Source organism: Archaeoglobus sp. UBA230, from assembly GCA_002507545.1.
Taxonomy (GTDB): Archaea; Halobacteriota; Archaeoglobi; order Archaeoglobales; family Archaeoglobaceae; genus Archaeoglobus.
The window spans coordinates 1-52479 of record DAVR01000024.1; the positions used below are offsets into that span (position 1 = coordinate 1).

Here is a 52479-nt window from a genome sequence, read left to right on the forward strand (position 1 = left end):
CAAAAATTTCAGGACTATACAGGTCAACAATTAACCCCAAAAGTCAATTATTGACCAAACATGTCAAATTTTTATCAAATCTGTAGAGAAAACTTTTATATTTGGTTATTTGAAAGCTTACCATGCGAGAATGCAGGATGTGTTCCCTCGACGGAACAATCCAGCCGGAAATAGTATTTGAACCTTTGGAGCTTGAAGCTCAGCAAATTGAGAACCTTTTTGGGGATGCAAACACCAGAAAGGTTCTCAAAGACTTGACTGGAACTTTTTCAAGATTTGAAGATTTCTCAGGTAGGCTTTTTGTGACTGGTTCCGGTGTTGTTGCAATAAGCTATATTACAGATGAAAAAAACCGGACTGTCGTCCTCGTTAAAGTTGTTGGAAAAAATACGCTGATATATGAGGTGAACCCAGACATAGGGTTTAAAGTATTTTTTGTAGAGGATGACAAGATTTCAGGACATGAATTCAAACTCAATTCGGCAGCCGGATGTGTTAGTAACAGAAAATGTGATGGAGTTTGCTGGGCAATTCCAATTTATGCTCTATTACCTGAACTTTACCCAGAGGTCTGTGATGAAGAAACGTGTAGCTTGACCGTGCTCGCCTAAGGAGTTAAAAACCCTGATGCCAGAAGGCGGTTATGCAGAGAAGGGTAACCGACTTGGATATTAAGGAGAAACTCGATAAAATAACTTTCAGGATTGCTGTGATGAGTGGCAAAGGAGGGGTTGGCAAGTCCACGGCAACAGCGCTTCTTGCAGTGCACTACGCAAGACAGGGGAAAAAGGTTGGAATACTCGATGCTGATTTTCTCGGTCCAAGCATTCCGTATCTATTCGGCATACAGAACGCCAGACTTTCAGTAAGCGATGAGGGGCTTGAACCTGTTCTAACCCAAAAGTACGGGATAAGGGTTATGTCAATACAATTTCTTCTACCCAAAACGGAAACACCCGTGATATGGAGGGGGCCTTTAATTGCCGGAATGCTGAGAGAGTTCCTCGGCAGGGTTGCGTGGGGCGAACTTGACTATCTGCTCATTGATCTACCACCTGGGACAGGAGATGCTCCCCTCACCGTAATGCAGGATGCGAAGCCAAATGGAGCTCTTATTGTTTCAACACCACAGGAACTAACCGCAGCGGTTGTGGAGAAGGCGATAAATATGGCTGAAGAGACCAAAACCGCGGTTCTCGGTCTGGTGGAGAACATGAGCTACTTCGAGTGTCCCAATTGTGGCCACAAGAGTTACATATTCGGAAAGGGAAAGGCTTCAGAACTTGCCAGAAAGTACAAAATAGAATACATTGCCGAAATACCCATCGAAACTGAGCTAATCAGGTTTTCGGATTTGGGCAGACTGGAAGACTATGAAACCGACTGGTTTGAATACTTTCCGTATTGAAAGATTATAAAAACAGGAATGCTCAAAAAGTTCTGATGAAAATCGTCGTGTCACTTGGTGGCTCAGTCTTTGGAGATAATTCAGACAGAATTAAGGAGTTTGGCAGAGTTCTCGACACTATTTCGGAGAAAAATCAGCTATTTGTCGTTGTTGGTGGAGGGAGGCTTGCGAGGGAATACATAAGCAAGGCAAGGGAGCTTGGTGCGAGCGAAACTTTCTGCGACTATATCGGCATTGCTGCAACGAGAATGAACGCGATGTTGCTGATCTCTGCAATGAAAAATGCTGCGAAGAAAGTACCAGTTGATTTTTTGGATGCCGAAGAGTTATCCAAGCTTAACAAAGCTGTGGTTATGGGCGGAACGTTTCCGGGTCATACAACGGATGCGACAGCAGCGTTGCTTGCAGAATTCATTAAAGCAGATTTGTTTGTAAATGCAACAAACATAGATGGAGTATATTCTGACGATCCAAGGAGAAACAAGGATGCTGTGAAATTTGACAGACTGAGCCCCTCCCAACTTGTAGAGATAGTGGCGAAGGGTTCGATGAGAGCTGGAGCAAATGTTGTCATTGACCTTTTAGCAGCAAAAATTATTGAGAGAAGCAAGATAAAAACCTACGTAATACTCGGAGAACCTGAGAATTTGCTGAGAGCCTTGTATGGAGAGGTTGTCGGCACAATTATCGAATGAGCTTCATGAGAGGGTACTTGAGTTCCTCATCCCACTCAAGAACCGCAGATACTCGTGAATCTCCGACTTCAACCACAACCCTTGCGTAAATCATGTCGGGCAAAAGAGAGGTGTATCCGAACGCAGAAACTTCTTTGAGCCTATCTCTGCTAATCCTCACTTCCGCTTCGACCACATATGGCTGAAGAAGTATGCAGCTTTCCATTGCCCTCTCAACTATTTCTGCGTTCTTTTCAGCCACTGGCATGCCTATGAACTGATGAAATAAAGCCCCAAGCTTTATTCCTGCTTCGAAAGCAGCTTCTTCAACCTCCTTTCCCTCCATTTTTCCATCACCTCACGAATTAATGGGTAAACGGTGTATATTCCAGCGAGAAGGAGAATTGCGTAGCACATTTCCACAAAGAAAATTGCCGAGACTAAAACGAGTGCTATCACGAAAAAAGCCATCGCATCGTTAACTCTCGGATACACAATATCGCAGATCATGAGAAACGAGAGGAGAAAAGCTGTAAAGGCGAGGGTGTAATAATCTGAAGATATTCTAATGAGAGATGTTACAATGAGGGCGCTTACGAGCGTAGGAAGACCGTAAAAGTCGGAGAATTCTACCACATTGAACCTCGCAAGCCTCAGTATCGAGAAGGCAAGAAAGAGGGCTGCGAAGGGAAAGAGGTTCGGATCGAATCTGACCATAAGTATGGCAGGAAAGACGCCAAAGGAAATGGAGTCGGCAAGAGAATCGAGTTCTTTTCCGAATGGGCTTTTTTCAGTTTTTTTTGCTATGAAACCATCAATGCCATCGGCAAATGTTGAGAAATAGAACAGAGCAAAGGCTTCAATCCTCAAGCCATAAAGAAGAAGATATACGATCGCAGAGAATCCAAAAAGGGCGTTGAGAACTGTCAGCGAGTCGGCAAGGCTAACTTCCCTGAATACTCTCATCTTTTAATGCAACTGTTTCACCAGCTTTAACCTTTTCGCCAACCTTTCTAACAAATCTATATCCATCGGGAATTTCCAGAACAACCCTCGAACCGAAACGAATCATCCCGATTTTATCTCCCTTATTGACGATATCCCCTTCTTTAACATAGCTAACAATCCTCCTTGCAAAAATTCCTGCCATCTGCAGAACTCTATAAATTCCATCCTCCGATTCGATTAGTATCTCATTCGTCCTTACACCCCTTTTCCTGATAAATGCTGGAGGTGTGCTACCCTCGATATACTTCACAGAGACGACCCTACCACTCGCCGGAGATCGGTTCACATGACAGTCAAAGGGAGACATGAAAATTTCAAGCCTTCTGCCCTCAATATGATCAATTTTACCGTCTGCTGGAGATACCACTCCATCTCCGATCTCCCTGTAAGGATCGCGAAAGAAGTATGCAGTGAAAAGTGCTCCGATTACGAACAGGAGAGAAAGCGGCGGATATAGTAGATAAGAGGACAGGGCAAGCAAAAGGCAGGCGATTATTATGCTGTATCCGCTCCTCTCTATCATCGTGCTCCCCCGAACATTTCATCTTTGAGTGAATAAATCAGTTCCGCAAGTTCTGGAAGTATTCTGAAAACGGCGTAGGCGATCAGGATTAGGGCAAGGGTGGAAAGTATTTTTGCTATAACATGATGCGCTAAATAAAAGCTATTCTCACCAAACCAGGAGTATCCGAAGGCTACAATAACGAATACATTTCTGAAAAGATTCAAAATATAAATCGTCGGGACTGAGATCAGGAATGCTTTCACCTTTCTAATTCCGTCTGCTTTTATCCCAATTGTGGCACCAGTGAATAGGGCTATGCTCTCGATCGCGGTGCAGGCAAGAATTATTTTTACACTCTTTGCATTTAGAAAAATCTCGTCACCGTAACTCTGCATGCTGAAGCCTAAGGAGTTACCAAGCATTACCGTGAGAGATGCCGTATTGTAGATTATCCATGTGTTTAGAGAGTTAATAAAGGCAAAGGGAAAGTAAACGGCACACGCGAGAGCTGAGAAGGCCGTAACTTCAACAAACACTTCCGAGTTCTTTTTCAAGATTGAAATTGACATGATGGTGAAGAAAATGAAGGCAAGAAGGAAAACAGCGGTATTGTAGTAGTCCGAAGATTCGATATAATCTGGAATCTTTGTCAGGCATGCGATTGCAAATATGAGCCACGCGGTGAAACCAAGCCATCCCTTTTTCGTATGGACGTATGCAATCATCGGAAGCAGCGAAAGAGCGGCTATTACTTCAGATATCATTGTGTTAAAAAAAATTGGGGGACTTTTAACTTTTTCACTTCCTAACAGCAATGGCAGTGAGGGACTAAAGCCAATATTGCTATCTTCAAAGTCGGGTGCTCCATCTAAGCCAGTTTCGGTTATAGTTCACTGTTGTGGTTGTTCCAGCCCCGACACAAACCACAGTTTCCTGCACTCCAACAATGGGACTTAAGCCCGTCTCCCTATCCATTTTCACTTCAGAAAATCCGAGTAGGAGGGTGATTCGGGGTAGAGTATCTCTTTAACAGCATCAACGAATTCAGAATACACATGGGCATCGAGGGCGAAATGGTTGTAACCATAATCTTTGAAACCTGACATCTCTGCCATGTATTTGGTGAGGAGGGCGAATGCGAACATGTTCGCATGCATTGCACCGTATGCATCATTTGAGCGCATGTAAAATGTTCCATAAAGCTTCTCCTTAAATTTTGTAAACTGATAGCCCCTTAAACATGGTGGATCATCGCTCAAAAGGTCCCAAGGCCTTGAGATGCCAACATAGCAATCCCTCCTGCATCTGTCTTCCTTAAGCTTTTTCATGACGGTATAAAGCTGATCAACCCTTACATCATCTTTTTCACAGTATCTAGCCCTCTCAGCGTAAGTGTATTCCTCTCCCTCCTTCAGTATGCTTTCCTTCACCTCCCCATCGAGCTTTGCTGCATGTATGATGTAGTTGTGAGCGTAATCCATCCCATACTTCTCCGTAAAAGGTGCCTTGTCGTGTAACTTGTTCTCTTCTGGTTTTTCAACCTCCACGAGAAGTCTGTGGACAAACAGACTCTCCCCCTGCCCCTCAAATATATCCCCCCACTCCGTTCTCTTCCTTTTTCCACTGCTGTAAATCACATCCAGAGCAGAATGCCATGCTGAGGAGATGTAGTCCTCAACAAGGTGTGTTGCGAGGTTATGATAGCCAAACAGCTCTTTAAAGCTCCTTTCGTAGCTCTTGGCTCTATCAACGTCTCTCTCATAAATATGTGGGATAGCAATGAGCATTGCAACACTTCCTACCTCAAATCCACTCTTTCTCGAAATTTCTTCAAGGGAGTTCAAAAGAAAGTCAAAGTTGTGTTCAAAATAGTTCAAGCAATCGAGAGACCTGACGAAGGCAGTAAGGTGTAGCTTCCCATCAACAACGAGGAACGAAATTTCCGTAATCGCTGCTGGATTTCTGCATAAATGATCCTTAGGATACCAAATGGGAATAGAAACTCTTCTGGAATAGGGAGATTTTCTCAACTTCTCTGCAGCAATCTCCAAACACCTCAAAAATCTCTCGCTGTATCTCTCCCCACAAACATCGTAGTCAAACTCATGACCAAAATACTCTGCATTCTCGATGACCACAAGCGATGGCTTAACGGAGAAATAGTTGCCAAATCTGGACTGACATAATTCTCCTTCCTCCAGTATTTTCCCAATTAGCATTTCCTTTGCTTCTGCTGGAGAGCTTGTTAGTATCATTGGTTTCCATACTGGATTTACTGATATAAAGAGGCATCGGATTCAAGTAGCAAAAGTTTTATCTGCCATCATAAAGCGTAGTAGCATGGTTCGAAAGATGGAAAGAAAATCAGCGAGAATTCTCGCTTTCCTGCTTGCGTTAATCATGCTCGGCTCCGTCTTTGCCTACATGATGAAAGGTGGCCCAGCCGAGCATAGACCTGTTAGCTACAGACTTGACGATTTCAGGAGTTATGTTAACTGGACTCCAGATGGTGCTTATTACATTCAATATTTCAATTTCACATACCTTGCTCAACTTGAGTCTAATGACCCGATGAAGAACTACATAGACTCAAATCTCCAAGATGTGCTTATCGGTGCCGTTTTCAGCAGGGCGGTTTTAGAAATGACCTCGGGTATCTCAAAGATTTTCGTTGTCAACTACATGACTGCCATCCCACTATACTTTGTTGACGCCAACATGGGTAAGATTTACTTCGCAAAGGAAGATGAGGTCAAGTATGGGAACTTTACCCTACAGGTTAGAAAGGGGGGTATTGCCCTTGTTGATCGAACCTCACCGATAATACTGGGCTACAAACCACTTGTTGAGAGAGCAATTGATGTTATTGAAGGTAAGAACGTTTCAGCAGGAAATGAAACCTACCAATACCTCTCCCGTATAAACGGAAGCTTTGCCTACGCATTTTTCATGTACGGCGAGTCTGCAAGAGCTTCATTTAAGTCGGGCAACGAGAGTGTTGCGGATTTCTTCTTTGAGGGGTACAGGTATAACTTCACCAACAACAGCTACGAAAAGGTATGGGCGTTGCACTTCATTGGCAACTACTTCTTCGGCAAGATGAACGAAAGCGAGAAGAATTTTGAGTATTATAAGGTCAAAAATTTCGGTGATGGGCTTAGCATAGCAGTAATGGAGGACAAGGACTTTACAAAGGTCGTGAATGCACAGCCGAACATACTGTCGTGGAAGATTTCCTTTAACACAACACAAAATGAAGGTTAGCAAGGGTAAAACCGTCCTTGCGAGAGGAGAGGTAAAGATTGAGGGCGAGGTAGAGGTTCTTGGAGCGGAGTTAGATAGTTTTGTCTCCGATAAACATATTCCGATTTACTGTAAAGGAGACTGCGAGATTGAAGTAAAGGGGGACTACCTGGTTGTTGAGGGCAGAACCATTCCGGAAAGCTGGGACAGGCTGGCTGAGGCTGAGTGGGATTCCCTTTTCATTTTCGGCGGTACGGATAGTGGAAAGAGCACATTAGCAGCATATCTGGCGAACAAATCGGATGGGTGTTACGTCCTTGATCTGGATATAGGGCAGTCGGATATAGCTCATCCCGGTGCAATGGGATACGGTTTTGTAAATGGCTGCGTATCAGTTTCACAGGCAGAGATGATAAACGGTTTCTTTGCCGGAGTAATTTCCCCGATGGGTAGAGAGGTTAAATGTCTGAGAGGGGTTTCAAGACTCTGGAAAGAGCTTGAGAAGAGGAACGGAAGGAAAATAGTTGACACGACGGGATGGATAAGGGGAGCAAAGGCGAGAGAATACAAACTCGCGAAGCTGGAGATTATACAGCCCGATATAATTGCATCCTTTCATCCAACCCCAAATTTTCTGAAGGATTGGAAAGTTTTTGAGGTCGAAAGGGGATACGTGGTGGAGAGGAGCAGAGAGGAGAGATCAAGAATAAGGGCGTCGAGATATGCTAAGGAACTTGAGGGTGCTAAGGGAGTAAAGGTTGATGCAGCAAAGGTGACGAACACAAACTTTTTTGGTGGGAGGGAGATACCCAAGGAGTTCATGGAAGATGTTCTTGGATGTAAGATAATTTCGGTCAGAAAGGGTGACGATTTTTTAACAATTCTTGTAGAAGAGCACACGGATGTTGAAATTAGCACAATAAGAGCCCTTAGAGAGCTTTACGATGTTGAGGATGTTTACGTTCTCAGTTACGAGGACTTAAGGGGACTGGTTGTAGGGCTATATTCCGGAAGAAGGTATCTCGGTATGGGTTTGCTGGAAGATATTGGCGATAAACAGATAACACTCAAGACGAGGCACAGAGGCTTCGACAGAGTTGAGTTTGGAGAGTTCAGACTTTTCCAAGGGAAGGAATATATAGTCAGAATTCCTTGAGTTTTTATGGGTGTTCTGAGTATCAAGACAAATAAGAGAGTGGAGATCGTGGATATAACTGGTCTCGTGGAAAGGAATCTGGAAAAAAACTGTAATCTCGCTTTAATCTATTCTCCCCACACAACCACAGCTATCATCATCAATGAAGCCGAATCCGGTCTGCTCGGAGACATACTGCACCTGATGGAAAAGCTGGTTCCCTACGGAAAGGGATACAGTCATGATAGAATAGACAGCAATGCTGATGCACATCTCAAGGCCAGTATTCTCGGAAACGCCGCTGTTGTGCCTGTTGAGAACGGAAAGCTGATGCTCGGAACTTGGCAGAGAATTCTCTTCATCGAGTTTGATGGTCCAAGAACGAGAAAGGTAATTGTGAAGGCCGTATGAAGGATAAACAGGATTACTACTACTGGAAGGCAAAGAAGGAAGGTTACAGGAGTAGAGCAGCTTACAAGCTTTTGCAAATGAACAGAACTTTCAAGCTGATCCGGGAAGGAGACTTGGTTTTAGATCTCGGTGCAACGCCGGGAGGGTGGAGTCAGGTTGCTGTGGAACTTGGAGCGAAAGTTGTGGCTGTTGATTTGAACCCCATGCCTCCCATAGATGGAGTGACTTTCATAAAGGGTGATATAATGGCTCCGGAAACCCTTGAGAGAATAAAGGAGATATCTGAAACCTACGATGTTGTTATGAGCGATGCATCACCAAAAATAAGCGGAAAGTGGACGATAGACCATCTTCGTTCGATAGACTTGGCAAGGGCAAGTTTCAACATCGCCAAAGAGGTGCTTAAGCCGGGCGGAAATTTCGTGGTAAAGGTTTTTCAGGGAGAGGAGATACAGAAACTTTTTGGTGAATTAAAGCCCTACTTCCGCTTTAAGAAGTTTCACAGCCCCAAGGCTTCGAGAAAAAGAAGTGCAGAAGTTTACTTCGTTGGAAAGAGATTCAGGAAAATCTGAGCAGCAGTTCCCAATCTTCGTCAATCTTTTGTTCAAGTTCTCTTATTTCCTCATCACTCAGGTGAGAAAATCTCCCCTGCTTCAGGTAATCTTCAAGTGGAATTCTGTTCTCCTTCAAAGCGTACTTCTCTCCCGCCTTTGAGAGCCTTAACTTTCCATCATACTCCCACAGAATCCATGCACCGCTCATAACAGCCTTCCTCGCAACCTCAACCGTCTTTTCACTCGGGAACTTCCATCCGGGCGGACATGGAGTGTGAATCTGAAGAAATCTGAACCCTTTCATCTCTTCCGCCCTTCTGAACTTCCTCCTGAGGTCTTTGATGTAACCAACGCTTGCCGTTGCAACATAATCTGCCTTGTGAGCGAGCATGATGAGTGCGAGATTCCTCCTCTCTTCAGTCTTTCCTGTTGGGGATGTTGTTGTTTTTGCCTTCCAGAAGGTGCTTAGGCTCGCCTGAGTGCCGGTGTTCATATATGCCTCATTGTCAACAACAATCGTAATTAAATCATCCTTCCTTGCAGCAGATGCGCTTAAAGCTGCAAATCCTATATCTGCTGCACCATCCCCTATCCAAGCAACAACGTTAGCTTTAACTCCGAGCCTTTTGTAAGCTTCACTCAGGCCAGCAGCGACGGCGAGTGTTGAGGGGAAGGGCACGTGAACAACCGGAACCTTCATGGCGGATTTTGGATGCAAGCCCGCTATAACTGTTGAGCAGCTTGCAGGAATGGCAAGAACGGGATTGCTTATTTCGTCAAGACATCTCATCACTATTGAAATCGGACATCCCTGACAGCTTGCGTTTCCCGGCAGAATCATATCAACCACTCCACCTTTTCAAGCTTTCCATCAACAAATTTCCTGAAAAGCCTGTAAAAATTATCAACATCAACATCCAGTCCACCAAGACCTGCAACAACATTTTCAACCTCCACACCACACGAAGAAGTTTCAATTCCCAAGATTCCCCTGATCCCAGTATTGGCTCTGTCAACAACCAGAATTTCGGATGGCAATCCCTTCACAGCTTTCTCCGGGAAAGGTCTTATAAACCTCAATCTGAGCATTCCTATCTTAACCCCTTCATCCCTCAGCATGTCTATTGCATCCTTGGCATCCCCACACCATCCACCGGCCATAACAACGGCGTATTCAGCATCTTCGAGCCTGTATTTCTCTACCAAGCCACCATGACTGCCGAATTCATTATCAGTCCGCTCGATGACCTCTGCCGATTTCTCAAGATCAACAGCAAGATCATATCTTGCTCTCATCCTTGCATCGCCAACTGTAACAGCATTTACGGCAACCTCCATACCGGGCAGTATTCTGTATGCCTGTCTTCTCTCTGGCAGCCTCACATCTCTTATTTCAACAACCTCAGCCGTATGGCTCATGGTGAAGGCATCAATACCGACGGCAAACGGGATGTTAACCTCCTCACTGACGGCAAAAGCCTGAAGGGTCATGTCAAAGGCCTCCTGAGCACTTTCAGCCATACCGATTATCCATCCCGTATCTCTTAGAGACATTATGTCCGTATGATCCCCATGTATGTTCCACGGAGCGCCTATTGATCTTGTTGCCACGGCCATCACGGCAGGCAGTCTTGAACCAGCAATCCACCAACACATCTCGAACATGTAAGCCAAGCCATGACTTGAGGTTGCTGTAAACACTCTCGCCCCAGCCGTTGCTGCACCGTGTATAACCGCCATTGCCGAATGCTCCGATTCGACTCTCACAAAGCTTGCATCGAGCTCACCGCTGCCAACCATTTCCGCGAGCCTTTCCACGATGGGTGACTGTGGTGTGATCGGATAGGCTGCGATAACATCAGGTTTTGCGATCCTGACAGCTTCAGCAATTGCCTCATTACTTGTGAGCAATTTCTTTATTCCGGAATCATTTCTATTGCCCTCTGTTCGCATACCTCTTTGCAAACTCCACACCCCTTGCAAAACCTGTAATCTATCTCCACGGAATCCCCACCTTCAGATATTACACCTTCAGGACAGTAGAGTATGCAGTTCCCACATTTTGAACACAAATCAGCAGTAACTGCAGGACGATAGTTTCTCCAGCTACCTGTCTCTCCTGCTGAAGCAACAGTTGCCTTGGATATTATCGGGCTCAAGTCCATTTAACCACCTCATAAGCTTCCTTGGCAGCATTAAAGCTCTTCTCCGCTCTTGTACCAAGCTCGGCATACATGGCCTCTTTCAGTGCTGAAAGTTCAATGTCCAAAGCCCTCGCCACTGCTCCACTCATCGGAGCGCTCAGTATAGCCCATCCAGCATTCACAAGACCATTTTTTTCTGCTATTTCCGTTGCATCAACATAATACACTTTTCCTGAGCTTGAAAAGGGTTCAGGAGAGTTTAAAATAAGAACCTCAGCTTCAGAATCAACCTCAATTTTTCTGTCAAAAATTACAAGAACATCCGGCTTCTTTACAGGTGACCTCCTTCTTATCAGCCTGTCCGAAATGCGGATATAGGCGTTTACCCTCGCTCCTCTTCTTTCAGGACCGAATTGCGGCATTGCCTGACTGTAATATCCTTGGAGCATCGCAGCAGTAGCCAGAATTCTTGCGGTTGTTACCCCACCCTGTCCACCCCTGCAGTATATTGTAACCTCGATGAGCATGTCAAACGGAAAATGAAACTCAATAAAAAAATTATGGTTCTGCCTTCTCTGTTTTTGGTAGGGCTTTGTTTATTTCTTCCAAAAGTTCATCATCGCTTTTTCCTTCGGGATCAATACCCAAATCTCTTGCTATCTTCTCCAGTTTTTTCCTCTTCTCATCCTGAGTATACCGGCCTTCTCTCAAATCCCTCTCAAACTGCTTCAGTTCCATCTCTGCCTCTCTTTGTGCCTTCTTGAACTCACCCATGCTTTTACCGAGACTTCTGGCAACTTCCGGAAGTTTGCTCGCCCCAAAAAGCAGGAAGATAATCAGTAGTATCAGCAACCACTCCTGTCCTCCTGGCAACAGTTGCATTTGAACGATGTTCATCAACATAAAATTGAACTGATGAGAATAAAAGATTTCCCTTAAAAAATTTCTAAAAGCGTAAACTATTAAATGTATGCTCCTATTTTTCTTATGAACTTCGAGCTTACTCAGGAGCAGAAGGATATTAAGAACGCTGCCAGAGAGTTTGCCACAAACGAGTTCACCAAAGAAAAAGCAGAAGAGTATGACAGAAAGGAAGAATTTCCCTTTGATCTCTGGAAGAAGTCATGTGAACTGGGATTCATTGGCGTGCATTTCCCCGAAGAGTATGGCGGAGCAGGAATGGGCATTCTCGAAAACACCCTCATTGTAGAGGAGTTCTGCAGAGCAGACAGCACGATTGGGAGTGCTGTAATCCTTTCGGACTTTTCATCTGAGGTCGTAATGAGGTTCGGGGATGAAGAGCAGAAGAAGGAAGTTTTGCCTAAGGTTGCTGGAGGAGAAGCTATAACCGCTGGCTGTTATACGGAGCCAGAAGCAGGTAGCGATCTTACGGCAATCAAGACGAGAGCAGAGAAAGATGGAGATGAGTGGGTCATTAACGGCTCAAAGACCTTTATAACTAACGGAAACATCGCTGACTACTACATAGTTCTTGCCGTTACAAATCCCGATGCACAGCCGCGATATAGAGGCTTTAGTACTTTCCTCGTTAAGAAGGATACTCCCGGACTGAGCACGAACAAGATATCCGGGAAACTCGGAATCAGAGCTTCTCCTACGGCAGAGGTCGTTTTCAAGGATGTAAGAGTTGACGAATCTGCGGTTATTGGAGAGCTTAACAGAGGCTTCTATCAGGTTCTGGAGTTCTTCGATGAGAGTAGAATTGAGATTGCTGCTCAGGCTTTGGGAATAGCTCAGGGCGCTTTTGACAGGATTATAAACTATGTCAAGCAGAGGAAACAGTTTGGACAGCCGATAGGAGCTTTTCAGGCTTTGCAGCACAGGATTGCCGACTTGAGAACTCAGCTTGAAGCTGCAAGACTTCTGATATACAAAGCGGCGTGGAACTACGATCAGGGCAGGATTGATCCCGGACTGACTTCAATGGCCAAATACTATGCTGGAAAGCTCGCCGTAAAGATTTGTGATGAGGCCGTGCAGATGCACGGTGGATATGGCTACATAGCTGAGTATGAGGTAGAGAGGTTCTTCAGAGATGCCAAAATCACAGAGATTTATGAGGGGACGAAGGAAGTTCAGCTCAACACCATAGCGAGAGACATTCTGGGCAAGTTCAGATAGCTTTTTATATATTTTTTAGAACTTTATTTGATGGTGAAAAAGGTAGTGCTCGTTATAGACAGAGACGATGACCTTGGACAGAAGGCCAACATTTCATCTCCTGTTATCGGTAAGGACAACATCTTGGCTGCTGCAGTAAGACTCGGAACTTCTGATCCAGAAGATTCGGACGTGAATGCCCTTTTTGGTGCGATAAAGGTATATGACGAGCTTAAGAATGCCGGAGAAGATGTTGAAGTTGTTGCCATCTGCGGGGATAAGAATGTTGGAGTTCTATCGGATTCCAAAATTGCAGAGCAGCTCGATAAAGTCGTTATGAGTCTGAACCCATCGAGTGCTGTTGTTGTCACTGACGGCTCAGAGGACGAATTCGTTATGCCCATAATCTCATCCAGAGTCAAAATTGATTCTGTCCACAGAATAGTAGTGAAGCAGAGCAGAACAATTGAAAGCACATACTTTCTGATCAGGAGAATGCTCAATGATCCAAAAATTGCAAGAATGACACTCGCTCCCCTTGGAATGATTTTTCTCGTCTATTCAATATTCCTTATTCTCCAGCACCCTGAGTGGGGAATAGGCGGGATTATACTTTTCTTAGGTGTATATTTCTTGGTCAAAGCCTACGGGTGGGAGAGGAATATTGAGGAGTTCCTAAACTCAATCAGAACATCTCTCGTGGAAGGAAGGCTATCCTTCGTTTTCTACGTAACATCGGCCATACTCCTCATAATCAGTATAGTAAACGGATTTAACGCTTCAGTTAACATTCCAAGTCCATATGAAGCCGTTGCGAGCTTTATTTTTTACAGCACATGGTGGTTTGTTCTTTCAGGCATATTCTCCTTGCTCGCAAGAGCAGCAGACGCGTATGCAGAGAACAGAAGAATATCAAAATACTTCACAATGATCTTTCTGCTAATAGCCTTTGGATTGCTCGTTTGGGCTTCTGCATCATACGTTCTCGCTCCCGAAGCTCCTGATGCTTTGCAAAAGCTCGGAGGGGCGATAGGGGGAGCGATATTTATAGCTGCGATCGGCGTCTTTACTCTGAGAAGGCTTTAATGATGCTTTGCAGTCTCTTCAGTTTTTCTTTTCCCCTTTTCAGCTTGCTGTTTGCGAATTCGACGACTTGTTTAAGGTAATCTTCAGAAACGAGCAGTTTCTTCGAATAGGCAATTGGCAGTTCAGTTCTTTCAAAAGATGTAATTTCTACAACATGGTTCTTGAGCGATATAATCCCACTTCTCCTGAACCCAGCCTGATTAGCAGCAGTCATAAATCTCTCCGCGTTCTCAACGGTTCTGCATGCAACATGGAGTATTGGAGGATATTGAATCAGCCAACCCCACTGCTCACTCTTCAAAGCTGCATTGATCACAGCCTCGTATTCGACCTCATCGTGCCATTTGCCAAGAAATCTCGCCGCCTTTTTATCCCCCACTTCTGGAATATCTATGACTGCAATTCTCCCGCTGCAGCTTGAAAGAGTGACGTAGCTATCTAAGGAATTAATGATCTCAAGAAGCTCAAAAATGTCCTGATCAATCTCACCCCTATTTTTTGCCTTCAAAAATCCATTCAGCTTCTTTTTTCTATACTCCTCCCACATCACTTCTTCGCCAGAGATGAAAGATAGGCAAGATACGCATCGAGCTGTATTCTTTCATTGGCACCTTCTGTCAACCTGAAGTCCACCTCCCCCAGCTTGTCTATGAGGTAAACCTTCACCTTTTCATTGAGCGGTGATGAAATTATCTCTCTGAAAAGCTGGGAAACGATGTCTTCTCCGCTCATCCCATACTCAATCATTAGCCTGTCGAGGAGCTGTCTCGCCTCCATAAAATTCCCCTTCAATGCTGTATCTATTAAGTTCCCTATCTCCTCAGGACGAGCTGTTGCGGTTATCTGATATATCGTCTCCGCATCCACCACCTCTCCAATTGCAGCAGCACCCTGAAGGGCGTTTATCGCCTTCCTGAAGTCCCCACCTGAGATGTAAAGCAGAGCTTCAAGACCATCTTCAGTTATCTTTACCTTTTCTCTTTCGCATATCTCCAGCAATCTCCTTTTCATTGCTTCCTTGGGGACAGGTTTGAACTTGAAAACTGCACATCTACTCTGAATCGGCTCTATAATCCTGCTCACATAGTTGCAACTCAAAATAAATCTGCAGCTTCTTGAATACATCTCCATCGTCCTTCTCAGAGCAGCCTGAGCGTCCGCTGTGAGTGCATCTGCCTCATCGAGAAAGATGATTTTGAAGGGTGCGCCACCAATGGGGGTGGTTCTCGCAAACTCCTTTATTTTATGTCTGACAACATCAATCCCTCTCTCATCGCTTGCGTTCATCTCTATGAAGTTGTCCCTCCAGTTTTCTCCAAAGAGGTCTCTTGCAAGTGCTATAGAAGTTGCTGTCTTTCCAGTTCCGGGAGGACCGGAGAAAAGCAGATGTGGGATGTTCTTTCTTTCCACATACCCCTTTAGCCTCTGGATAACCTCGTCCTGCCCTACAACCTCATCAAGCGTCCGCGGACGGTATTTCTCAACCCAGATCTCAAAGTCTTCCATTGCACTTTATTTAATTAAGATTGCATAAAAACTCTGCGTTCAATCTGGGGTATCTTCTCAAATTTTACATCGAACCCAATATTTCTGAGATACTCCCAAGACCTCTTGCCCTCTCCATGCAGAAGAAGTTCAAGAAGGTCTTCTTTATCATCAATATCAACCGAAGAAAAGAAGGAATCGAAAACTGAAACAGAAAAACCATTTTGCTTCGCATATTCGAGATGCTTGAAAAAGCTGCCGTAGTGGTATGAAACTCTAAACCCCGTCCTTCTTACCATCAGCATGTTTGTCCCCCCTTTCCTTCCCGGTGCGAGCACAATTTCTCCATCAGTTTCGAAAAACCTTGAGAGTGTTGATCTGCTAAGAAGGGGCAGATCGGACATCACAACAGCAACGGGAACATCGTCGAGCTCCTTGTTTATCGAAGTGTTCAGGTCTGAGTTATCAACGACTACATCAACATCGTAAAGTTCGATCTTGGTTGGTGTTATAACTCTGACTTTACCAAAAGGCTTTGCAGCATCAATCACATCAAGTAACATTAGCTCAGCAAGTCTCTTTCTTTCCTCAAAGCTAAGGATGTCAGAAAGTCTGGATTTTGGGTTGTTGGCTTTAAAAGGAATCAGGATTTTCATGAGAATATTCTTTCAATCAACCATTTTGAGTCGAACTTGACGAGATCATCGTATTCCTGACCAACACCGAAGAAAAGAACAGGTTTTCCCGTAACGTAGCTTATCGAAATCGCCGAACCTCCCTTTGGATCGGCATCGAGCTTTGTCAGAATGCTACCATCTATACCAACAGTTTCAGCGAACATCTTTGCCCTCTCAACAGCATCATTTCCAGCGATGCTTTCATCAACAAAGATTATAAGATCGGGTTTCGTAACCCTCTTGATCTTCTCAAGCTGGTCGAGCAGGTTCTTCTTTGTGTGCATTCTCCCTGCTGTGTCCGCAAGCACAACATCAATCCCCTTACTCTCAGCATGCTTTATAGCATCAAAGATGACCGCAGCTGGGTCTGATCCCTGTTTGTGTTTTATCAACCTCACTCCAAGTCTTTTCGCATGCTCCTCAAGCTGCTCGATAGCCCCCGCTCTGAAAGTGTCACCAGCAGCGAGAACTACTGAATAGCCCTGCTTCATAAGCCTGTTGGCTACTTTCGCTATCGTGGTTGTTTTTCCAGTTCCATTGACTCCAACAAAGGCTATGTTCAGTGGTTTCTTCTCTTTCAGCTTCTCTGCAATAAATTCATCGAAATCAAATCTTTCAGAATCAAGTATTTCAAGGATTATACTCTTTAACTCCTCAATGACGATATCTGATAGCTTCTCTGTTATCTTCTTTCTTCTACCCACAAGTCTTTCCTTCAAAGTCTCCGAAATGGCATCTACAACCTCAAAGGCAACATCACTTTCGAGGAGGATTATTTCAAGTTCGTCAAGGATTTTCTCAATCTTTTTCTCGTCAATAACGACTTCTCTGCTAACTACAAGTGCTGCAAGCTTGTCTTTAAGTCCAACTTTGTCAACTGTTTTCTCCTTGACTTCTTTCTCCAGTTCCTCCTGAATCTTCTGCTCCTCTTTTTTCTCCTCCTCTTCAATCTTATTCCTTAAAGACTGTAGCTTATCCTTCAGAAACTTGAACATTTACTTTCTCTCCTCTCTTTCCTTTTTTGCTAACTCTTCCTGAATCTTCGAAGCCTGAGCAATAATCTGCTGAAGCGTTGTTGTCAGATTCTGCGCATTTTCCTCTATTTTTTTGATTTTCTTCTTAACAAACTCGATTGCATCCTTAACTTCCCTCTCGACCACAACACCAGAGCCGATATCCACGAGCATTTTCTTACTGTTCTTCACATCAACGTAGGCAAAAACTCCTCCGCCGAGATTCATCAAAGCCTCTATCTCGCCATCTATTGAATCAAAGAATTCAAGAGTTTCGAGCGTCTTCCTGTATTCGTTTTCCATAAGCTCCAGTTCAACGATACGTCTCTGAAGAGTTTCAGCCTCACCTTGCAAATACTGGAGTACCGCAATCTTCTCCTGAATCTCCTTCTCTGATGCCATTTATTCCACCTGCTTTACCTCTTTAATCTTTACAAGATGTCTTTTTACCTTATGATTGCTCCCGATTAACGAGTAAATCTTCTCAATCGCAAATTTCTCATTGTGAGCATCCACAACCTTTCTGAAATCCTGCCAGCCTTCTGATGTCCTAAACATTCCGGTAACCTCAAACTTCATACCCATCACCTCACGGAAACAGAGCTTCCTCTACTATACCCAGCTCGAAACCCGTTGTGTCCCTACCGACAACATAACCCTTCGAGTTTGCGAGCAGGCTTGAGCCAACCATATCTGTTCCGAAATTTACGGTGCCAGTGAGCACCTCAACACCTGTAACCTCTTCCAGTCTCTTCAACTCCCACTCGTTGATGTTGGGATTTGCCAAACCACCTCTGGTTGTAACCACAGCCGCCATTCCGACGGTCTTTATGCCGCCTACAGTCCCCCGAACGAGGTTTATATCAAGGAATTCACTTATTTCCTCAACCATCTCATCGCTCATTTCTGGATTAGCTATCCCACCTCTTTCGTTGATACACAGATTGTTGCCAAAGCAGGTCATGGGAGTGTCTATCACCCTTACATCAAGCTTCCTTTTTAACTCACTCAATTCATGGGAGAGTGTATAGCTGCTCACCACTGCCCCCTTTGAGTTCAGGGCAATCATTGCACCAACAAGCTCTGAACCGGCGATTTTCGTAACGATGACATCCACATCCAGCCTTTCTTCGAGGGCGCTGATAAGTCTGCCATCCTTTACACCAACTACTGCGAACTCTTCCGAAACCTTTGCATACAGACCTACAAGCGGGTTGCCGTTTACAGCAATCTTCATTCAGGCAAGTTCAACCTCAACTATTCCGTCGTCGAATTTAACTGCCCTAACTCTTATTCTCGTTGGCGGTTTCTCCGCTCCCCTTTCCCAGATTTTCTCATTGACCGCTGTATCAATCTTAACATTCTTTGGATCAACCTTCATGTGCCTGCTCAGGAACTTTCTGACGTACTTTGCAGCCTTCTTCGCCCTCAACCATCTTGGATATTTCTTCATCTTATGCTTCAGCCTTATCGAATAAACCCTCTCAAGCTCTACCTTTGCCATACCGTCACCCCATCACGCCTTAAGTCTGCTCCTTCTCCAGTGCCTTCTCTTCGGACTGCCAAAAACTTTTCTTCCAGTCTTTACAGTTATCCAGACTGGTGCTCTTCTGTTCTGTTTGTAAGCCTTAGCAAGCCTCTTCTTCACACCAAGCGTTTTCTTACCCATAATATCACTTCCTAATGATTCTTGTTTCCCTCTTTTTTGGCTGAACTCTCTTCAAAATTTCAACAAGCATCTCATCGGTAATCTTACTCTGAATTCTACCTGACTGGGCGAGGTAGATTAGCTGATTCTCAACAGCTTCGGCAAGCTCAGGATGGGCAAGCTTGACGCGAGAAAGCCTTTCCTTGGCCTCAGGCTCAAGAATTGCCCTCAGAATTGCCTTCTTCTGCATCTCATACTGTCTTTTCATCTCCTCCTTCTGCAGTTCCTCCAGTTCCTTCTGCCTCTGCAGCTCCATCAGCTTCCTTCGCCTTATTTCCTCAAGATCGTCCATACTATCACCCTCAGTATTTTTCAAGAGCGGGGACTTCGGAAACCATCTCTGCCTTCAGCTCGGTGGATATTTTGTCGAGGAATGACCTTCCCATAGGTGTTACAACCCTTCCTTCTCTTGTCTTTTTTATGAAACCAAGCTGTTCAAGCTGATGGAGCGCATTCCTCACTATTGCTCCGCTTCCCTTCCTGAACTTCGGCGGCTTTGATCCCCTCCTCTTCCTACCACCGTAATAGGTTCTGAGCCTCTCTATGCCAACAGGGCCATCAATGTAAATTCTCCTGAAGATAGAAGCTAACCTGAGATACCACCAGTCGTCCTGCTCAGGACTTCTCTCCTTGTGCACCCCCGTCTTTACGTACTTTGCCCACTCAGGAGGGGCTACCATGTCCTTCAATCTTTCAGCAACCTTCTTTATCAGTAAATCTGCCGGAACATCATATACTGTCGCCATATCTTCACCTCTCAAAGGTTAGCACGAAACCTCTGAAATCCACCAGTCTACCCTTAACTTTTGATGCTATTTCCTCCGCAAGCTCCTTTTTATGCTTTCCGGAGGATTCTCTGAAATTTCTGAGCATTTTAACTCTTACAGTACCACGTTTCTCAAGCAGAAGGTTTATCTCGTTTATTAAACTTTCCGTTACCCCGCTTTTACCAACATTTATCGTTACCACATTTTTGGTGGACATTTTTCCTACCTTCTCTCTGCTTTTTTCTTTCACCCTGTCCTTTTGACGGAGGGTCTAAAAATTTTTTCTGCTCACGGAAACAGCGGTGGATATCTGAGCCCCATTGTTTCATCAAAACCCATCATCACGTTCATGTTCTGAACTGCCTGTCCACTTGCCCCCTTCACAAGATTGTCAATTGCTGAGATGATTACTATCCTATCTTCGCCAGGATGGATGGAGATGTCGCAGAAGTTGCTCCCCCTCACCTGACTCAGCTTAACCTCATCCTGAAGCCTTACAAAGAAGCATTCGGAGTAAAACTTCTCATATATTCTGTAAAGTTCTTCTACACTGAGTTCACCCCTCGGAAAGACGTGAGCGTTTGTCAATATCCCACGAGAGCCTGGAAAGACCTGAGGTGTGAAGGAAATCTTGATGTCGCTTTGCAGCCTCTCAAGCTCCTGAACCATCTCATAGTAATGCCGGTGCTCAGTTATCTTATACGGCACGATGGCTTCGTGAAGGTTTGGGTAGTGGGTGAATGATGAAGGACTCTCTCCAGCTCCGGTTATTCCGCTCTTACAGTCAAAAACGACCCTATCAACCAGTTCAAGTTCTGCAAGAGGAGCTACAGCAAGAATTGTCCCGGTGGGGTAGCATCCGGGATTTGCAACGAGATTCGCTTTCTCTATATCCTCTTTGTGTAGTTCCGTCAAACCGTAAACAGCATCAACGTATCCCTCATGCTTCTTCCCGTAAACCCTCTCATACGTTTTCTTATCAAGCCTGTAGTCAGCAGAGATATCCACAACCTTAATTCCAATCTCAAGTAATTTTGGAACGTATTTCATGGCTTCTCCATGCGGCACAGCCGTGAAGACAACATCGCAATCCGAGAATTTATCAATTTCAGGGTTGCAGAATTTTAGATCATAGAATCCCTTGAGGAATCTGTGGACTCTCCAAATCTCAGTTCCCTCATATCTTCTTGATGAGGCTGCGGCAACCTCAGCCTCAGGATGGCTAGCGAGAATTCTGAGCAGTTCTGATCCGGTGTAACCACTCGCACCGATTATTCCAACTTTCATGAGGAAAGGGTGAAGAGGCTAAATATAGAGTTTACTGAGGGGTTATATGGTCGAAAAAAGTGAGCTTGCTGAAGCGTTGAGTGAAGGTGAGGGAGGGGTTGTGATCAGAATTGAGGTAACTCCAAATTCAAAGAAAGTTGCTTTTGGATACAACGAATGGAGGAAAGCAGTGGAGATAAAGATTAAAAGCCCTGCCAAAGCTGGAAAAGCTAACAGAGAACTTGTTGAAATTTTGAGCAGTCTGTTTGGAGGGGCAGAGATACTGGGCGGGGAAAAATCAAGGCTGAAGACCGTGAAAGTGTTGGGGAATAGAGAGGAGGTTCTCGAAAAGCTCCTCTCACTGATGAATCAGTAAACTTGATAAGCAGATGTTAGAAGTAGAGCATGAGCGGGGGTTGCCGAGTGGCCAAAGGCGGTGGACTCAAGACCTGAAGGGGAGAAATCCACTCCCGTAGGGGTTCGAGGGTTCGAATCCCTCCCCCCGCACTTTCTCTCTGAAAGGGGTTCGAAATGCTGGCAAGGGGATTCGATAAATACATTTTGAAAAGACTTCGTGAGTTCGAAACTCTCGGTAAAAAAGGTAAAGTTACTTTCAAGTTCAACCCCTTCACGGATTTGATTTTGAACGCTACTATAAAAACGGAGCTTGCCTTCTGCATCTCCACAGCCAACTCGTCTGCATTATCAGGGCTTAAATTTCAGAAGAAACTCGAAAATCCTTCCGTAAATATTTTGAGTGCTCTGAGAGAAGCAGGAGTAAGATTTTACAACAGAAAGAAGGTTTACATAAAAGAGGCTTTTAGTAACTTTGACAAGATAATTCGAGCACTTGAACTTGAAAGCAAGGCTGCGAGAAGGGAGCTGCTTAAAGTAAAGGGTCTTGGAATGAAGGAGGCAAGCCATTTTTTAAGGAATATCGGCAGACAAGACATTGCAATTGTAGACAGGCACATTCTCAGATGGCTGGCGGAGAAAGAATATATCGAAAAAATTACGACAATGACTGAGAGAAAGTACGTTAAAATAGAAAAAACTCTTTCAGAAATTGCTGAAGAACTCGATTGCAGCTTGGCTGAACTCGATTTAAGGATATGGGCTGAAATGACCGGTAAAGTCTTAAAGTGACCTTAGTAAATCCGTATCCTTTCTTCCCCACTCCATCGTCTGCAATATAGTAATCTAAAATCAGCAATTATGAATTATTGTTTCAACAAAGCGCAAAAGAGATATAATGGGTGAATAACCGATGATATGCGCTCCATCTTCTGGGACGACGGGATTAAGCTGATCGATCAGACGAAACTTCCGGAAAAGCTGGAAGTTATAACCTGCAAGAAAGTTGAGGAACTTGCCGATGCTATTAAAAGGCTTGTAGTTAGAGGTGCACCTGCCCTTGAGGCTGCTGGAGCATATGGCATCGCTCTTGCTGCACATGAGAGAGAATTCAGAGAAGTTGAAGAATTGAAGAGTTATTTAAAGAGAGCAGCAGAATTTCTTGCTTCCACTCGCCCAACAGCCGTCAACCTCTTTGTAGGTATTGAGAGAGTCTTGAGAGCTGCACTAAAAGGTGACAGCATCGAGGAGATAAGAGAGTTTGCTCTGAGAGAAGCTGAGATGCTTGCTGAAGAAGATGTTGTGAGGAATAAAAAGATGGGAGAGTACGGGGCAGAGCTGCTTGAGAACGGTGATGTAGTTCTGACATACTGTAACGCCGGAAGGCTTGCGACTGTTGACTGGGGAACCGCACTGGGTGTTGTGAGGAGTGCTGTTGAACAAGGAAAGGAGATAAGGGTTATTGCGTGTGAGACAAGACCCCTAAATCAAGGCTCCCGTCTCACATGCTGGGAACTCATGCAGGATGGCATCGAGGTTACCCTCATCACAGACTCTATGGTCGGAATAGTCATGCAGCAAGGTATGGTAGATAAAGTGATAGTGGGGGCAGACAGGATAGTTAAGGACGCTGTTTTCAACAAAATAGGTACCTATACCGTATCCATTGTTGCAAAGGAGTACGGAATACCCTTTTATGTTGCCGCTCCAAAGGCGACCTTTGACTGGGGAAAGAGAATGAAAGAGATCATAATAGAGGAGAGAGACAAGGAGGAACTCGTTTACTGCGGTAACAGGCTTCTCGCCCCTCCAGATGTTAAAGTTTACAACCCGGCCTTCGATCCAACACCGTTGGAAAACGTTTCAGCGCTCATTACGGAGTACGGGGTTATTTACCCACCTTACGAGGAAAATGTTCCGAAGGTTTTGCAGTTATAGTTTTTTTCCTTCTTTGAATGTCTGTCGGAGCACTTTTTGTAATTTCAGATAAAAAGCCGAAATTGTTGGAGTGGTTTTCCAAGTATATCCGCTTGTGTTAACCGGACTCTGACATTCTGACGGCCTTCTCCACCTCGCTACCGTAGTAGTAGCTTGCCAGTATAAAGACGACGAGTGCACCAGCTTCCACAACATTGTAAACATGTTTGCTTCCGGCAACGAGAGCAAGAAGCGAGAGGTGGAACAGTATGAATGCAATGACTACGCCTATGAAACCCGTAAGAGTGTGGTAAGGGACGAATATTATCTTCTCGCTGACGAGCTTGTCATACTTCAGAGAGTTCACTGTCAGGTATATGAGAACGGGGATTAGCAGAAGGTTTAGAGCTTCAGACGTCTTCTTCATCAGGTAGTATGCAGCTTCCACTTCACTTATCTGGATTACAGCAATTGTAAACACAGATATATAGAGCAGTGAAATTCCAAACCTGCCGAAAAACACATCACCACTCCCCAATCCACCTCTGACCTTCCACAGCACAACTGTTACGTATAGGGTAACGGAAGTTATGAATACAGAGATTGAGGTGTTTAGCCCGATAAGCAATTCCTCGATGCCAAGTTCTTCCATCGGTAAAAACAGCTCCAGCGCCTCTGTAAAACCGTTCAGTATAAATGCCAGGGCTGAACAGGCGAAGAACCTGCCCATATTACTCCGGAAAATCGTTATTTTATCAAACTCTTCTTCACTCAATGTGCAGAAAAGGTAGAGAAGAAGCAAAGATGCTGCTATTCCTGCGGAGCTGGCTATAACTCCGAGCAGTTCCCAGGACATGATTAATATTGTTGGTGTAACCTTTTTTAAACCTTTTCTTTCATTTTTGAAAATATGGCTGTTAGTTAAGTTCTAAACAGTCCAGATTTTAAAATTTAGTTTTGTAAGTTATAAACAAACAGTTACAATACTCTCAACTTGCTATTATCATCAAAATCTGCATCATGATTCCAACTGAACGGGTCTCACGAGTCCTAAAAAACAAAGCGGGCCCGCCGGGAATTGAACCCGGGTCGGAGGTTCCGGAGACCTCCAGGATATCCACTACCCCACGGGCCCTCTCATTCGATTTTGCTTGGAACTTTAAAGCTGTTACCTTAAATTATTCCCTCCTTTTCCAGTATTCGTTTTGCCCACTTTAATTTCTTCAACTTGATCTTGTTGTCCGCTTTTTCAAAATTAAAGCCATAAAGCCTTATTTTTCTGGCTCCAAACTTTTTAGCGATTAATGCCGCCCTGTCTCCATCCGTAAAGCCTCCAAAGTTGTATATTCTGTCAAAGGGTACACTCTGTGTCGTTCCCACGAATTTCTTCAGCTTCGGTACAACAGACCTTATCTGTTCAATGTTGTCTCCATGAGCATGTAGAACGAGTATACAACCTTTGCTTTCCAATTCAACTAGAATCCCCTCGTCTTCTTCTAAATCGGTCACATGGATGTTAGGAGTGAAGTCAACTCGGTATATTGCTTTTCCCGCCGTAATCTTTACATCTTCCCGAATCTCCTCTCCTTCATACGCTCCTCCGATGACTGCCACATCTTTGCCCTTAAGAACTTCCAGTGCAGATTCATCCATGAGCTTTCCACCACCAAGCTCCTTCATGATTTTTGCAGCCTTTTCGTCTTCCTCACGGCTAAAGCCAAAGTCTGCCAATATCTCTTCGTAAATCTTGAACCACTGCATCACATTCATTCAGAACACCTTAACCTCCACAATTTCACTCTTCTCCACAGCTCTCTCTTCCAACTCATCAAAATTTTCGTAATTGACGATTTCTTCTATCTTTGCTCTTGTTTCAGGATGCCTCGCGATCATAAATGAGCAGCAGTCTTCGTAGGGCATTATTGAGATTTCATACGTGCCAATTTTTTTCGCAAGATTTACTATCTCCTCCTTGTCCATACCAATGAGTGGTGGCAGGACTGTTAACCGCGATGAAGAATAAACAACATTAATATTCTCAAGAGTCTGGCTTGCTACCTGCGACAGACTGTCGCCTGTCACAACCGCCTTACACCCCTCTTTCTCGGCAATCAAATTCGCCATTCTCATCATACTTCTCCTGTAAACAATCATCCTAAGCTTTGGCGGAGTGGATTTTATTATTTCCATCTGTATGTCTTGAAAAGGAACCATATAAAGCTTGATTTCACCCTGATATTCTGCCAGTTTTTCTGCGAGCATCCTTATTTTCTCTCTAACCTTAGGAGAATGCATCGTCTGGTTGAAGAAATGTGCTAATACAACCTCACAACCTCTCTTCATCATCATGAATGCCGCTACCGGGCTGTCAATTCCACCTGAAATCAGCGAAACAACCTTACCCGCAACGCCGACGGGTAATCCTCCTACACCCTCAATCCTCTCCGAGTATACGTATGCCTCCTTGTCGCAAATTTCTATCCAAATAATAACATCCGGACTTTTCAAGTCAACCTTCTTTCCTGTCTTCACCATCAGATGTCTCCCAACTTCTCTGTTTATTTCAACAGAGTTTAACGGGAAATTCTTGTTACTTCTTGATGTGTCAACCTTAAACGAGGTAAAAGATGAGGGGAGAACTTCTAAGGCTGATTCCTTTATCTCATCCATCTCAAGTGAAGTTTTCAGACCCACACCCAAATACCTGATCCCCGGAATCTTTCTGAGCCTTTCAACTACTCCATCTTTGTATTCCACTTCCATCCTGCCGTATCTTCTCCTAACCCTTGCTTTAGTCGCCCTTCTGATATTGCTCAGAAGCTTTTTTTCGAAGAACTCTCTGTTCTTCCCCTTTGTTGCAATCTCGCTATAGTGCACCACTACAACTTTTTCCATCGTGTCAATTCTGTTGTTTTGTTATTTTGATTTAACGAAATGATTATATAGGCTCTCGAATTTAGGAGACTGCATGACAAAATACCAGTGCACAATTTGTGGGTATGTATACGATGAAGATGAAGGAGACCCGGAAAGTGATGTCCCGGCAGGAACAAAGTGGGAAGATTTACCAGATGATTGGGTTTGTCCTGTTTGTGGAGCTGAAAAGGATCAATTTGAGGAAATAGACTGATTGCCGCCAAGTCGGAAAGATAAGAGTGTATTACAAATTGCGAAGCAAAGGTCTTAATAAGGGTGGATGGGGGTGAAAATAGGGTTGAACGCCCTATTAAAATCCAATTGTCTTTATCTGAGATTGTAAGTGAAAAAGCTAAACATAAAAGCCTTTTGAAGATGTTTTTGGTTTCAAAAGGGCAGAACTCGCTGAAAAATCTGTTGACGATCTCATAGTCCCGGAAAAGGATGTTTTGGAAATAAACAAAAAAGTTAGGTCTGGGCAGATAGCTTGTGTGAAAGGTGAGAGAAAAGATTAAATTTCAAGTGAGGAGAAGTGAAGAAGTATTAGACAAACTCGACAAGGGATGATGGTTGAAGTCAGAAAAGGTGAGAGAATTCTTGAAAAGAACGTGGAAGCTGGAATGAACGATCTGAAATCAAAACTCAGAGAAATGCTTAGGAGTGAGCTGGATTTGTCCGACAACAAAATCAACACTCTAAGTGAGAAGATACTATCTTTACTTAATCCAGAAGAAAAGGAGTGGTATAAGGCCTTGGTTGAGAACTCGATAGACATTCTGATGATAGTTGACGAATTGGGAAATATAAAGTATATCTCGCCTTCTATTGAGAAAATCGGAGGTTACAGCAGAGATTCTCTGTTAGGAAAGAACGTGTTCATCTTTGCACATCCAGATGAGGTGGATTATATTTATTCCAAACTTCTTTATCTCCTTGAAAATCCGGGAGTGCCTGAAACGATCGAATTCAGGGCAAAACACAGAGAGGGTCACTGGGTCGAGGTTGAGGCAGTGGGTAAAAACCTCCTGCATACTTCGGTTAGAGGGATAGTCGTAACAATGAGGGACATTTCCCAAATAAAGAGGATGGAAAGAGAATTTAGAATTCTTGCAGATTACTCTCCCTTTGGGATATATGTTTGCGGCAGTGAAGGGATGATTTACGTAAACAAAGTGGCTGAGATGCAAACTGGTTACAGTAGTGGGGAACTTCTCAAAATGGGATTTGACGATCTTTTACATGAATCCAGACGTGAGATGTTCTTAGACCATATTAAGAATCTGGAATCGGGCAGTTTGGTAGAGAAAATCATAAGAAAGGACGGGAGCGAAATTTGGGTGCAGATCAATTTTTTCAATACAGAGTGGCAAGGTGATAAGGCAACGTTTTTTGCAGTTGGCGATATAACAAATTTGAAAACTCTCGAAAAAATGCTTGAAGACAGAAATGAGCTGATGGCGTTGATAAACAGTATTCTTAGACACGACATTCTGAACGACTTGACATCAATTTTTGGACTGCTTGAGGTCTACGAAAGTCTTCGTGACGACACAGTTCTCGAGAAGATTAAAAAAAGAATTCTTGAAGCTTCAAAGACCATAAAGAGAATGAAGGAGCTTGAGGTTCTAATATCAGAAGGAAAAGGAGAACTCAAACCCATTGAACTAAAGTCTGTTGTGGATGAAATTAAAGCAAAGCATGATGTTACAATAGAGCTTAGAGGTAACTCTCGGATTTTGGCCGACAACGCAATTTACTCAGTATTTGACAACCTAATAAGAAATGCTGTAAATCATGGAGGCACAGATAAGATTGAAATTTCATGTGTGCAGTGTGGACAATTCTGTGAGATTAGAGTTGCTGATTACGGTAAGGGCATTCCGGATGAGATTAAAGGGCGAATTTTTGATCAGGGAACAAAATTTGGAGATGCAGGGATACTGGGCTTGGGGCTATACATAGTGAAGAAGGTTATTGAAAGGTACGGCGGAAGGATAAGGATAGAAGATAACAATCCAAGAGGTGCTGTTTTCGTTCTTGAGTTGAGGTGCGCTTAAGGATATTGTTGCCCGCCAAGTGGAATCCCCCTCACTGCTCAGGGAACGCATGGCTGGCGGGCTCGCCGGGTAGTTAATAGTGTGAGTTCAAAAATAAAAAAGTTTCTAAGACTCAAAAAGTTTTAGATTTGCAAACTTCTTGAGGTCGCCACCGAATTTTTTCAACGACTGTAACCTGTAATCCTCCTCCAGCACCTTTCTAAGAGCATCTCTATCGGCTTCCAGCTTCATTTCCCTTGTCCTACCGTATCTTCCCTTGGATATTATCACCGAGTTCACAACACCGAGCATATCGAGTTCTGAAATTAGGTCGCTGATTCTCCTCTGTGTGAGAGAGTCAACGCCAACCTTGCTGCACAGCTTTTTGTAAACGCAGTAAACTTCACCTGTCGTGAATTTCTCGGCTATTTCAGAAAGCAAAGACATGCTGTAAAGAAGTATTTTACTGTGTACAGGTAGTGTTCTCACGGTTTCGATCATGTAGTCCGTTTCGATCTTCCTCAGAGCCTTCCTAACGTGCTCAACTCTTACCTTCGTATCCTTCTCCCTCTCTGCAATCTCAGCACTCACCCTTAGCAAATCCAATGCCTTCCTCGCATCACCATGCTCCTGAGCTGCGATCGCTGCACATAGCTGAATCACACCCTCTTCCAGCACCCCATCCTCAAAGGCAAGTTTTGACCTCTGCAGCAGTATATCCTCAAGCTGCTCAGCATTGTAAGGTGGGAATACTATCTCCTCCTCGCTCAGCGAGCTCAACACCCTCGCATCGAGAAAATTTTTGAACTTCAGATTATTCGAAATCCCTATCAGGCTTATACTCGAATTTTTTAATTCCGAGTTAATCCTTGTAAGTCCATAGAGTGCCTCCTCTGCTTTTTTGACAAGCTTGTCAATCTCATCAAGAATTACGAGCACCCTAATCTTCCTCAACTCAAGAACCTTCTTAACTTCATCGTAAACCTGATCTGTTGGCCAGCCAGTCATCGGCACATTGCTACCAAACCTTCGGGCAATGCTTGCGAGAACTCTGTAGGCAGTATCAACTATCTCACAGTTGATGTAATGGACTACCACATTCTGTTTGGCCTTCTTGCTGGCTTCTTCAAGTTGTCTGCCCACAAAATTCACAGTTGCCGTCTTCCCAGTTCCAGTTTTACCATAAATAAAGATGTTAGATGACGCACCACCCTTAAGCAATGGTGAGAGCAGTAAAGCAAGCTGGTTTATTTGCTCCTCCCTGTGAGGAAGCTTTTCTGGGGTGTAACTGTGCCTCAACACATCTCTATTTTTAAATATGTTAACGCTGCTTAAAAGATTCTCAAAGATATTCATGTAACCACCAGAAATTAAGCCATACTCACCATTTATAGCTTTTTCCATTTTCAATTTTTTTTATTTACAATTGAATCATATCCACTTTTGAAGGGTTTAATCTCGGAATTAACTAATTTTTCTCCCCACCGATGGAGAAGTAAATCAATCCCATCTTTCCCGCTATGCCCTTAAACTCCACGACATCTTTAAAAGGTCTTTGAATATAAACTTCTCGTCCTGCTTTACCGAGCACAAATTCAAGCTGTTCGAGAGTTGCGGAGTTTACGTCAATATCCGCTTCCACGGCTGTAACACTACGGTGGCTGTGGTCAACAACTCTTGCGTCAAGATATCGGTTCCTCTCGTAATTTCCAACAAGTTTAACGAGAATCGGATATGTAGCGAGCTGTCGTGCATAACTAATTTTCTCTCCAGTAACCTCAACACGCAAATCTGTGATCTTCCTACCCTTAGGAAGTATTTTTCTCATCATCGGGATGTCTATATTCTCTTTAACCTTTTTCTTGAAAGCTAAAAACTGTGCTCTGTGTTTCCGCAGCTTTTTATCCCCTTCCTTCTCCATAGGCGTTCCGGGAAATATCTTGACCTGCCTTATGTTGATCCTCCTCAGGAGGAGACCTCTATTAATTACTTCTTCGAGAAACTCATAGTTCAGCTCAAATGTCTCTTTTGTCTCTCCTTTTAAACCCACAACAAAATTAATCCCCGGCAAGAAGTATGGAAGCCCATTATAACCCGGAAATTTTCCGAATTCGTTGACGATCTCGATGGCCTTCATTACATCATCTGGAGTTGCGCATAGGGTGTTTTTCCTCACCACTCGCTCATCTGCACTTTCCAAACCCATTGCTGCCACATTTCCCGGAGTTTGGAAGAGGATGATGGTCTTTATAACCTCTTTTGACTCCTCCGGATACTCAGCAATCGTTTTGGGATTTATATTGTCAAGATGGAGCGTTTTTGTCTTCGGACACAGGCTCCATAAAGCTCTGTGAAACTTTTTCATCAAATCAGGGCTGGGTTTGGGAATTCCGTCTGCAGTTTCAAAATCTGCTAAATACGTGAGAAAGTCCGTCTGTCTGCCAAGTCTGAAGTGCCTTACTCCACAATCGTAAAGGGCTTTGACCTCTTTCAGAACATCCTCTGGACTTCTTAGCCATAACCTGTGGATTCTCTCAATGCAGAAGGAACACTTTCCCCAGTAGCATCCGCGATAAGTTTCGATTTCGCAGATTATGTGTGGAAAGTCCGGGTGTTGCTTTACCACCTCTGCCCCCACAGCGGCAAACCTGTTTAAGTTGTATTCTGCACCATTAAGTAAATAGAAAAGCTTTCTTTCGAAGGGAAAGTCAATTACCTCAATGTTGGAATCCTGAAGCGCCAATCTTTCCTTTTTTGAGAGTTCCAGTGTTATGGGGCCAACGAGAATGTTCCTTTTTGCCATTCCAATAGATAAGAGTTCTTTTTTGCTGAGAGGATTTCCGCCAAGATATTTCCCGGGAACAGCGATTCCCGCAATGATGACTGCAAGATCAAAAGCTCTTAGTTTTCTCTGAATCTCGTAATTCGTCCTGAGATAGTCTATTGTAAAATAAGTGGCTGAATGTCCGAGTGTGCGAAGCATCCCGTAAATGTAACGTGGATATGGAGCGATGTAGGGTGGGACGCCGAGGCATGATGGTTCGTCAACATATCCGTCAATAATCGCTACCCTCATCCCCTCTGTATCCTCGCGTGTCCACCGATGATTGAGCTGCTTAGTTCGATATTCCTGATCTCGCACGCGTCATCCACAATGCTTCTCCAGAGCCTGACTTTCTTAATGATGGTTTTGGAGAATACCACACTTTCGCTTACATCGGAGGATTCAATTTCACAGCCCTCCCCTATATAGGCATAAGGCCCAACTATTGATCTGCCCTTTATCACTACATTTTTCTCGATTACAACCGGCTCGATTATTTTGGCGGCCTTGCCAATCTCGACGCTCTTGTCAACGTGACTGTCAGTGTAGAATTTAAAGGCCTCGATGTAAGAGTCTGGATTTCCCACATCATACCAGTTACCGTTCGTGAAAGCGTAGCCATAGACATCCATGTTTTCGCAGAGATGGCTGAGAAAGTCTCCGAGATTATCGCTCATTTCGCTACTCTCCACATAATTAAGAAGTATGTCCGCAACTTTCTGGGGAAAAACGTAAATCGCAATGCCGACGAGGGTTGATGGTGGTTTTTCAGGCTTTTCGTAAAACCTTTTAACGATCCAACCATCCAGCTCAGCAACTCCATATCTTCTGGCAAGTTCATAATCTCCGACATCATAGAGTGCTGTGACAGGCTTCCTCTTTTCGTTGAATAATTCAATTAGGGGATCAATATCGAAGGAAAAAATGTTGTCGCCGGCAACAACAAGGAAGTCCTCATCAATATCCTTGGCTATTTGGGCCAGAGCCTTTACAGCCCCCAGCTTCTCCTCTTCCCTCATAGTATCCTCAACAACAACCTTCACGTCCTTGTCTTTAGCCCATCTCCTGAAATCTTCTTCAAAACGCTTGTTTGTTGATAGGAGAATTTCAGAATCAAATTTCGAAACCTTTTCGTAGATAATATCCACTATTTTTTTAGTTCCAACGGGCAGTAGGGGTTTTGCCTTTGTTTTTGTGATTGGCCAGAGTCTCGTCGCATAACCTCCTGCCATTATTATCGTTTTCATTAGAAGAATGTTGAAACAGTTAGAATAAAAAATTTTGGAAGCCACCGCAAAGGTAAATAGCTCCTATGCCTATAATCCCCATGGAAATCTCCCTGAAACCAGTCGGAATTGTTAAATCACCCTTTAAAAGTATGGACGAAGCGCCGAGACAGGGAAGACAGTCCCAAGAAGTATCAGAGATTGTAGTATTCGACGAATACAGCGATGCTCTTGATGGTGTTGAGAAGTGTGAGCATGTTATTGTCCTTTACTGGATGGATAGGGCAAGCAGGGAAAAGCTGAAGGTTGTACCTCCGGGCGAAACGGAGGAGAGAGGTGTTTTTTCAACAAGGTCTCCAAGCAGACCAAACCCAATTGGCTTCTGTGTTGTAGAGGTTGTGGAGGTTAAGAAAAACATCTTAAAAGTTAAATGGCTCGATGCACTTGACGAATCACCAGTAATTGACATCAAGAAATACTCACCTGAGATTGACTGCGTCAGGTAAACATATCCACAATTCTGAAATGGACGACATCAACAAGTCCGAGGTCTGTAACCTTTAGTTTGGGAATTACAGGCAGTGCTATGAAGGAGAGAGTCATCACTGGAGATTTCAACCTGCATCCCAGTTCTTTTATCGCCTCCTCGACCCTTCTTAGCTTCTCAGCCACAATCTCCGCTTTTTCGTCGCTCATTATGCCAGCAACAGGCAATGGAAGTTCGGCCTTTATTTTCCCGTCCGAAACAACAATTCCCCCCTGAAGCTCTATCACTCTGTTCACCGCCCTGCATATCTCCTCATCACTCGTTCCAACAGCGACAATGTTATGAGCATCGTGAGCAATGCTCTGAGCAATGGCACCTCTCTGAAATCCAAAGCCTCTGACGAAAGCCTTTCCAACTCTTCCGCTTCCCAAATGCCTCTCTACAACTACAGCCTTCAGAATGTCTCTTGAAACGTCTATTCCGCTCACAAACTCCACACTCTCTCCAGTAACAATCTCGCCATCGTAAACTTCTATAATCCTTGCTTTTCCTGCTCTGTCTATCCTGATATCTTCCAGAGTGAGTTTTTTCGCCCTGACTGTCCTCTTCACCCACTCAGGATGTCTGAATAGTTTGAATTCTGGTATTTTTCCACCTGCTATAACCTCTTTCACCCTAAACTGTCTTAGGTTCTCCAGCAGAACAATGTCCGCAAATCTCGAAGGAGCTATGATTCCAGCGTTGATTCCGAAGTACTCTGCCGGGTTAAGTGTGAGCATCTGAAGAGCTTTGATTTCGTCAATGCCCTCCTCAACAGCCCTTCTGAAAACGTAGTCAAGATAACCTTCCTTAATTATATCTGTCACGCTCCTGTCTCCATCAGTTACAAGCATGGTGTGTCTGTTTCCGGCAATACTCTTCAAAGCCTTCAAGTTCCTCGCAGCAGATCCCTCTCTGATCATAATCCACATTCCTGATCTGAGCTTCTCTAAAGCCTCATCGTGGGTCGTGGACTCATGGTCGGAAGATATGCCAGCGGAGATGTAGGCGTTTAAGGCTTTATCGCTCAATCCCGGCGCATGCCCGTCAATAACCTTCCCCTTTGCAGCCAAAATCTTCTCGATGACATCCGTATTGGCATTGACAACTCCCGGATAGTTCATAACCTCTGCCAGTCCGATGACGCCATCGAGTTCGAGCAACTCTGAAATGTCCTCTACATTGATGACTGCTCCAGACGTTTCGAGAGGAGATGACGGGACACAGGATGGGACTAAACAGAAAAGTCTCAGAGGTGAGCTTTCTGCTTCATCAAGTAAAAGCTTAACCCCATCTTTGCCGAGCACGTTGGCAATCTCATGCGGGTCTGCAATAACGGCTGTTGTTCCTCGTGGAACAACGAGTCTGGCAAATTCTGATAGGGCGAGCATAGACATCTCGACATGGGTGTGGGCATCAATTAATCCTGGCACGGCATAGAGGTCTCGGGCATCAATCTCTTTGATGCCAGAATAGCTCCCCAAGCCCGCGATTATATCCCCACAAATCGCTATGTCTGCTTCGATTACCTCTTCAGTAATGACGTTTACAATCTGGGCTTTCTTAACAACCAAATCAGCCCTTCTATCCCCCTTTGCAACCTCTATGATCCTTCTAAGCTTTTCTATATCAGCAGTCGGAAAGAACATCTCTCACCATATCTTCGTTCACTTCGATATCAAATTCTTCCTTCAGCGCTTTCACCGCCTCCTCAACGGTCTTCGCTCCAGCTTTGTTTATAAGGTCCCTCAGTTCTTCCTTAATACTCCAAGGATAGACTATCCACTTCCAGCTTTCCATTTCCGCAGCATAGAAGTCTGGCACGAATTTGGACGTTTTCTTGTAGTCAATTACGGCGACTTTTACTTCAGCAGGAGAGAATTCTTTAACATGCTCTGAAACAACTTTTATCGTGTCTCCAGTATCAGCAACATCATCAACAATCAGCACCCTTTTGCCTTCTATGTTGGCGTTCAGGGGTTGAGTAATTCTCGCTTCTCCTGTTGTTGTGGCAACTACGCCCCAGTGCTCTGTTTTTACGCTGTATAGTTCCTTAATGTCGAGATGATCGCAGACTATTCTCGCCGGAACCCATCCACCTCTTGCAATTGCTATTATGGCCTCAGGCCTATAACCACTCTCCTTGATCTTCTCTGAAAGTAGCTTGCAGAGCTTCTGAATGTCGCTCCATGTGTAGAGTACGCACTTGAATTTCATTGCCTGTTTTTCAAAAAATCCATTTAAAATGTTTTCGATGTCATCCAGAAAGCTTCAAAACAAGTCCTGTTTTTCTTGCTCTTCTCATACTAAGTTCTGCAACGATTAGAAGGAGCAGAAGGTAGATGACAGTCTCAACGATGCCAGGTACAAGTGGATTCTCCAAGGTTGGAGAGAAACCATAGAAAGACCTGAAGTATTCAAGAAAGTGGGTGATTGGGATAAGAAGGCCAAAAGTTCTAAAGGGCTCTGGGAGAATGGTGACAGGGTAATAAATCCCACAAAAAATCAAGATTATTGCTGTTAACGTCCAAGCAAAGATTTCCGCCCTTCTGCCGAAAATTAGAATTAGCACACAGTTAAAGATTCCTATAAGGATTGCACTTGCGAAAAGACCGATTGTAAATATGATTGCTGCTGATAAGGGAAGTTCAAAGGAGAAGTTGAAGAAGGCGGAGCTAAGAAGAATGAGCAACGTTAAAGACACTGTACCCCTTACAGCACCAAAAAGCCAAGCACCAACAACCATCCTGTAGAAAGGTATCGGCGAGACGATTATGTATTTCAAGCTCATGCTCCACATGTCAAGCAGCATAACATAAGTAACATCAATTTGCACGATGTGTACAACGCTGAGAGCAATTACGCCAATAATTATGAACGCGACTTCATTTTTGCTGAGATACAGAAACTCTCCAAGCAGACCAACTGAGATTAAGGTTACAAGTGGCCAGAAAAGCATCTCGAATATTGCGTAAAATTCGTTTTTGGTCACGACATAATTTCGATAGGTAAAGGCAATCGTTTCGCTAATTACTCTCCGAAAGCTCGATGAAGACGTCTTCAAGTGTTATCTCCTCCATTTTTACATATTCTATCTCAATACCCGCTTTACTTAATTCCAGCACTATTTTTGGAGCAAATCTTTCAGCATCATCCACGTAGAAAATGGCAGAATTTTCATCGAGTTCGTATGGGTAGGTAGTGGGTAGCGAAGACAAAGCAGGTTTCTTGAAGCCCACAATCACCCTCTCGTTTGCCTTCGTAAACCTTTTGAGTTCTTCAGATGTGCCCTCTGCGATTATTTTACCGTCTCTGATGAAAGCAATCCTATCACAGAGCATCTCAGCCTCTCTCATGTTATGGGTGGTTAAGATTATGGTGGTGTGCTTCTCCTTTATAATCTGGAGTATCATCTCCCGTATTTTTCTGGCAATATCTGGATCGAGGTTCGCTGTGGGCTCGTCAAGAAAAACCACTTCTGGATTATTAAGAAAAGCTCTTGCAAGGTTCAGTTTCTGCTTATTTCCAGCAGAAAGATCGTCGAACCGTGTGTTTCTGTAATCTTCCAATTCAAAGTCTGCAATTAGTTTTTCAATTACATTCCTGTCTGTGATTCCATAACAGAGCGCATAGAATCTAAGACATTCATATACTTTCATTCCCCACGGTAACCTCACACCGCTCGTTATGTTCACCCTTTCTCTGACCTTCTTAGTGTTTTTGAAGGCATCTATTCCGAGTATCCTTACCTCCCCCTTGGTTGGGATAAGAATTGTTGAAAGAACAGAGATCAGGGTTGTTTTTCCCGCCCCATTTGGACCTAAAATACCGAAAATCTCTCCATTTTCAATGTCCAAGCTAACCCCTTTAAGGGCTGTTACTCCCCTTTCCATAAAATTCCTGTAAACCATCCAGACATCTCTGCATTCAACAGCCTTCACTCTCATAAACTAAAACGAAGGGAATTTATTTGTTTTGAAACCACAAACCTCATAAATCCAGTCCGTGAGAGACTTTCAGGCGGGGGTTGCCGAGCGGACAAAGGCGCGGGATTCAGGGTCCCGTCCCGTAGGGGTTCGAGGGTTCGAATCCCTCCCCCCGCACTTTTTCGTCTTGTCTATAGGCCCTTTAAAAGAAATTCTTCAAACTCAAACCCCGACAAAGTAAATGAGCACAAAGAATATCGCCATCATCAAAAGACCAAGCGGGACCCCTATTCTCGCCCACTCACCCATTGTAATCCTCAATCTCCCTGCTGCGACGATGTTAGGTATGTTTCCCGGAATTAGCATCCCTCCTGAAATTATCAGACCCATCAAAGCACCCTTGATCTGCAGTTCCGTTAGCTGTGGTCCAATCTCCGCTGCTGCAAGTGTTGCGTTGTCGAGAACTGCTGAAATCATGTTCACCCAGTAAATAATCTCCGGAGGTATTTTTGAAATATACCAGTCTATTATTGGTGTAAATCCTTCCCCAAGCAACACTAAAGCTGCGATGAAGACGTAAACTCTGATCGCTCTCACTACGACAGTTCTTATCGTCTCAACGTATTCAGGAACTTCTATTTTCTCCACTGATACCTTACCAACCCTGAAAGCGCCATATATCCCAAGAACGATGACAGATGGAATTATGTACTTTCCAATGAGCTCTACAAGATAGAAGAAGTCTTCATTGAGTTTCTTGATTGCTATGGTTGAAAGTGGCTCACCAACTGGAGTCAAAGCAGCACCAAGACCTACAGAAAAGCACGCTATCACAACGAACTCGATTTTTCTTTTTCTCTCAAGGGGTGTCACAAGTGCGATTTCAGCAAGAATTACTGCTGAAACAATCACAGAAATTATGCTTGAGACAAGTCCAAAGACTGATATTACAACAAAAGCGAATACCCTCATCCCAAGCCTTCTGAGCACTGAAACAAGAAAAGAGTAAACCTGCTTGTTGAAGAAGTGTATGAGCAAACCCACAATGAGTACCACTTGAAATATTCCTATTGGAATTCCAGCAAACTCTGTAATTTTAAAAGGAGTTTCAACAGCTTCGATAACCAATTCGTAGCTCCACAAACCGCTTACCGTGACCGACGCTATACCCATTATCAGGAAAAAGGGTTCGAGATTTTCCTCAACCCTTTTAACACGGAACGGAAGTATTAGAACGAGGGCAAGTATAATAAAAAGACCAGTAGCTACGAACAAGTTTTCTTCCATGAAGGCTGCCTATTGCTCAAGTATATATTTTTTGTGAAGATTGGCAGAATATAAAAAATAAAAAATTTATTAAGTTGTTTCATATATAAGGTAGTATCTGAATATCATTGTTGGGTCGAGTGTTATGCCCTCAATGTTCTTCTTCGCCACAATGGTCAACTTGCCCTGAATCAGTGGTATAATTGGTGCATCCTCTCCGAGTTTCTGCTGAATCTGCTTGTAGAGCTGTTCTCTCTCCTGCATAGATGTTGCAATAGATGCCTGTTCGAGCATCTGATCCATTTCTTCGTCACAGTACGGGTAGCCAAGCCAGTTGTTTGCAGTGCACTTAAGGAATGGCGTGGTGTAGTCATCTGGATCAAGATAGTCAGGATACCAGCCAAAGAGGGATGCCATCATTGCTCCCTTTCTGGCATAGTCAACGTAAGTTGACCATTCTGCGCTCTTTAGCTCCACCTCAATCATTCCAGTCTTCTCAAGCTGCTCCTTCAGAACCTGAGCGAGGTCTTTCTCCGTGTCACCGTAGTGCGTCGGAGTCCACCACAGTTCGAGCTTCAGCTTGTTATCCTCACTGTATCCAGCCTGCTGCAGATACTGCCTTGCGAGGTCTATGTTTCCGTCACCGTACATTTCCTCGAAAACATCAATGTGGCTCCACATTCCGATCGGCACTAAGGAGTACAGTGGTTCCACAGTTCCTCTGTATACTCTCTCAGCGATGTCATTTCTGTCTATTGCAGCCGCAATGGCTTTTCTTACATTCACGTCCTTCGTTGGATATTCCGTGCTTTCATTGCCGTTGAGCACGAGATATCTTATGAAACCACCGGGAGCTTCAATCACTTTTAGGTTGGCGTTGGCTTTCAGAGACTCGATGTCTATTGGTGTAAGCGTTCTCCACGCAATGTCAATCTCTCCCTTCTCAATTGCGAGCCTGAGAGTTGTAGCATCCTTGTAGAATCTTACAACGATTCTGTCTGTCTTTGGCTTGTCACCGAAGAAATATGGGTTAGGTTCGAGGATTAACTCCTGATCTCTCTTCCACTCCACGATCTTGTAGGGTCCAACTCCTCCCGCGGTCTGGTCAGTATCAATTTCGTTTTCCTTGTATGCGGGATGGACCGGGAAGTAGGGTGGCGTGGCGAGTAGAGCGAGGAAATAGGATGTGGGCTTCTTCAACGTGAACTTGACTGTGTACTCGTCAACTGCTTCAACATCTTTCACGAAATCTGTTACGAGCCACGACGGATCGCCCTGTATTGACATGACTCTCTTAATGCTTCTGACAACATCCTGGGCCTTGCATGGTGTGCCGTCGGCAAACTTCAAGTCCTTTCGCAGGTGGAATACGTAAACCAAGCCATCATCCTGCACTTCGTAGCTTTCCGCAAGGTATGGCTCAAGTTCCGTTGTTCCGGGCTTGTACCTCATCAACCCTCCCATTACGTTGTTCAGAACTTCCCACGTGTAGAAGTCGTAAGCGTTGGCTGGGTCGAGGTCTGTTATCTTGTCAGTTACACCTATGGTTAACGCCTTTACCTCTTCCTTCTCTGCAGGTTGCTGTTGTGCACACCCAAGCAAAAGCACTGATATTGCCATTACTGCAAATACGACAAGTAGCCTCTTCATGTCATATAGCTCATGCTAAGTTTTATAACAATATCTTGACCCTTATTGACAAAAGTCACATAACCATCTTGTCAGATTAGATTTTTTATTTCAGAAATCTGCTCTTTCATTGCCTCAAGAGCTGTGTTATAGTCTGCAAAACCCATAAAACCTCCCACTACCTCTCCTTTGTTGATCAAAACAAGAGTTGGTAGCATCACAACCTCAAATTTCTCAGCCAACTCCCACTTCTCGTCCACATCCACAATCTCAAACTCGATGTTTACCTCCTTCTTAAGCCTCTCAACTACTGTCTCAAAATGCCTGCAGTAGGGGCAATATTTGCTTGTAAACACAATTGCCTTCATGCTATTTGCCCCAAAATGGATTTTCTTTTCTCTTTATCTCCAGAAACTCCAGAAAAGCATTCCTTGTATCTCCATCGAGAGAGTCAAGGAGGTCACGCTCTATTATTTTTGCATGCCTTTCAGGGACATCAACATAAAGTACTTCATCACCCTCAAGCTGTCTGCCGATTGTGACATCCTCAATCGCGACTGCAATCTCGTCTCCCGCTTTTGCAACCGCAATGTTCTTTCCTTCCTTCTGCATCGTTCTCACCGCCCCTACTTTTGTTCCATCAGGCTTGACCAAATCCACGCCTCTCTTTAACTCTCCCGCAAGCACCCTGACACCGACAATTGCTGGCTTACTCCTCCTGAAAATGAACTCTTTGAGCAGCTTTATTTTTCCGGGTTTAATCAGAGCTTCAACCTTCTGCCTTTCCCTCGCCAGTCTCTCCTCTTCCCTCCACTTGACAAAATCCTCGAGCAGAGTATAGATAATCTCATGCGAGAAAATCCTAACCCCGTACTTCTTTGCCTCCTCCTCAATTCCAGGAAGAAGCTTAACGTTGAATGCGAGAACAACCCTGTTGAGCTCATCCCTATTCGCTGAAGCATCCACCACATCCCTTTTATCAACATCTCCGACCTCCGCCTTCTTTATCGGTATGTTTTCAAGTCTCAGCTCGTTTATCAAAGCTTCAAGAGAGCCGAGAGTGTCTGTTTTAAGAACAATGCCTTCTTCATCGGTTCTTATTGCGATCTCTTCATACTCCCTCTTCATTCTCTCCTCAAAGGCCTTTACATCCTCTTCACTCTCAACAGCCTCAAACTCACTTCCAGCAAGCACATTTTCGAGGTTAGGTGCCACAATCTTTATTCCAGCAGCAGCCGTAACACTCTTCACATTCTTAAATCTGCTCTCGACCCTCATCTCTCGTACAGGCGGGGGTTTCAGGATTGCCTTGATATTTGTAACTATAACTTCATTTTTTCCAGCTATTACAATTTTATCTCCAACTTTAAGCGTTCCATCGTAAAGGATAGCATCACACGTAACGCCGAGCCCTCTCTCTTCCTTAACCTCAAGCACCGTGCCCCTTGCTTTACCGCCAATGTGAAGTCTGAGATTCTTTTCAAGGTACCTCTGCGCAAGTCCAACGAGTATTAGCAGCAATTCAGGAATACCCTCACCTTTCAGAGCAGAAATGGGAACGACTGCCACAGTCCTCGTGAAGTCACTTATTCTGTCAAATCTGTCTGCTGAAAATCCGTATCTGTACAGTTCAGCAACCAAGCTGTAAATGCGGTTTTCAAGATTTTGCCTTGCAATTTCCTCCTGCATTGCGTAGCTTTTCATGAAAGGTGTATCTTCTTGGCTCTGCCATCCCGGAATTCTGTCAATCTTGTTTGCCGCAACCACAAAGGGAGTTTTAAACGTCCTGAGAATTGACAGAGCTTCCTCGGTTTGTGGCTTGAAGCCCTCGTTCACATCCACAATTAGAATTGCAAGGTCTGCTAAAGCCCCTCCTCTCCTCCTCAAATTTGTGAATGCCTTATGGCCAGGAGTGTCAATGAAAAGAAGGCCAGGGATTTTGACCTCAACCTTCCATATATCCTTGCAGATTTGCTTGATCACATCAATGGGAACTTCAGTCGCTCCGATGTGCTGGGTTATTCCCCCAGCCTCCTTTGCAACAACCCTTGATTTTCTGATCCTGTCCAGAAGAGTTGTCTTACCATGGTCTACGTGCCCTAATACAGCCACTATCGGTGTCCTAAGCGGCTTTTCATCCTTCTTTTCCTTGCTCATCTCTCCTCGTAAATCCAGGATTCGTCAATCCTCTCGTAGTCAATTATCTCCTTCTCGTCGAAAAACAGAGATATTTCTCTCTCAGCTGATTGAAGAGAGTCAGACGCGTGGACTATATTCCTTCCCACATCTAATCCGAAATCACCTCTGATTGTTCCAACTGCAGCCTCTACAGGATTTGTGGCTCCAACAAGGCTCCTGACAACCTTTACTGCGTTCCTACCCTCAACAACCATCGCAACAACAGGTCCACTCGTTATGTACTCGACGAGGGATGAGAAAAAGGGTTTGTCTTTGTGCTCTGCATAATGGTTCTCTGCAAGTTCCCTCTTTATCCAGAGCATCTTCATCGCAACAATCTTCAGCCCCTTCCTTTCAAGTCTACTGACCACTTCTCCAACGAGACCTCTCTGTACCCCATCAGGTTTTACCATAACAAAAGTTTTCTCCATGGAATCACCTTGAGTAGTGTTTTGTCCACTTCAGCCTTCTTGCCTTCCTTCTCAGCTTGAGCATGTTTTTCTCACACTTGCCAGAACAGAAGTAAAATACTCTTCCATCTCTTCTCACATACATCTTTCCTGTTCCTGGCTCAATTTCGTAACCACAGAATGAGCAGACTCTCTTTTCCATTTTTTTCACCTCACTGCAAGCTTCCTTGCCTCTCTTGCCGTCTCCTTTATCATTATGATGTCTCCAACCTTAACAGGACCGAATACATTCCTCGTTATTACTCTACCTTTATTTTCACCCGCCAGAACTCTCACTTTTACTTGCGTAACCTCTCCGTGCATTCCCGTCCTTCCAACAAGCTCGATAACCTCGGCGGGCTGAATATCTTCTTCATCAGTCATACTACCACCCTAAATTACTTTTTGAGACCTTTGATTTTCTCAACAAGTCCTGCAAGCTCCTTTCTCATCTCACCTTCGTTGATTATCGCGGCAGAGGCACAGCTAACCTCTATCCCCACTGCTTTCCCAAGTTCGTTTTTGCTTTTTACGTAAATGTAAGGCACGTTTTTCTCCTCGCAAAGAAGGGGAAGATGCGCCACAATTTCGGGTGGGTCAACATCTGTTGCAATATACACGAGCTTTGCAACACCCCTCTCCACCGCTTTTGTAGTCTCATTTGTACCTTTTTTCACCTTCCCAGTCTCTCTTACCTTCTCAAGGAGATTCAAAGCCTCATTCTGCATATCCTCGGGAACCTCGAACCTCACGTACATATCATCACCTCCTTCTTTACATCATCATTCATCGGCTCTTCAATAACACTGGGATGCGGTTTTAAACCTTTTGGTTTAAAAAGACATCTTTCAGAAGCTGATGGGGGCAGACCGATAAGATTGCTTTTCTACGATATTACAGTGATGTGACATCTTCACGTAACAGCTTTATAGACTGTAAACTCGGATTACTTAATTCAACTTACTCCCGGTGGCAATTCGGAAAACTACTTTTCAAAGCTCTAAACAGCTTTTAATGTGGACTAAGGGAGATTACAAACCCTTCAATTTTGAGCTTAGGGATTCCAAGTCATCAACCAAATTCCAAAAAATATATAATGATTTATTTTCCAATTTTTTACATGGGGTTTGTTGGAGGGAGGAGCAAATCCGAAATCATTGACTCCTTCGCCAGATACGTTTCTCCAGCTAAAGCCAAATTTTTCTCAATGGTCGGTATAGACTTCGTTCCTGCGAGAAGGGAAGGGGTATGGTACTGGGATTTGGATGGGAGAAGATTGATGGACTGTCACTGCAACGGAGGAGTTTTCAATCTCGGCCACAGGCATCCTGAAGTAGTGAGCACTCTGAGGGAGGCTGTTGAGGAGCTGGACATTGGAAACCACCACCTTATCAGCGAACAGCGTGCAAGACTTGCAGAAAAGCTGGCTGAAGTTATGCCGGGAGATATAAGCAGAACGGTTTTCGGCGTTGGTGGCGGGGAAGCGATTGACTTTGCGATAAAGCTGGCAAGAGGGCATACTGGAAAAAAGAAGATTGTTTACGCCAGAGGCGGTTATCACGGTCATACAGGATTTGCTCTTGCTGCAGGGGATGAGAAATACAAGAGGCCCTTCGAACCGCTTGCTCCGGGATTTGTTGAAGTGCCATTTGGCAACGCTGAAGCCCTCGAAAGGGCTGTAGATTCCGAAACTGCAGCCGTGCTTTTCGAAACCATCCCCGCTACGCTCGGCATGCCCCTACCACCGGATGACTTCTATAAGCGTGTGAGGGAGATATGTGACGAAAAAGATTGCTTGATGATGGTGGACGAGGTGCAGACGGGACTTGGAAGAACTGGTAGGATGTGGGGGATAGAGCACTACAAGGTGGTTCCTGACGTTATAATCACAGCAAAGGGGTTGTCGGGAGGAATTTACCCAATCTCAGCAACGTGTTTTAAAGACGGACTTGATGATTTCATGTCGGAGAATCCTTTCATACATGTGTCAACCTTCGGTGGGGCTGAGATAGGCTGTGCCGTTGCTTTAAAGGTGCTTGAGATTACCTCAAATGAATCCTTCATGAACAACGTCAGAAAAATGGCTTCCCTTTTGTCCAATGAACTGGAAAAGATGAAGGAAGAGTTCGACTTTTTGGAAGAAATAAGACAGAAGGGGCTTTTCATCGGAATTAAGATGGTTGAGGAGGGTTTTGGACCGTTGCTGTCAATATCCTGCTACCACAACGGCATTCTTGCCGTTTATGCCAACAACGACACATCTGTGATGCAGTTCCTGCCCCCTCTTATCATCAGCCAAGAACATACAGACTACATCTCAGAGAACCTCAGAAATGCTTTGGAGATGACCTCCCAGCGGAGAGACATGGTTGAGATGATAAGGGCAATGCTATGAAGGTCGACGCAGAAATTCTGAAGGATTTTGAGGAGAGACTGAACCCAGCAAAACCAGAAAACATAAAGATTCTTGGTTACGGAGAGATAAGCACAGTCTTTGAAATTCCAGAATATCCCGGCATCGCCTTCAAGAGGATTCCGATGTTTAGATCGGTCAAGCAGGTTAAAAAATACATTGACACCTATTTTGAATACGTAGAATTGCTCAGAATGGCAGGATTAAAAATTCCCGAAAGTGATGCCATTTATGTCACAACCAGCGATGGAAGAATCGTTCTTTTTCTTATGCAGGAGAAATTAGAGGGTATTGGTAACAAAATCCTACAAAATGCAACTTTGAAGGATGCTTTAGACGTCTTCGAGAGTGTTCTGAAGGAGATGAAGAAAGTCTGGGATTTCAATGATGCCAGAAGGGAAGAAGGATTACAAATAGGACTCGACGGTCAGATTTCGAACTGGGCGATTTGTGGTGAAGATATCTACTACTTCGACACGAGCACACCGATGATTCGCAAAAATGGTGTTGACAAACTCGATACTGACATATTTTTAAGGGCATGTCCTCCGGGGGCAAGAATTCTCCTAAAAAAATTCTTCCTCCAGGAAATACTCGACAGATATTACGATTTCAGGTCAGTTGTGCTGGACATGATAGCCAACCTTTTCAAGGAGGGGAGAAGCGATTTAATTCCTCCCACCATCAACCTTGCCAACGAGTTTTTCGAGCAGCATGGATATGCCTTTGAACCCATCCAGAGGAAGGAGGTCGAGAAATACTACAGAGAAGACGCCTTTATCTGGAGCCTTTACCTCAATCTCAGGAAGATTCACCGCTTTGTCGTTACAAAAATCCTCTTCGGGAGGTATGAATTCATTCTTCCGGGTAAGATAAGGAGATAGGCTTTAAAGGGACGTGGAGGTTACCGACACTTTCAGACGTTTGTTCATTTTTAGAATTCAAAAAAGCGGCAACAATCAGGACAAAAATAGAACCAGTCCAAAACACACAACCGCAAAAAGCCTTAAATATTCTTCAGGTATCACTCAAACGGGGATCAACAATGGGCTGGAAGTCTCACGGTTTCAGGTTCAGATCAGGTAGAAAACTGAGAAAGAGAGTCAGAGAAAGAGGAATCAGAATCAGAAAGTTTCTACAGACCTTTGAGGTTGGGCAGAGGGTTCACATAGACATTGAACCAGCATCGCAGAAAGGAATGCCACACCCGAGGTTTCAGGGAAGAACTGGCCTTGTTGTGGGACAGAGGGGAAGGGCTTATCTCGTACAGATCAGAGATGGCGGCAAGATGAAGACTCTGATCGTCAGGCCGGAACATCTAAAACCGCAGAGTGGTTGAAATGTTCAAAGAGGTTAAGGATTTTGAATACATCACAATCTCTGAGGCCAAAGAGATAATGGAAGAGATCGCAAAGAAGAGGCAGGAAGAGGGAGAGCTTTTATTCGAGACGCGAAGGGCCCTTAAGCATCTCAGGCTTTTCGCCAAACTTCCTGCAGAGAAGGCAAAGGAGCTGGTCGAGGAACTTATAAAGCTACCTCAGGTCGGGAGAAGGGAACTTGCAGTCAAACTCGCGGATATAATGCCCCGTGTTCCCGACGAAGTTAGAGTTATCTACGCGAAAGAGAGAGTAACTTTAACGAGCGAGCAGATTGAAGAGATTCTTGATGTTATAGACAAGTACCGTATTTAAGAAAAACATAAATAGTTATCACGCTATTTTGAAAAAGGAGCTGATGCTATGGAAAAGCCGAGAGTAGAGAGGTCTGAAAGCAGAGATAAACTCGAGGATTACGCATACATAATTGACTTCATGCCCTATGGCCATCCTGACGATAAAAGACCAATACACAAAAGAGAACCGCTTGCTCAGGTTGTTGGAGAGAAATACTTTACACTCCTTGAGGTCAGCATTAAGAAAGGCCAATCTCCGCTCGTGATGGATAGAGTATACATAGGAAAGGGAGAAAGGGATGTTGTAAGAAAGATAAAGCGCAGGTTAAGATACGAGGACTTGACTCCAGCTGCAAAAACCGAACTACCCTACGTTCTTGAACACATAATAAAGAGTGACGAGAGAAGGTTTGTAGAGTTTTTCAACAAGGCGGATTCAATAACAACAAGAATGCACCAGCTTGAGCTTTTACCAGGTGTTGGAAAGAAGATGATGTGGGCGATAATCGAGGAAAGAAAGAAAAGACCGTTTGAAAGCTTCGAGGACATCGCAAAGAGGGTCAAGGGTATACAGCGCCCCGAAAAGCTCATTGTGAGCAGAATTATATACGAAATGCAGAACCCCCAGACCAAGTATAAATTGTTCACTGCTTGAAAAAATTAATATATTTTTTCGTTCTGCTATTTTTATGGGGATGATTGGAGAAATTACCACCTTCTTTGGAATGAGAGTGTTCACAGACGAAGGAAGATATGTTGGAAGAGTTGAGGATGTCATACTTGATCAGAATACAAGGTCAATAAGAGGACTTGCTATAACAGACTACAACAAGGGATTGATTGATTCGCACGCTAAGGGAGTTATAATACCCTACAGGGTTGTTAAGGCTGTTGGTGACATAATCATCATAAAGGACCTTTTCAAGCGGAAATCGAGGATACCTGAATACGCCATGCACGAACTCGAAGAGGAGTCTACTGGAGAAGAAGCAGAAATATAGAGATAACTATAATACAAATCCCGGCGGCAAGTCTGAAATCAATTTTCTCTTTTAAGAGTAGGCTCCCGAAAATAGCTGAAAATACCGGCGAGGTGGCAGATGGCTGAACAACGCTCCATGAACTTGACAACTTTATTGCTGTAAGGAAGACTGCCACACCCGAAAAGGACAGGAAGCCGCCAAACACACCTGCATAGATTATTGAGTCTTTTTTCACTATCTCGTCTCTTTTTGCCGTGAAAGATAGCAGGATCAGACACAAGAGCATTCTTGTAAATGCCACCACAGATACCGGAAGCCTATCAGTCAGAAAATCGAGGGTCAGAATGGCGAGAGACCACGAAAATGCTGCGAGCAAAGCGAAGAAAAGGCCCGAAGACCTGAAATCTCCACCTCCTCTGCCATAGATAATATACACAGCCAAAAAGACTAAAAGAGCTGATAGAAGGGTATTGGGCTGGATTCTAGCACCGTAAATCACAGTCGAAAACAGGACAACATAAATCGGATACGTAGAAGCTGCTGGAAGAGCAACACTAACTGGTGCCCTTTTCAAAGCAGCAAAGTAACTCAAGTCCCCGATATAAAAGGAGAGGATTGCCGAGATTACCAATACTATTGCTGTATTGAAATCAATCACTGTTCTGGGCAAATCAATTAGTGCAAGAGGTAGAAAGAAGAGTGTGGCAAATAGGGTTCTGTGAAAATTTGCAGTGAAAACTGAAACTTCAGCCACACCTTTTCTATACGCTACCCCATTTAGTGCCCAGCATACAGCCGCGGTTAATGCCAAAAGTATCTCTATCACACCGCCGTTAATGTTCAGACGTATTATATACGTGCTGTAAATTTCTATAACTGTTAATCATTGTTTATAGCAAAGAAACTTAAATTTTTTTATAATTCCATTTAAACCACTAAAATCCGCGTCTATAGTAAGTTTCAGACTTGTTGCATCTTTTAATGCAAAAATCACAAGATTTATATATGAAAGACTGCCATCATGAGATGCACAAGAGGTGATGCAGATGAGTGAGGCAAAAGATTTGATTCAGAAAATGTGTGAACTCCAGAACAGCAATGAAGAAATCCAGAAAGAAATGGCTGGATGGAGCGGAGTTGTACAGTACAAACTTGATGGTGAGGAGTTCTACGTTGAGTACAAAGCAGATGGAACCTGTGAGTTTAAAGAGGGTGTCCACCCATCCCCAACTTTCGCAATAGTTGCCCCACCAGATTACTGGGCTTCAGTTATTAAGGGGCAGGAGGATGCTGTCAGCGGTTTCATGATGGGTAAATACAAGATCGAAGGAAACATAATGGAAGCTCAGAGGCTTGCTGGAATTGTCAAGAAGTTCCAAGGCAAGTTCGACCTCTAATTTTTCTTTTTTTAAAACCAAAGATTTTTAACCCCTGAATTTTCAACTTAGAGAGTGGCCAAGTGTGATATTTGTGGTAAAGAAATAACGCTCCCTTTCAGATGCAAGTACTGTGGGGGCACATTTTGTGATGAACACAGGTTGCCGGAAAGTCACGATTGTGATGGGCTTGATGAGTACTGGAATGTCCCTGTGAATGTCAAGAGAAGACTATCGTCAACTGCAAAAGGGAGTGGTTTCAAGATACCAAACTATGGAGCGAACAATACAGTGTTGATAATTTGCACCATTCTGTTCTTTATCTCCCTCATAGCACCACTCCAGATGGTGAACCTCTTTGCACTTCATCCTCGAATTGAAGTTCTTTCAACAAGACCCTGGCAGATTATTACGAGCATGTTTCTCCACGTTGAATTCTGGCATTTCTTTGTCAACATGTTCGTGCTACTTTTCTTTGGCACAGAACTCGAAAGAAGACTTGGAGACAGAAAGTATCTTGAGATATTCTTCGCTGCAGGTCTCGCAGGAAATTTTGGGTATATCGCCTATTCCTACGCTGTTGGAAGTTTTTCTCCTGCACTTGGAGCATCTGCTGCGATTTTTGGTGTCATGGGCTGTTTGGCGATGATTGCTCCTGAAATAAGGATAATAATATTCCCGATTCCGATACCCATTGGGATAAGAACCGCTCTTCTACTCTTTGCAGTCTATGATTTCTCTATGATGTTCGCCAGCTATACCGGAGTTTTTTACACAAACGTCGCCAACATCGCCCACCTTGCAGGACTTGCAGTTGGGTTATATTATGGAAACATGATTGGCAGGAGGGGTAGAGCTAAGCATGGGTTCTTTTACTAAACCGATAGTCTGGAGGGAGAAGGAGAGGCTGGATGACAGAATAGCTGATTGTCTTACAATTATACTCCGCACGAGAGGGTGTAGATGGGATAGCTGCTACATGTGCGGATACACGAACGATGCCTATCCCGCAACGAGAGATGAGCTTATCCAGCAGATTGATATGGCTCTGGAGGAAGGTGGTGCAGAGGTGGTCAAGATATTTACTTCTGGCAGCTTCTTTGACGATGCAGAAGTCCCCATGGAAGTTCGCGCGTATCTGCGTGACAGGATCAGGGATATGGGAGCTAAAAAGCTGATAGTCGAGAGCAGACCAGAGTTTGTGGAGAAGGAGAGGCTGGATGATTTCAAAGGAGTAAACCTTGAAGTTGGGATAGGTCTCGAGACTGCGGATGACGAAATCAGGGAGCTTTGTATAAACAAAGGTTTTAGTTTTGAAGACTTTGTGAGGGCTACTGAAACTCTCAAAGAGATGGGATTCAGGGCTAAGTGCTACCTGCTTTTGAAACCCCCATTCCTTTCGGAGAGGGAGGCAATCGAGGATGCAGTCAAATCCATAAAGGCTGTGAAAAACTATGCCGATGTTGTCTCCCTCAACCTCACGAACGTTCAGAAGGGCACACTCGTCGAGAAACTGTGGAGAGCAAAGCTTTACCGACCTCCGTGGTTGTGGAGTGCAGTGGAGGTTCTTAAGAAGGCAAAGGATGTTGGAGTTGAGATACTCTGCGACCCGGTTGCTGCTGGGAAAAAGCGAGGTCCACACAACTGTGGGAAATGTGACGCTGATGTGTCCAAGGCTATAAGAGAATTTTCCCTTACCCAAGATGCGAAAAAGCTTGAGGATATCAAGTGTGAGTGCATTTTAAAGTGGGGAAAGGTTCTGGAGCTTGAAAGTTATTCAAGGATTCCTCTGCTATAATTTAATCCGTTAAAACCACTTTAACGCAAGCACAACCTCAACCGATAAAGCATGAACAGATACCGAAAAATTTTTATATCAAATCCCTAACGCTGGGTTAGTAACAAACCTACAGTAAGCTGTCCGAAAAAGGTAGGAGGTGGTCGAAGTGATATTCCTGTTGTTGTCGCTGATGGGTGTGGGGATGTTTCTTGGGATTCTCGTTTCGGGAGTGGTAGCCTTGTTGGGAGTGTTGCTCCTCGCAGCACCATTCTCGTTGCTTAGTGCTGGCGCGTTGATACTGAATGTGCTGAATTTCGTGATCCTGTTCATAGTTATGTTTGGTGGATCGGTATTGGGGATGCTTAGTTTTATCTGAAATCAAAATTTATTTCATAACTCTATCATATCCCGTTCAATCCAGACCTCTTGTCTACATCTCCCATAAAACTTTACAGAAGTTTAAAAGAGATTTGAAGAAGAGATACAAAAATCAGCCAGAAGGTTTTACATTAAGGAGTAATTCTCCACAAAACTGGAAATTAATAAATATTGCATCTTCATCCAACATCTGATGAGTCTGCCATCAAAGGAAAATTTCTCAGAGTGGTACCACGAGGTCATTCAGACGGCAGAAATTATGGATGTCAGGTATCCGGTGAAAGGGCTTTACGTCTGGTTCCCCTTTGGTTTCAAAATAAGGCAGTTCGTCTATTCGAAGCTGAGAGAAATTATGGACAGAGAACACGATGAAGTTTACTTCCCCGCCCTCATTCCAGAAACTGAGCTTGGCAAGGAAGGAGAGCACATAAAGGGTTTTGAGGACGAAGTTTACTGGATCACACACGGTGGCTTAACTCCTCTGGACGTAAAACTGGCTTTAAGGCCAACCAGCGAGACTGCGATGTACCCAATGTTCAAACTGTGGGTGAGAAACCATGCAGACTTGCCTCTGAAGGTCTACCAGATTGTAAACACCTTCAGATACGAAACAAAGCACACAAGACCATTAATCCGACTCAGGGAGATAACATCATTTAAGGAGGCACATACAGTCCACAAGAACTTTGAGGAGGCAGAGGAGCACGTTAAAAAAGCCATTGGATTTTACAAGGAATTCTATGACTTCCTCGCCATTCCTTACATGGTCATCCGTCGCCCTGAGTGGGACAAGTTTCCCGGAGCAGCCTATACTATAGCCTTCGATACAGTAATGCCTGACGGAAGAACTCTGCAGATAGGAACAGTGCATCACCTTGCAGACAATTTTGCTAAGACCTTCGAGATAAAGTATGAGGCGCCAAATGGAGAGCACTATTATGCCCATCAAACATGCTATGGCATTTCTGAGAGGTGCATAGCTGCACTTATCAGCATCCACGGTGACGATCAGGGTTTGGTTCTACCCTTCGAAGTTGCCCCCATACAGATCGTTGTGATTCCAATTCTCTACAAGGGTAAAGAAGAGGCTGTGATGGACGCATGCAAAAAACTTGTTGATAAACTGGCATCTTTCAGAGTTATCCTTGATGACGGTGAAGAGAGACCGGGAGCAAAGTATTACAAATGGGAGCTTAAAGGTGTGCCAATCAGATTCGAAATAGGGCCGAGAGATGCAGAGAAGGGAGTTGCTGTAGCATCTTTCAGAGACGAAAAGAAGAAGTTTGAAGTTTCAATAGATGAAATCAACGATGATTTGATCTGGCAGTGGGCTCAGATAATGAGAGAGAGGCTCTTTACTTCAGCAGCAAACAGGATTCTTGAAAAGATAAAGATTGTAAAGTCACCCGATGAGCTGAAGGAGTG

At 44.1% G+C, this 52479-nt stretch carries 69 protein-coding genes and 3 tRNA genes (1 of these 72 only partly in view); 28 read left to right on the top strand and 44 right to left on the bottom strand.

From position 1 onward, the window contains the following. Window positions 1-122: 122 nt before the first annotated feature. Genes BP688_RS06125 through pyrH form a run of 3 tightly spaced genes read left to right on the top strand, consistent with a single transcriptional unit; the run spans window position 123 to window position 2103 of the window. Window positions 123-611, top strand: a complete 489-nt coding sequence (locus BP688_RS06125) for a hypothetical protein (RefSeq protein WP_290598019.1) — start codon at window positions 123-125, stop codon at window positions 609-611. 32 nt (window positions 612-643) lie between these two features. Further along, a complete protein-coding gene (locus tag BP688_RS06130) occupies window positions 644-1408 on the top strand; it encodes an Mrp/NBP35 family ATP-binding protein (protein WP_290598020.1) in 765 nt (254 codons plus the stop codon). Between the two features lie 35 nt (window positions 1409-1443). Further along, complete coding sequence (pyrH, locus tag BP688_RS06135) at window positions 1444-2103, top strand: UMP kinase (RefSeq protein WP_290598021.1); 660 nt, start codon at window positions 1444-1446, stop codon at window positions 2101-2103. On the opposite strand, the gene BP688_RS06140 is transcribed toward pyrH, so the two are convergent. From BP688_RS06140 to BP688_RS06165, 6 genes are all read right to left on the bottom strand, one after another. Then, the gene (locus tag BP688_RS06140; protein WP_290598022.1) at window positions 2093-2428 is read right to left on the bottom strand and encodes a dihydroneopterin aldolase family protein; all 336 of its coding nucleotides are present in this window, start codon (window positions 2426-2428) and stop codon (window positions 2093-2095) included. The genes pyrH and BP688_RS06140 overlap by 11 nt on opposite strands. Further along, a complete protein-coding gene (gene pssA, locus BP688_RS06145) occupies window positions 2383-3048 on the bottom strand; it encodes a CDP-diacylglycerol--serine O-phosphatidyltransferase (protein ID WP_290598023.1) in 666 nt (221 codons plus the stop codon). Before pssA ends, BP688_RS06140 begins: the two co-directional genes overlap by 46 nt. Then, window positions 3026-3613 carry an archaetidylserine decarboxylase gene (locus tag BP688_RS06150; protein ID WP_290598024.1) on the bottom strand — a complete coding sequence of 196 codons (588 nt, stop codon included), beginning with the start codon at window positions 3611-3613 and terminating at the stop codon, window positions 3026-3028. Before BP688_RS06150 ends, pssA begins: the two co-directional genes overlap by 23 nt. Continuing rightward, the gene (gene artA, locus BP688_RS06155) at window positions 3610-4359 is read right to left on the bottom strand and encodes an archaeosortase A (RefSeq protein ID WP_290598025.1); all 750 of its coding nucleotides are present in this window, start codon (window positions 4357-4359) and stop codon (window positions 3610-3612) included. Before artA ends, BP688_RS06150 begins: the two co-directional genes overlap by 4 nt. An 85-nt stretch (window positions 4360-4444) precedes the next feature. Beyond that, window positions 4445-4570 carry a hypothetical protein gene (locus BP688_RS06160; RefSeq protein WP_290624568.1) on the bottom strand — a complete coding sequence of 42 codons (126 nt, stop codon included), beginning with the start codon at window positions 4568-4570 and terminating at the stop codon, window positions 4445-4447. Window positions 4571-4572: 2 nt separating this feature from the next. Continuing rightward, entirely contained in the window at window positions 4573-5850 is a 1278-nt protein-coding gene (locus BP688_RS06165) for a thymidylate synthase (RefSeq protein ID WP_290598026.1), read from the bottom strand. An 85-nt stretch (window positions 5851-5935) separates the two neighbouring features. Here BP688_RS06165 and BP688_RS06170 point away from each other — a divergent pair, with 85 nt between their 5' ends. Genes BP688_RS06170 through BP688_RS06185 form a run of 4 tightly spaced genes read left to right on the top strand, consistent with a single transcriptional unit; the run spans window position 5936 to window position 8956 of the window. Then, window positions 5936-6859 (top strand): hypothetical protein, encoded by a 924-nt coding sequence (locus BP688_RS06170; protein ID WP_290598027.1) that lies wholly within the window; start codon window positions 5936-5938, stop codon window positions 6857-6859. Further along, the gene (locus tag BP688_RS06175; RefSeq protein ID WP_290598028.1) at window positions 6849-7994 is read left to right on the top strand and encodes a Clp1/GlmU family protein; all 1146 of its coding nucleotides are present in this window, start codon (window positions 6849-6851) and stop codon (window positions 7992-7994) included. Before BP688_RS06170 ends, BP688_RS06175 begins: the two co-directional genes overlap by 11 nt. A gap of 6 nt (window positions 7995-8000) precedes the next feature. Beyond that, window positions 8001-8384 (top strand): secondary thiamine-phosphate synthase enzyme YjbQ, encoded by a 384-nt coding sequence (locus BP688_RS06180; protein ID WP_290598029.1) that lies wholly within the window; start codon window positions 8001-8003, stop codon window positions 8382-8384. After that, window positions 8381-8956: an SAM-dependent methyltransferase gene (locus tag BP688_RS06185; RefSeq protein ID WP_290598030.1), complete on the top strand. Its 576-nt coding sequence runs from the start codon at window positions 8381-8383 to the stop codon at window positions 8954-8956. Before BP688_RS06180 ends, BP688_RS06185 begins: the two co-directional genes overlap by 4 nt. Here the strand turns inward: BP688_RS06185 and BP688_RS06190 are convergent. Genes BP688_RS06190 through BP688_RS06210 form a run of 5 tightly spaced genes read right to left on the bottom strand, consistent with a single transcriptional unit; the run spans window position 8943 to window position 11979 of the window. Beyond that, window positions 8943-9779 carry a thiamine pyrophosphate-dependent enzyme gene (locus BP688_RS06190; RefSeq protein ID WP_290598031.1) on the bottom strand — a complete coding sequence of 279 codons (837 nt, stop codon included), beginning with the start codon at window positions 9777-9779 and terminating at the stop codon, window positions 8943-8945. The genes BP688_RS06185 and BP688_RS06190 overlap by 14 nt on opposite strands. Continuing rightward, entirely contained in the window at window positions 9776-10891 is a 1116-nt protein-coding gene (locus BP688_RS06195) for a pyruvate ferredoxin oxidoreductase (RefSeq protein ID WP_290598032.1), read from the bottom strand. The genes BP688_RS06190 and BP688_RS06195 overlap by 4 nt, the downstream gene beginning before the upstream one ends. Then, window positions 10855-11103: a 4Fe-4S binding protein gene (locus tag BP688_RS06200; RefSeq protein WP_290598033.1), complete on the bottom strand. Its 249-nt coding sequence runs from the start codon at window positions 11101-11103 to the stop codon at window positions 10855-10857. The genes BP688_RS06195 and BP688_RS06200 overlap by 37 nt, the downstream gene beginning before the upstream one ends. After that, entirely contained in the window at window positions 11094-11609 is a 516-nt protein-coding gene (locus BP688_RS06205; protein WP_290598034.1) for a 2-oxoacid:acceptor oxidoreductase family protein, read from the bottom strand. The genes BP688_RS06200 and BP688_RS06205 overlap by 10 nt, the downstream gene beginning before the upstream one ends. Before the next feature lie 31 nt (window positions 11610-11640). After that, window positions 11641-11979 (bottom strand): twin-arginine translocase TatA/TatE family subunit, encoded by a 339-nt coding sequence (locus BP688_RS06210; RefSeq protein WP_290598035.1) that lies wholly within the window; start codon window positions 11977-11979, stop codon window positions 11641-11643. Between the two features lie 90 nt (window positions 11980-12069). Here BP688_RS06210 and BP688_RS06215 point away from each other — a divergent pair, with 90 nt between their 5' ends. Then, on the top strand, window positions 12070-13224 hold the full coding sequence (locus BP688_RS06215) for an acyl-CoA dehydrogenase family protein (RefSeq protein ID WP_290623573.1): 1155 nt from the start codon (window positions 12070-12072) through the stop codon (window positions 13222-13224). A gap of 30 nt (window positions 13225-13254) precedes the next feature. Beyond that, on the top strand, window positions 13255-14289 hold the full coding sequence (locus tag BP688_RS06220) for a DUF373 family protein (protein WP_290598037.1): 1035 nt from the start codon (window positions 13255-13257) through the stop codon (window positions 14287-14289). Here the strand turns inward: BP688_RS06220 and BP688_RS06225 are convergent. From BP688_RS06225 to argC, 13 genes are read right to left on the bottom strand one after another with little or no spacing between them, the layout of a single operon-like run. Beyond that, the gene (locus BP688_RS06225) at window positions 14270-14836 is read right to left on the bottom strand and encodes a tRNA(Phe) 7-((3-amino-3-carboxypropyl)-4-demethylwyosine(37)-N(4))-methyltransferase (protein ID WP_290598149.1); all 567 of its coding nucleotides are present in this window, start codon (window positions 14834-14836) and stop codon (window positions 14270-14272) included. The genes BP688_RS06220 and BP688_RS06225 overlap by 20 nt on opposite strands. After that, window positions 14836-15795 (bottom strand): replication factor C small subunit, encoded by a 960-nt coding sequence (locus BP688_RS06230; protein WP_290623571.1) that lies wholly within the window; start codon window positions 15793-15795, stop codon window positions 14836-14838. The genes BP688_RS06225 and BP688_RS06230 overlap by 1 nt, the downstream gene beginning before the upstream one ends. A 14-nt stretch (window positions 15796-15809) precedes the next feature. Next, the gene (cofC, locus tag BP688_RS06235; RefSeq protein WP_290598039.1) at window positions 15810-16430 is read right to left on the bottom strand and encodes a 2-phospho-L-lactate guanylyltransferase; all 621 of its coding nucleotides are present in this window, start codon (window positions 16428-16430) and stop codon (window positions 15810-15812) included. After that, on the bottom strand, window positions 16427-17446 hold the full coding sequence (gene ftsY, locus BP688_RS06240) for a signal recognition particle-docking protein FtsY (protein WP_290598040.1): 1020 nt from the start codon (window positions 17444-17446) through the stop codon (window positions 16427-16429). Before ftsY ends, cofC begins: the two co-directional genes overlap by 4 nt. Then, a complete protein-coding gene (pfdA, locus tag BP688_RS06245) occupies window positions 17447-17866 on the bottom strand; it encodes a prefoldin subunit alpha (RefSeq protein ID WP_290598041.1) in 420 nt (139 codons plus the stop codon). Then, window positions 17867-18043 carry a 50S ribosomal protein L18Ae gene (gene rpl18a, locus BP688_RS06250; protein WP_290598042.1) on the bottom strand — a complete coding sequence of 59 codons (177 nt, stop codon included), beginning with the start codon at window positions 18041-18043 and terminating at the stop codon, window positions 17867-17869. A 10-nt stretch (window positions 18044-18053) separates the two neighbouring features. After that, a complete protein-coding gene (locus BP688_RS06255) occupies window positions 18054-18701 on the bottom strand; it encodes a translation initiation factor IF-6 (protein ID WP_290598043.1) in 648 nt (215 codons plus the stop codon). Next, window positions 18702-18968, bottom strand: coding sequence for a 50S ribosomal protein L31e (locus tag BP688_RS06260; RefSeq protein WP_290598044.1), 267 nt, complete (start codon window positions 18966-18968; stop codon window positions 18702-18704). 12 nt (window positions 18969-18980) lie between these two features. After that, window positions 18981-19133, bottom strand: a complete 153-nt coding sequence (locus tag BP688_RS06265) for a 50S ribosomal protein L39e (protein WP_290598045.1) — start codon at window positions 19131-19133, stop codon at window positions 18981-18983. A 4-nt stretch (window positions 19134-19137) separates the two neighbouring features. After that, window positions 19138-19464, bottom strand: coding sequence for a DNA-binding protein (locus BP688_RS06270; RefSeq protein WP_290598046.1), 327 nt, complete (start codon window positions 19462-19464; stop codon window positions 19138-19140). A gap of 10 nt (window positions 19465-19474) precedes the next feature. Next, window positions 19475-19918, bottom strand: a complete 444-nt coding sequence (locus BP688_RS06275) for a 30S ribosomal protein S19e (RefSeq protein ID WP_290623569.1) — start codon at window positions 19916-19918, stop codon at window positions 19475-19477. 4 nt (window positions 19919-19922) lie between these two features. Beyond that, on the bottom strand, window positions 19923-20189 hold the full coding sequence (locus BP688_RS06280) for a YhbY family RNA-binding protein (protein ID WP_290598048.1): 267 nt from the start codon (window positions 20187-20189) through the stop codon (window positions 19923-19925). 38 nt (window positions 20190-20227) lie between these two features. Further along, window positions 20228-21226, bottom strand: coding sequence for an N-acetyl-gamma-glutamyl-phosphate reductase (gene argC / locus BP688_RS06285; RefSeq protein WP_290598049.1), 999 nt, complete (start codon window positions 21224-21226; stop codon window positions 20228-20230). Window positions 21227-21272: 46 nt separating this feature from the next. Here argC and BP688_RS06290 point away from each other — a divergent pair, with 46 nt between their 5' ends. The 4 genes from BP688_RS06290 to BP688_RS06305 all read left to right on the top strand — a co-directional run bounded on the left by BP688_RS06290 (window position 21273) and on the right by BP688_RS06305 (window position 23497). Then, a complete protein-coding gene (locus BP688_RS06290; RefSeq protein ID WP_290598050.1) occupies window positions 21273-21581 on the top strand; it encodes a DUF167 family protein in 309 nt (102 codons plus the stop codon). A gap of 33 nt (window positions 21582-21614) precedes the next feature. Further along, window positions 21615-21712: transfer RNA gene (locus BP688_RS06295), tRNA-Leu, on the top strand. 24 nt (window positions 21713-21736) lie between these two features. Beyond that, window positions 21737-22351 carry an N-glycosylase/DNA lyase gene (locus tag BP688_RS06300; RefSeq protein ID WP_290598051.1) on the top strand — a complete coding sequence of 205 codons (615 nt, stop codon included), beginning with the start codon at window positions 21737-21739 and terminating at the stop codon, window positions 22349-22351. Between the two features lie 126 nt (window positions 22352-22477). Beyond that, the gene (locus BP688_RS06305) at window positions 22478-23497 is read left to right on the top strand and encodes an S-methyl-5-thioribose-1-phosphate isomerase (RefSeq protein ID WP_290598052.1); all 1020 of its coding nucleotides are present in this window, start codon (window positions 22478-22480) and stop codon (window positions 23495-23497) included. Window positions 23498-23594: 97 nt separating this feature from the next. On the opposite strand, the gene BP688_RS06310 is transcribed toward BP688_RS06305, so the two are convergent. The 4 genes from BP688_RS06310 to thiI form a co-directional block, all read right to left on the bottom strand. Beyond that, window positions 23595-24332 (bottom strand): hypothetical protein, encoded by a 738-nt coding sequence (locus tag BP688_RS06310; RefSeq protein ID WP_290598053.1) that lies wholly within the window; start codon window positions 24330-24332, stop codon window positions 23595-23597. Window positions 24333-24539: 207 nt separating this feature from the next. After that, a tRNA-Arg gene (locus BP688_RS06315) sits at window positions 24540-24611 on the bottom strand. Between the two features lie 38 nt (window positions 24612-24649). Then, window positions 24650-25246 (bottom strand): 6-hydroxymethylpterin diphosphokinase MptE-like protein, encoded by a 597-nt coding sequence (locus BP688_RS06320; RefSeq protein WP_290598054.1) that lies wholly within the window; start codon window positions 25244-25246, stop codon window positions 24650-24652. Beyond that, the gene (gene thiI, locus BP688_RS06325) at window positions 25247-26371 is read right to left on the bottom strand and encodes a tRNA uracil 4-sulfurtransferase ThiI (protein WP_290598055.1); all 1125 of its coding nucleotides are present in this window, start codon (window positions 26369-26371) and stop codon (window positions 25247-25249) included. 73 nt (window positions 26372-26444) lie between these two features. Between thiI and rd the strand changes: the two genes are divergently transcribed. Both rd and BP688_RS06335 read left to right on the top strand, forming a co-directional pair. Next, on the top strand, window positions 26445-26606 hold the full coding sequence (rd, locus tag BP688_RS06330; RefSeq protein ID WP_290598056.1) for a rubredoxin: 162 nt from the start codon (window positions 26445-26447) through the stop codon (window positions 26604-26606). A 349-nt stretch (window positions 26607-26955) separates the two neighbouring features. Continuing rightward, window positions 26956-28449, top strand: coding sequence for a sensor histidine kinase (locus BP688_RS06335; RefSeq protein WP_290598057.1), 1494 nt, complete (start codon window positions 26956-26958; stop codon window positions 28447-28449). A 105-nt stretch (window positions 28450-28554) separates the two neighbouring features. On the opposite strand, the gene BP688_RS06340 is transcribed toward BP688_RS06335, so the two are convergent. The 3 genes from BP688_RS06340 to BP688_RS06350 all read right to left on the bottom strand — a co-directional run bounded on the left by BP688_RS06340 (window position 28555) and on the right by BP688_RS06350 (window position 32499). Next, window positions 28555-29784 carry an ORC1-type DNA replication protein gene (locus tag BP688_RS06340; RefSeq protein ID WP_290598058.1) on the bottom strand — a complete coding sequence of 410 codons (1230 nt, stop codon included), beginning with the start codon at window positions 29782-29784 and terminating at the stop codon, window positions 28555-28557. Window positions 29785-29896: 112 nt separating this feature from the next. Beyond that, the gene (locus BP688_RS06345; protein ID WP_290598059.1) at window positions 29897-31504 is read right to left on the bottom strand and encodes a radical SAM protein; all 1608 of its coding nucleotides are present in this window, start codon (window positions 31502-31504) and stop codon (window positions 29897-29899) included. After that, on the bottom strand, window positions 31501-32499 hold the full coding sequence (locus tag BP688_RS06350) for an NDP-sugar synthase (protein WP_290598060.1): 999 nt from the start codon (window positions 32497-32499) through the stop codon (window positions 31501-31503). The genes BP688_RS06345 and BP688_RS06350 overlap by 4 nt, the downstream gene beginning before the upstream one ends. A gap of 80 nt (window positions 32500-32579) precedes the next feature. Between BP688_RS06350 and tsaA the strand changes: the two genes are divergently transcribed. Beyond that, the gene (gene tsaA / locus BP688_RS06355) at window positions 32580-32984 is read left to right on the top strand and encodes a tRNA (N6-threonylcarbamoyladenosine(37)-N6)-methyltransferase TrmO (protein WP_290598061.1); all 405 of its coding nucleotides are present in this window, start codon (window positions 32580-32582) and stop codon (window positions 32982-32984) included. On the opposite strand, the gene ade is transcribed toward tsaA, so the two are convergent. Genes ade through BP688_RS06375 form a run of 4 tightly spaced genes read right to left on the bottom strand, consistent with a single transcriptional unit; the run spans window position 32977 to window position 36945 of the window. Next, on the bottom strand, window positions 32977-34653 hold the full coding sequence (ade, locus tag BP688_RS06360; protein WP_290598062.1) for an adenine deaminase: 1677 nt from the start codon (window positions 34651-34653) through the stop codon (window positions 32977-32979). The genes tsaA and ade overlap by 8 nt on opposite strands. Continuing rightward, window positions 34634-35221 (bottom strand): phosphoribosyltransferase, encoded by a 588-nt coding sequence (locus tag BP688_RS06365; protein ID WP_290598063.1) that lies wholly within the window; start codon window positions 35219-35221, stop codon window positions 34634-34636. Before BP688_RS06365 ends, ade begins: the two co-directional genes overlap by 20 nt. 40 nt (window positions 35222-35261) lie before the next feature. Next, window positions 35262-36068 (bottom strand): ABC transporter permease, encoded by an 807-nt coding sequence (locus BP688_RS06370; protein WP_290598064.1) that lies wholly within the window; start codon window positions 36066-36068, stop codon window positions 35262-35264. Beyond that, window positions 36031-36945, bottom strand: a complete 915-nt coding sequence (locus BP688_RS06375) for an ABC transporter ATP-binding protein (RefSeq protein ID WP_290598065.1) — start codon at window positions 36943-36945, stop codon at window positions 36031-36033. The genes BP688_RS06370 and BP688_RS06375 overlap by 38 nt, the downstream gene beginning before the upstream one ends. Window positions 36946-37024: 79 nt before the next feature. On the opposite strand from BP688_RS06375, the gene BP688_RS06380 reads away from it, so the two are divergent. After that, window positions 37025-37107: transfer RNA gene (locus BP688_RS06380), tRNA-Leu, on the top strand. Between the two features lie 45 nt (window positions 37108-37152). On the opposite strand, the gene BP688_RS06385 is transcribed toward BP688_RS06380, so the two are convergent. The 8 genes from BP688_RS06385 to rpl7ae form a co-directional block, all read right to left on the bottom strand. Next, window positions 37153-38217, bottom strand: a complete 1065-nt coding sequence (locus tag BP688_RS06385; protein WP_290598066.1) for a DUF1646 family protein — start codon at window positions 38215-38217, stop codon at window positions 37153-37155. 69 nt (window positions 38218-38286) lie between these two features. Further along, the gene (locus BP688_RS06390) at window positions 38287-39846 is read right to left on the bottom strand and encodes an ABC transporter substrate-binding protein (RefSeq protein ID WP_290598067.1); all 1560 of its coding nucleotides are present in this window, start codon (window positions 39844-39846) and stop codon (window positions 38287-38289) included. 71 nt (window positions 39847-39917) lie between these two features. Further along, complete coding sequence (locus BP688_RS06395; protein ID WP_290598068.1) at window positions 39918-40193, bottom strand: thioredoxin family protein; 276 nt, start codon at window positions 40191-40193, stop codon at window positions 39918-39920. A gap of 1 nt (window position 40194) precedes the next feature. Further along, window positions 40195-41982 carry a translation initiation factor IF-2 gene (gene infB / locus BP688_RS06400; protein ID WP_290623565.1) on the bottom strand — a complete coding sequence of 596 codons (1788 nt, stop codon included), beginning with the start codon at window positions 41980-41982 and terminating at the stop codon, window positions 40195-40197. Beyond that, window positions 41979-42434 (bottom strand): nucleoside-diphosphate kinase, encoded by a 456-nt coding sequence (gene ndk / locus BP688_RS06405; protein ID WP_290598070.1) that lies wholly within the window; start codon window positions 42432-42434, stop codon window positions 41979-41981. The genes infB and ndk overlap by 4 nt, the downstream gene beginning before the upstream one ends. A 4-nt stretch (window positions 42435-42438) precedes the next feature. After that, window positions 42439-42615 carry a 50S ribosomal protein L24e gene (locus BP688_RS06410; protein WP_290598071.1) on the bottom strand — a complete coding sequence of 59 codons (177 nt, stop codon included), beginning with the start codon at window positions 42613-42615 and terminating at the stop codon, window positions 42439-42441. Between the two features lie 5 nt (window positions 42616-42620). Continuing rightward, window positions 42621-42836, bottom strand: a complete 216-nt coding sequence (locus BP688_RS06415; protein ID WP_290598072.1) for a 30S ribosomal protein S28e — start codon at window positions 42834-42836, stop codon at window positions 42621-42623. 14 nt (window positions 42837-42850) lie between these two features. Continuing rightward, complete coding sequence (gene rpl7ae, locus BP688_RS06420; RefSeq protein WP_290598073.1) at window positions 42851-43210, bottom strand: 50S ribosomal protein L7Ae; 360 nt, start codon at window positions 43208-43210, stop codon at window positions 42851-42853. Between the two features lie 362 nt (window positions 43211-43572). Between rpl7ae and BP688_RS06425 the strand changes: the two genes are divergently transcribed. The 6 genes from BP688_RS06425 to BP688_RS06450 all read left to right on the top strand — a co-directional run bounded on the left by BP688_RS06425 (window position 43573) and on the right by BP688_RS06450 (window position 47538). Next, window positions 43573-44847, top strand: a complete 1275-nt coding sequence (locus tag BP688_RS06425; RefSeq protein WP_290598074.1) for an aspartate aminotransferase family protein — start codon at window positions 43573-43575, stop codon at window positions 44845-44847. Then, window positions 44844-45749, top strand: coding sequence for a DUF6206 family protein (locus BP688_RS06430; protein ID WP_290598075.1), 906 nt, complete (start codon window positions 44844-44846; stop codon window positions 45747-45749). Before BP688_RS06425 ends, BP688_RS06430 begins: the two co-directional genes overlap by 4 nt. Window positions 45750-45910: 161 nt before the next feature. Then, window positions 45911-46204, top strand: a complete 294-nt coding sequence (locus tag BP688_RS06435) for a 50S ribosomal protein L21e (protein ID WP_290598076.1) — start codon at window positions 45911-45913, stop codon at window positions 46202-46204. 1 nt (window position 46205) lies between these two features. Beyond that, complete coding sequence (locus tag BP688_RS06440; RefSeq protein WP_290598077.1) at window positions 46206-46556, top strand: RNA polymerase Rpb4; 351 nt, start codon at window positions 46206-46208, stop codon at window positions 46554-46556. A gap of 48 nt (window positions 46557-46604) precedes the next feature. Then, window positions 46605-47192 (top strand): DUF655 domain-containing protein, encoded by a 588-nt coding sequence (locus BP688_RS06445; RefSeq protein WP_290598078.1) that lies wholly within the window; start codon window positions 46605-46607, stop codon window positions 47190-47192. A 34-nt stretch (window positions 47193-47226) separates the two neighbouring features. Then, on the top strand, window positions 47227-47538 hold the full coding sequence (locus tag BP688_RS06450; protein WP_290598079.1) for a PRC-barrel domain-containing protein: 312 nt from the start codon (window positions 47227-47229) through the stop codon (window positions 47536-47538). On the opposite strand, the gene BP688_RS06455 is transcribed toward BP688_RS06450, so the two are convergent. Beyond that, window positions 47513-48346 (bottom strand): DMT family transporter, encoded by an 834-nt coding sequence (locus BP688_RS06455; protein ID WP_290598080.1) that lies wholly within the window; start codon window positions 48344-48346, stop codon window positions 47513-47515. The two genes, BP688_RS06450 and BP688_RS06455, sit on opposite strands and share 26 nt — an antisense overlap. Before the next feature lie 220 nt (window positions 48347-48566). Here BP688_RS06455 and BP688_RS06460 point away from each other — a divergent pair, with 220 nt between their 5' ends. The 5 genes from BP688_RS06460 to proS all read left to right on the top strand — a co-directional run. Then, window positions 48567-48917, top strand: coding sequence for an SCP2 sterol-binding domain-containing protein (locus tag BP688_RS06460; RefSeq protein ID WP_290598081.1), 351 nt, complete (start codon window positions 48567-48569; stop codon window positions 48915-48917). Between the two features lie 54 nt (window positions 48918-48971). After that, window positions 48972-49775, top strand: coding sequence for a rhomboid family intramembrane serine protease (locus BP688_RS06465; RefSeq protein WP_290598082.1), 804 nt, complete (start codon window positions 48972-48974; stop codon window positions 49773-49775). After that, window positions 49759-50694: an archaeosine biosynthesis radical SAM protein RaSEA gene (locus tag BP688_RS06470; RefSeq protein ID WP_290598083.1), complete on the top strand. Its 936-nt coding sequence runs from the start codon at window positions 49759-49761 to the stop codon at window positions 50692-50694. The genes BP688_RS06465 and BP688_RS06470 overlap by 17 nt, the downstream gene beginning before the upstream one ends. A 148-nt stretch (window positions 50695-50842) precedes the next feature. After that, window positions 50843-51052 (top strand): hypothetical protein, encoded by a 210-nt coding sequence (locus BP688_RS06475; RefSeq protein ID WP_290598084.1) that lies wholly within the window; start codon window positions 50843-50845, stop codon window positions 51050-51052. 195 nt (window positions 51053-51247) lie between these two features. Continuing rightward, window positions 51248-52479 carry the 5' portion of a proline--tRNA ligase gene (gene proS, locus BP688_RS06480; protein WP_290598085.1) on the top strand. The gene runs 190 nt beyond the window's last position, so only the first 1232 of its 1422 coding nucleotides appear in the window; its start codon is at window positions 51248-51250; its stop codon lies beyond the right edge, outside the window.

What these genes read in the sequence shown, in the direction of transcription:
- BP688_RS06125 (WP_290598019.1), top strand. Translation starts at nt 123, where the DNA reads ATGCGAGAATGCAGGATGTGTTCCCTCGACGGAACAATCCAGCCGGAA.
- BP688_RS06130 (WP_290598020.1), top strand. Translation starts at nt 644, where the DNA reads ATGCAGAGAAGGGTAACCGACTTGGATATTAAGGAGAAACTCGATAAA.
- pyrH (WP_290598021.1), top strand. Translation starts at nt 1,444, where the DNA reads ATGAAAATCGTCGTGTCACTTGGTGGCTCAGTCTTTGGAGATAATTCA.
- BP688_RS06140 (WP_290598022.1), bottom strand. Translation starts at nt 2,428, where the DNA reads ATGGAGGGAAAGGAGGTTGAAGAAGCTGCTTTCGAAGCAGGAATAAAG.
- pssA (WP_290598023.1), bottom strand. Translation starts at nt 3,048, where the DNA reads ATGAGAGTATTCAGGGAAGTTAGCCTTGCCGACTCGCTGACAGTTCTC.
- BP688_RS06150 (WP_290598024.1), bottom strand. Translation starts at nt 3,613, where the DNA reads ATGATAGAGAGGAGCGGATACAGCATAATAATCGCCTGCCTTTTGCTT.
- artA (WP_290598025.1), bottom strand. Translation starts at nt 4,359, where the DNA reads ATGATATCTGAAGTAATAGCCGCTCTTTCGCTGCTTCCGATGATTGCA.
- BP688_RS06160 (WP_290624568.1), bottom strand. Translation starts at nt 4,570, where the DNA reads ATGGATAGGGAGACGGGCTTAAGTCCCATTGTTGGAGTGCAGGAAACT.
- BP688_RS06165 (WP_290598026.1), bottom strand. Translation starts at nt 5,850, where the DNA reads ATGATACTAACAAGCTCTCCAGCAGAAGCAAAGGAAATGCTAATTGGG.
- BP688_RS06170 (WP_290598027.1), top strand. Translation starts at nt 5,936, where the DNA reads ATGGTTCGAAAGATGGAAAGAAAATCAGCGAGAATTCTCGCTTTCCTG.
- BP688_RS06175 (WP_290598028.1), top strand. Translation starts at nt 6,849, where the DNA reads ATGAAGGTTAGCAAGGGTAAAACCGTCCTTGCGAGAGGAGAGGTAAAG.
- BP688_RS06180 (WP_290598029.1), top strand. Translation starts at nt 8,001, where the DNA reads ATGGGTGTTCTGAGTATCAAGACAAATAAGAGAGTGGAGATCGTGGAT.
- BP688_RS06185 (WP_290598030.1), top strand. Translation starts at nt 8,381, where the DNA reads ATGAAGGATAAACAGGATTACTACTACTGGAAGGCAAAGAAGGAAGGT.
- BP688_RS06190 (WP_290598031.1), bottom strand. Translation starts at nt 9,779, where the DNA reads ATGATTCTGCCGGGAAACGCAAGCTGTCAGGGATGTCCGATTTCAATA.
- BP688_RS06195 (WP_290598032.1), bottom strand. Translation starts at nt 10,891, where the DNA reads ATGCGAACAGAGGGCAATAGAAATGATTCCGGAATAAAGAAATTGCTC.
- BP688_RS06200 (WP_290598033.1), bottom strand. Translation starts at nt 11,103, where the DNA reads ATGGACTTGAGCCCGATAATATCCAAGGCAACTGTTGCTTCAGCAGGA.
- BP688_RS06205 (WP_290598034.1), bottom strand. Translation starts at nt 11,609, where the DNA reads ATGCTCATCGAGGTTACAATATACTGCAGGGGTGGACAGGGTGGGGTA.
- BP688_RS06210 (WP_290598035.1), bottom strand. Translation starts at nt 11,979, where the DNA reads ATGAACATCGTTCAAATGCAACTGTTGCCAGGAGGACAGGAGTGGTTG.
- BP688_RS06215 (WP_290623573.1), top strand. Translation starts at nt 12,070, where the DNA reads ATGAACTTCGAGCTTACTCAGGAGCAGAAGGATATTAAGAACGCTGCC.
- BP688_RS06220 (WP_290598037.1), top strand. Translation starts at nt 13,255, where the DNA reads ATGGTGAAAAAGGTAGTGCTCGTTATAGACAGAGACGATGACCTTGGA.
- BP688_RS06225 (WP_290598149.1), bottom strand. Translation starts at nt 14,836, where the DNA reads ATGTGGGAGGAGTATAGAAAAAAGAAGCTGAATGGATTTTTGAAGGCA.
- BP688_RS06230 (WP_290623571.1), bottom strand. Translation starts at nt 15,795, where the DNA reads ATGGAAGACTTTGAGATCTGGGTTGAGAAATACCGTCCGCGGACGCTT.
- cofC (WP_290598039.1), bottom strand. Translation starts at nt 16,430, where the DNA reads ATGAAAATCCTGATTCCTTTTAAAGCCAACAACCCAAAATCCAGACTT.
- ftsY (WP_290598040.1), bottom strand. Translation starts at nt 17,446, where the DNA reads ATGTTCAAGTTTCTGAAGGATAAGCTACAGTCTTTAAGGAATAAGATT.
- pfdA (WP_290598041.1), bottom strand. Translation starts at nt 17,866, where the DNA reads ATGGCATCAGAGAAGGAGATTCAGGAGAAGATTGCGGTACTCCAGTAT.
- rpl18a (WP_290598042.1), bottom strand. Translation starts at nt 18,043, where the DNA reads ATGAAGTTTGAGGTTACCGGAATGTTTAGGACATCAGAAGGCTGGCAG.
- BP688_RS06255 (WP_290598043.1), bottom strand. Translation starts at nt 18,701, where the DNA reads ATGAAGATTGCTGTAAACGGCAACCCGCTTGTAGGTCTGTATGCAAAG.
- BP688_RS06260 (WP_290598044.1), bottom strand. Translation starts at nt 18,968, where the DNA reads ATGGCAAAGGTAGAGCTTGAGAGGGTTTATTCGATAAGGCTGAAGCAT.
- BP688_RS06265 (WP_290598045.1), bottom strand. Translation starts at nt 19,133, where the DNA reads ATGGGTAAGAAAACGCTTGGTGTGAAGAAGAGGCTTGCTAAGGCTTAC.
- BP688_RS06270 (WP_290598046.1), bottom strand. Translation starts at nt 19,464, where the DNA reads ATGGACGATCTTGAGGAAATAAGGCGAAGGAAGCTGATGGAGCTGCAG.
- BP688_RS06275 (WP_290623569.1), bottom strand. Translation starts at nt 19,918, where the DNA reads ATGGCGACAGTATATGATGTTCCGGCAGATTTACTGATAAAGAAGGTT.
- argC (WP_290598049.1), bottom strand. Translation starts at nt 21,226, where the DNA reads ATGAAAGTTGGAATAATCGGTGCGAGTGGTTACACCGGATCAGAACTG.
- BP688_RS06290 (WP_290598050.1), top strand. Translation starts at nt 21,273, where the DNA reads ATGGTCGAAAAAAGTGAGCTTGCTGAAGCGTTGAGTGAAGGTGAGGGA.
- BP688_RS06300 (WP_290598051.1), top strand. Translation starts at nt 21,737, where the DNA reads ATGCTGGCAAGGGGATTCGATAAATACATTTTGAAAAGACTTCGTGAG.
- BP688_RS06305 (WP_290598052.1), top strand. Translation starts at nt 22,478, where the DNA reads ATGCGCTCCATCTTCTGGGACGACGGGATTAAGCTGATCGATCAGACG.
- BP688_RS06310 (WP_290598053.1), bottom strand. Translation starts at nt 24,332, where the DNA reads ATGTCCTGGGAACTGCTCGGAGTTATAGCCAGCTCCGCAGGAATAGCA.
- BP688_RS06320 (WP_290598054.1), bottom strand. Translation starts at nt 25,246, where the DNA reads ATGAATGTGATGCAGTGGTTCAAGATTTACGAAGAGATATTGGCAGAC.
- thiI (WP_290598055.1), bottom strand. Translation starts at nt 26,371, where the DNA reads ATGGAAAAAGTTGTAGTGGTGCACTATAGCGAGATTGCAACAAAGGGG.
- rd (WP_290598056.1), top strand. Translation starts at nt 26,445, where the DNA reads ATGACAAAATACCAGTGCACAATTTGTGGGTATGTATACGATGAAGAT.
- BP688_RS06335 (WP_290598057.1), top strand. Translation starts at nt 26,956, where the DNA reads ATGATGGTTGAAGTCAGAAAAGGTGAGAGAATTCTTGAAAAGAACGTG.
- BP688_RS06340 (WP_290598058.1), bottom strand. Translation starts at nt 29,784, where the DNA reads ATGAATATCTTTGAGAATCTTTTAAGCAGCGTTAACATATTTAAAAAT.
- BP688_RS06345 (WP_290598059.1), bottom strand. Translation starts at nt 31,504, where the DNA reads ATGAGGGTAGCGATTATTGACGGATATGTTGACGAACCATCATGCCTC.
- BP688_RS06350 (WP_290598060.1), bottom strand. Translation starts at nt 32,499, where the DNA reads ATGAAAACGATAATAATGGCAGGAGGTTATGCGACGAGACTCTGGCCA.
- tsaA (WP_290598061.1), top strand. Translation starts at nt 32,580, where the DNA reads ATGGAAATCTCCCTGAAACCAGTCGGAATTGTTAAATCACCCTTTAAA.
- ade (WP_290598062.1), bottom strand. Translation starts at nt 34,653, where the DNA reads ATGTTCTTTCCGACTGCTGATATAGAAAAGCTTAGAAGGATCATAGAG.
- BP688_RS06365 (WP_290598063.1), bottom strand. Translation starts at nt 35,221, where the DNA reads ATGAAATTCAAGTGCGTACTCTACACATGGAGCGACATTCAGAAGCTC.
- BP688_RS06385 (WP_290598066.1), bottom strand. Translation starts at nt 38,217, where the DNA reads ATGGAAGAAAACTTGTTCGTAGCTACTGGTCTTTTTATTATACTTGCC.
- BP688_RS06390 (WP_290598067.1), bottom strand. Translation starts at nt 39,846, where the DNA reads ATGAAGAGGCTACTTGTCGTATTTGCAGTAATGGCAATATCAGTGCTT.
- BP688_RS06395 (WP_290598068.1), bottom strand. Translation starts at nt 40,193, where the DNA reads ATGAAGGCAATTGTGTTTACAAGCAAATATTGCCCCTACTGCAGGCAT.
- infB (WP_290623565.1), bottom strand. Translation starts at nt 41,982, where the DNA reads ATGAGCAAGGAAAAGAAGGATGAAAAGCCGCTTAGGACACCGATAGTG.
- ndk (WP_290598070.1), bottom strand. Translation starts at nt 42,434, where the DNA reads ATGGAGAAAACTTTTGTTATGGTAAAACCTGATGGGGTACAGAGAGGT.
- BP688_RS06410 (WP_290598071.1), bottom strand. Translation starts at nt 42,615, where the DNA reads ATGGAAAAGAGAGTCTGCTCATTCTGTGGTTACGAAATTGAGCCAGGA.
- BP688_RS06415 (WP_290598072.1), bottom strand. Translation starts at nt 42,836, where the DNA reads ATGACTGATGAAGAAGATATTCAGCCCGCCGAGGTTATCGAGCTTGTT.
- rpl7ae (WP_290598073.1), bottom strand. Translation starts at nt 43,210, where the DNA reads ATGTACGTGAGGTTCGAGGTTCCCGAGGATATGCAGAATGAGGCTTTG.
- BP688_RS06425 (WP_290598074.1), top strand. Translation starts at nt 43,573, where the DNA reads ATGGGGTTTGTTGGAGGGAGGAGCAAATCCGAAATCATTGACTCCTTC.
- BP688_RS06430 (WP_290598075.1), top strand. Translation starts at nt 44,844, where the DNA reads ATGAAGGTCGACGCAGAAATTCTGAAGGATTTTGAGGAGAGACTGAAC.
- BP688_RS06435 (WP_290598076.1), top strand. Translation starts at nt 45,911, where the DNA reads ATGGGCTGGAAGTCTCACGGTTTCAGGTTCAGATCAGGTAGAAAACTG.
- BP688_RS06440 (WP_290598077.1), top strand. Translation starts at nt 46,206, where the DNA reads ATGTTCAAAGAGGTTAAGGATTTTGAATACATCACAATCTCTGAGGCC.
- BP688_RS06445 (WP_290598078.1), top strand. Translation starts at nt 46,605, where the DNA reads ATGGAAAAGCCGAGAGTAGAGAGGTCTGAAAGCAGAGATAAACTCGAG.
- BP688_RS06450 (WP_290598079.1), top strand. Translation starts at nt 47,227, where the DNA reads ATGGGGATGATTGGAGAAATTACCACCTTCTTTGGAATGAGAGTGTTC.
- BP688_RS06460 (WP_290598081.1), top strand. Translation starts at nt 48,567, where the DNA reads ATGAGTGAGGCAAAAGATTTGATTCAGAAAATGTGTGAACTCCAGAAC.
- BP688_RS06470 (WP_290598083.1), top strand. Translation starts at nt 49,759, where the DNA reads ATGGGTTCTTTTACTAAACCGATAGTCTGGAGGGAGAAGGAGAGGCTG.